At 70.1% G+C, this 57,671-nt stretch carries 49 protein-coding genes and 2 pseudogenes (1 of these 51 running past the window's edge); 32 read left to right on the forward strand and 19 right to left on the reverse strand.

Annotated features, from left to right (window positions below; translation table 11 throughout):
• The coding region (locus ACFWPA_RS01640) for an NAD-dependent epimerase/dehydratase family protein (RefSeq protein WP_378569538.1) at window positions 1–495 on the reverse strand (495 nt) is incomplete at its 3' end.
• A 44-nt stretch (window positions 496–539) separates the two neighbouring features.
• Here ACFWPA_RS01640 and ACFWPA_RS01645 point away from each other — a divergent pair.
• Entirely contained in the window at window positions 540–1,181 is a 642-nt protein-coding gene (locus tag ACFWPA_RS01645) for a ScbR family autoregulator-binding transcription factor (RefSeq protein ID WP_378569540.1), read from the forward strand.
• On the opposite strand, the gene ACFWPA_RS01650 is transcribed toward ACFWPA_RS01645, so the two are convergent.
• Window positions 1,151–1,483, reverse strand: coding sequence for an AfsA-related hotdog domain-containing protein (locus ACFWPA_RS01650; protein WP_378569619.1), 333 nt, complete (start codon window positions 1,481–1,483; stop codon window positions 1,151–1,153). The genes ACFWPA_RS01645 and ACFWPA_RS01650 overlap by 31 nt on opposite strands.
• Window positions 1,484–1,714: 231 nt before the next feature.
• A pseudogene (locus ACFWPA_RS01655) lies at window positions 1,715–2,094 on the reverse strand (AfsA-related hotdog domain-containing protein); the annotation flags it as partial.
• Between the two features lie 583 nt (window positions 2,095–2,677).
• On the opposite strand from ACFWPA_RS01655, the gene ACFWPA_RS01660 reads away from it, so the two are divergent.
• The 3 genes from ACFWPA_RS01660 to ACFWPA_RS01670 all read left to right on the forward strand — a co-directional run bounded on the left by ACFWPA_RS01660 (window position 2,678) and on the right by ACFWPA_RS01670 (window position 6,431).
• Window positions 2,678–3,112 carry a hypothetical protein gene (locus ACFWPA_RS01660; protein WP_378508655.1) on the forward strand — a complete coding sequence of 145 codons (435 nt, stop codon included), beginning with the start codon at window positions 2,678–2,680 and terminating at the stop codon, window positions 3,110–3,112.
• Between the two features lie 707 nt (window positions 3,113–3,819).
• Window positions 3,820–5,283, forward strand: coding sequence for an aldehyde dehydrogenase family protein (locus tag ACFWPA_RS01665; protein WP_378569542.1), 1,464 nt, complete (start codon window positions 3,820–3,822; stop codon window positions 5,281–5,283).
• Between the two features lie 29 nt (window positions 5,284–5,312).
• Entirely contained in the window at window positions 5,313–6,431 is a 1,119-nt protein-coding gene (locus tag ACFWPA_RS01670; RefSeq protein WP_378569543.1) for an NDMA-dependent alcohol dehydrogenase, read from the forward strand.
• A gap of 80 nt (window positions 6,432–6,511) precedes the next feature.
• Here the strand turns inward: ACFWPA_RS01670 and ACFWPA_RS01675 are convergent, their stop codons facing one another.
• Window positions 6,512–7,369: a LysR family transcriptional regulator gene (locus ACFWPA_RS01675; protein WP_378569544.1), complete on the reverse strand. Its 858-nt coding sequence runs from the start codon at window positions 7,367–7,369 to the stop codon at window positions 6,512–6,514.
• A gap of 84 nt (window positions 7,370–7,453) precedes the next feature.
• Here ACFWPA_RS01675 and ACFWPA_RS01680 point away from each other — a divergent pair, with 84 nt between their 5' ends.
• A complete protein-coding gene (locus ACFWPA_RS01680) occupies window positions 7,454–8,434 on the forward strand; it encodes a bile acid:sodium symporter family protein (protein ID WP_378508725.1) in 981 nt (326 codons plus the stop codon).
• Window positions 8,435–8,520: 86 nt separating this feature from the next.
• Here the strand turns inward: ACFWPA_RS01680 and ACFWPA_RS01685 are convergent, their stop codons facing one another.
• The 3 genes from ACFWPA_RS01685 to ACFWPA_RS01695 all read right to left on the reverse strand — a co-directional run bounded on the left by ACFWPA_RS01685 (window position 8,521) and on the right by ACFWPA_RS01695 (window position 10,724).
• On the reverse strand, window positions 8,521–9,312 hold the full coding sequence (locus ACFWPA_RS01685; RefSeq protein WP_378569545.1) for a sigma factor: 792 nt from the start codon (window positions 9,310–9,312) through the stop codon (window positions 8,521–8,523).
• Between the two features lie 64 nt (window positions 9,313–9,376).
• Window positions 9,377–9,982 (reverse strand): YqgE/AlgH family protein, encoded by a 606-nt coding sequence (locus tag ACFWPA_RS01690; RefSeq protein ID WP_378508660.1) that lies wholly within the window; start codon window positions 9,980–9,982, stop codon window positions 9,377–9,379.
• Between the two features lie 7 nt (window positions 9,983–9,989).
• Window positions 9,990–10,724, reverse strand: a complete 735-nt coding sequence (locus ACFWPA_RS01695; protein ID WP_378569546.1) for a TetR/AcrR family transcriptional regulator — start codon at window positions 10,722–10,724, stop codon at window positions 9,990–9,992.
• Between the two features lie 138 nt (window positions 10,725–10,862).
• Here ACFWPA_RS01695 and ACFWPA_RS01700 point away from each other — a divergent pair, with 138 nt between their 5' ends.
• Both ACFWPA_RS01700 and ACFWPA_RS01705 read left to right on the forward strand, forming a co-directional pair.
• Window positions 10,863–11,831, forward strand: coding sequence for an NAD-dependent epimerase/dehydratase family protein (locus ACFWPA_RS01700; protein WP_378569547.1), 969 nt, complete (start codon window positions 10,863–10,865; stop codon window positions 11,829–11,831).
• Window positions 11,818–13,122 carry a hypothetical protein gene (locus tag ACFWPA_RS01705; RefSeq protein ID WP_378569548.1) on the forward strand — a complete coding sequence of 435 codons (1,305 nt, stop codon included), beginning with the start codon at window positions 11,818–11,820 and terminating at the stop codon, window positions 13,120–13,122. The genes ACFWPA_RS01700 and ACFWPA_RS01705 overlap by 14 nt, the downstream gene beginning before the upstream one ends.
• Before the next feature lie 13 nt (window positions 13,123–13,135).
• Here the strand turns inward: ACFWPA_RS01705 and ACFWPA_RS01710 are convergent, their stop codons facing one another.
• The gene (locus tag ACFWPA_RS01710) at window positions 13,136–13,642 is read right to left on the reverse strand and encodes a hypothetical protein (RefSeq protein WP_378508664.1); all 507 of its coding nucleotides are present in this window, start codon (window positions 13,640–13,642) and stop codon (window positions 13,136–13,138) included.
• A gap of 140 nt (window positions 13,643–13,782) precedes the next feature.
• On the opposite strand from ACFWPA_RS01710, the gene ACFWPA_RS01715 reads away from it, so the two are divergent.
• On the forward strand, window positions 13,783–15,309 hold the full coding sequence (locus ACFWPA_RS01715; RefSeq protein WP_378569549.1) for a DUF4185 domain-containing protein: 1,527 nt from the start codon (window positions 13,783–13,785) through the stop codon (window positions 15,307–15,309).
• Window positions 15,310–15,397: 88 nt separating this feature from the next.
• Here ACFWPA_RS01715 and ACFWPA_RS01720 read toward each other — a convergent pair whose 3' ends face one another.
• A complete protein-coding gene (locus ACFWPA_RS01720; protein WP_378569550.1) occupies window positions 15,398–16,843 on the reverse strand; it encodes a CCA tRNA nucleotidyltransferase in 1,446 nt (481 codons plus the stop codon).
• 126 nt (window positions 16,844–16,969) lie between these two features.
• On the opposite strand from ACFWPA_RS01720, the gene ACFWPA_RS01725 reads away from it, so the two are divergent.
• From ACFWPA_RS01725 to ACFWPA_RS01745, 5 genes are all read left to right on the forward strand, one after another.
• Entirely contained in the window at window positions 16,970–17,548 is a 579-nt protein-coding gene (locus ACFWPA_RS01725) for an NUDIX hydrolase (RefSeq protein WP_378508667.1), read from the forward strand.
• Complete coding sequence (locus tag ACFWPA_RS01730) at window positions 17,545–19,902, forward strand: glycoprotein (RefSeq protein ID WP_378569551.1); 2,358 nt, start codon at window positions 17,545–17,547, stop codon at window positions 19,900–19,902. Before ACFWPA_RS01725 ends, ACFWPA_RS01730 begins: the two co-directional genes overlap by 4 nt.
• The gene (gene murJ / locus ACFWPA_RS01735; protein ID WP_378569552.1) at window positions 19,899–24,101 is read left to right on the forward strand and encodes a murein biosynthesis integral membrane protein MurJ; all 4,203 of its coding nucleotides are present in this window, start codon (window positions 19,899–19,901) and stop codon (window positions 24,099–24,101) included. Before ACFWPA_RS01730 ends, murJ begins: the two co-directional genes overlap by 4 nt.
• Window positions 24,102–24,155: 54 nt before the next feature.
• Window positions 24,156–24,752 carry an RNA polymerase sigma factor SigM gene (gene sigM, locus ACFWPA_RS01740; RefSeq protein ID WP_378508670.1) on the forward strand — a complete coding sequence of 199 codons (597 nt, stop codon included), beginning with the start codon at window positions 24,156–24,158 and terminating at the stop codon, window positions 24,750–24,752.
• 71 nt (window positions 24,753–24,823) lie between these two features.
• On the forward strand, window positions 24,824–25,552 hold the full coding sequence (locus ACFWPA_RS01745) for a hypothetical protein (RefSeq protein ID WP_378569553.1): 729 nt from the start codon (window positions 24,824–24,826) through the stop codon (window positions 25,550–25,552).
• Between the two features lie 15 nt (window positions 25,553–25,567).
• On the opposite strand, the pseudogene ACFWPA_RS01750 reads toward ACFWPA_RS01745, so the two are convergent.
• A pseudogene (locus ACFWPA_RS01750) lies at window positions 25,568–26,131 on the reverse strand (helix-turn-helix domain-containing protein); the annotation flags it as partial.
• A 219-nt stretch (window positions 26,132–26,350) separates the two neighbouring features.
• On the opposite strand from ACFWPA_RS01750, the gene ACFWPA_RS01755 reads away from it, so the two are divergent.
• The 4 genes from ACFWPA_RS01755 (at window position 26,351) to ACFWPA_RS01770 (ending at window position 29,652) form a co-directional block, all read left to right on the forward strand.
• On the forward strand, window positions 26,351–26,962 hold the full coding sequence (locus ACFWPA_RS01755; RefSeq protein WP_378569554.1) for a TetR/AcrR family transcriptional regulator: 612 nt from the start codon (window positions 26,351–26,353) through the stop codon (window positions 26,960–26,962).
• A gap of 43 nt (window positions 26,963–27,005) precedes the next feature.
• Entirely contained in the window at window positions 27,006–27,995 is a 990-nt protein-coding gene (gene trxB / locus ACFWPA_RS01760; protein ID WP_378508673.1) for a thioredoxin-disulfide reductase, read from the forward strand.
• 37 nt (window positions 27,996–28,032) lie between these two features.
• Entirely contained in the window at window positions 28,033–28,356 is a 324-nt protein-coding gene (trxA, locus tag ACFWPA_RS01765; RefSeq protein ID WP_378508674.1) for a thioredoxin, read from the forward strand.
• A 96-nt stretch (window positions 28,357–28,452) separates the two neighbouring features.
• Window positions 28,453–29,652, forward strand: a complete 1,200-nt coding sequence (locus ACFWPA_RS01770) for an N-acetylmuramoyl-L-alanine amidase (protein WP_378508675.1) — start codon at window positions 28,453–28,455, stop codon at window positions 29,650–29,652.
• 42 nt (window positions 29,653–29,694) lie between these two features.
• On the opposite strand, the gene ACFWPA_RS01775 is transcribed toward ACFWPA_RS01770, so the two are convergent.
• The 9 genes from ACFWPA_RS01775 to rpmH all read right to left on the reverse strand — a co-directional run bounded on the left by ACFWPA_RS01775 (window position 29,695) and on the right by rpmH (window position 39,357).
• Window positions 29,695–30,369: a GNAT family N-acetyltransferase gene (locus tag ACFWPA_RS01775; protein WP_378508676.1), complete on the reverse strand. Its 675-nt coding sequence runs from the start codon at window positions 30,367–30,369 to the stop codon at window positions 29,695–29,697.
• 225 nt (window positions 30,370–30,594) lie between these two features.
• A complete protein-coding gene (locus tag ACFWPA_RS01780) occupies window positions 30,595–31,707 on the reverse strand; it encodes a ParB/RepB/Spo0J family partition protein (protein ID WP_378569555.1) in 1,113 nt (370 codons plus the stop codon).
• Window positions 31,707–32,711: a ParA family protein gene (locus ACFWPA_RS01785; RefSeq protein WP_378569556.1), complete on the reverse strand. Its 1,005-nt coding sequence runs from the start codon at window positions 32,709–32,711 to the stop codon at window positions 31,707–31,709. The genes ACFWPA_RS01780 and ACFWPA_RS01785 overlap by 1 nt, the downstream gene beginning before the upstream one ends.
• Before the next feature lie 53 nt (window positions 32,712–32,764).
• Window positions 32,765–33,436: a 16S rRNA (guanine(527)-N(7))-methyltransferase RsmG gene (rsmG, locus tag ACFWPA_RS01790; protein WP_378569557.1), complete on the reverse strand. Its 672-nt coding sequence runs from the start codon at window positions 33,434–33,436 to the stop codon at window positions 32,765–32,767.
• Window positions 33,437–36,785: 3,349 nt separating this feature from the next.
• Window positions 36,786–37,337: a protein jag gene (locus tag ACFWPA_RS01795; RefSeq protein WP_378508680.1), complete on the reverse strand. Its 552-nt coding sequence runs from the start codon at window positions 37,335–37,337 to the stop codon at window positions 36,786–36,788.
• A 57-nt stretch (window positions 37,338–37,394) separates the two neighbouring features.
• A complete protein-coding gene (gene yidC, locus ACFWPA_RS01800; protein WP_378508681.1) occupies window positions 37,395–38,453 on the reverse strand; it encodes a membrane protein insertase YidC in 1,059 nt (352 codons plus the stop codon).
• Window positions 38,454–38,457: 4 nt separating this feature from the next.
• Complete coding sequence (gene yidD / locus ACFWPA_RS01805; RefSeq protein ID WP_378508682.1) at window positions 38,458–38,820, reverse strand: membrane protein insertion efficiency factor YidD; 363 nt, start codon at window positions 38,818–38,820, stop codon at window positions 38,458–38,460.
• Window positions 38,821–38,826: 6 nt separating this feature from the next.
• A complete protein-coding gene (gene rnpA / locus ACFWPA_RS01810) occupies window positions 38,827–39,189 on the reverse strand; it encodes a ribonuclease P protein component (protein ID WP_378508683.1) in 363 nt (120 codons plus the stop codon).
• 24 nt (window positions 39,190–39,213) lie between these two features.
• On the reverse strand, window positions 39,214–39,357 hold the full coding sequence (gene rpmH, locus ACFWPA_RS01815) for a 50S ribosomal protein L34 (RefSeq protein WP_137876442.1): 144 nt from the start codon (window positions 39,355–39,357) through the stop codon (window positions 39,214–39,216).
• A 545-nt stretch (window positions 39,358–39,902) separates the two neighbouring features.
• Between rpmH and dnaA the strand changes: the two genes are divergently transcribed.
• The 15 genes from dnaA to gyrA form a co-directional block, all read left to right on the forward strand.
• A complete protein-coding gene (gene dnaA / locus ACFWPA_RS01820) occupies window positions 39,903–41,495 on the forward strand; it encodes a chromosomal replication initiator protein DnaA (protein ID WP_378508684.1) in 1,593 nt (530 codons plus the stop codon).
• A 489-nt stretch (window positions 41,496–41,984) separates the two neighbouring features.
• The gene (gene dnaN / locus ACFWPA_RS01825) at window positions 41,985–43,169 is read left to right on the forward strand and encodes a DNA polymerase III subunit beta (protein WP_378508685.1); all 1,185 of its coding nucleotides are present in this window, start codon (window positions 41,985–41,987) and stop codon (window positions 43,167–43,169) included.
• Window positions 43,169–44,122, forward strand: a complete 954-nt coding sequence (gene gnd, locus ACFWPA_RS01830) for a phosphogluconate dehydrogenase (NAD(+)-dependent, decarboxylating) (protein WP_378508726.1) — start codon at window positions 43,169–43,171, stop codon at window positions 44,120–44,122. The genes dnaN and gnd overlap by 1 nt, the downstream gene beginning before the upstream one ends.
• 1 nt (window position 44,123) lies before the next feature.
• Complete coding sequence (gene recF / locus ACFWPA_RS01835; RefSeq protein WP_378508686.1) at window positions 44,124–45,314, forward strand: DNA replication/repair protein RecF; 1,191 nt, start codon at window positions 44,124–44,126, stop codon at window positions 45,312–45,314.
• 191 nt (window positions 45,315–45,505) lie between these two features.
• Window positions 45,506–46,066, forward strand: coding sequence for a DUF721 family protein (locus ACFWPA_RS01840; RefSeq protein WP_378508687.1), 561 nt, complete (start codon window positions 45,506–45,508; stop codon window positions 46,064–46,066).
• A gap of 107 nt (window positions 46,067–46,173) precedes the next feature.
• Window positions 46,174–47,076, forward strand: coding sequence for a metal-dependent hydrolase (locus ACFWPA_RS01845; RefSeq protein ID WP_378508688.1), 903 nt, complete (start codon window positions 46,174–46,176; stop codon window positions 47,074–47,076).
• Between the two features lie 20 nt (window positions 47,077–47,096).
• Window positions 47,097–48,194, forward strand: a complete 1,098-nt coding sequence (locus ACFWPA_RS01850) for a PDR/VanB family oxidoreductase (RefSeq protein WP_378569558.1) — start codon at window positions 47,097–47,099, stop codon at window positions 48,192–48,194.
• Window positions 48,195–48,212: 18 nt separating this feature from the next.
• Entirely contained in the window at window positions 48,213–49,160 is a 948-nt protein-coding gene (locus ACFWPA_RS01855; RefSeq protein WP_378569559.1) for an alpha/beta fold hydrolase, read from the forward strand.
• 210 nt (window positions 49,161–49,370) lie between these two features.
• Window positions 49,371–51,410 (forward strand): DNA topoisomerase (ATP-hydrolyzing) subunit B, encoded by a 2,040-nt coding sequence (gene gyrB, locus ACFWPA_RS01860; RefSeq protein ID WP_378508691.1) that lies wholly within the window; start codon window positions 49,371–49,373, stop codon window positions 51,408–51,410.
• Window positions 51,411–51,742: 332 nt separating this feature from the next.
• A complete protein-coding gene (locus ACFWPA_RS01865; protein ID WP_378569560.1) occupies window positions 51,743–54,463 on the forward strand; it encodes an ATP-binding protein in 2,721 nt (906 codons plus the stop codon).
• Window positions 54,460–54,873 (forward strand): roadblock/LC7 domain-containing protein, encoded by a 414-nt coding sequence (locus ACFWPA_RS01870; RefSeq protein WP_378508693.1) that lies wholly within the window; start codon window positions 54,460–54,462, stop codon window positions 54,871–54,873. Before ACFWPA_RS01865 ends, ACFWPA_RS01870 begins: the two co-directional genes overlap by 4 nt.
• Before the next feature lie 13 nt (window positions 54,874–54,886).
• Window positions 54,887–55,264, forward strand: coding sequence for a DUF742 domain-containing protein (locus tag ACFWPA_RS01875; RefSeq protein ID WP_378569561.1), 378 nt, complete (start codon window positions 54,887–54,889; stop codon window positions 55,262–55,264).
• The gene (locus ACFWPA_RS01880) at window positions 55,245–55,835 is read left to right on the forward strand and encodes an ATP/GTP-binding protein (RefSeq protein ID WP_378508695.1); all 591 of its coding nucleotides are present in this window, start codon (window positions 55,245–55,247) and stop codon (window positions 55,833–55,835) included. Before ACFWPA_RS01875 ends, ACFWPA_RS01880 begins: the two co-directional genes overlap by 20 nt.
• Before the next feature lie 39 nt (window positions 55,836–55,874).
• Window positions 55,875–56,690, forward strand: a complete 816-nt coding sequence (locus ACFWPA_RS01885) for a hypothetical protein (protein ID WP_378569562.1) — start codon at window positions 55,875–55,877, stop codon at window positions 56,688–56,690.
• Between the two features lie 206 nt (window positions 56,691–56,896).
• Window positions 56,897–57,671: the start of a DNA gyrase subunit A gene (gene gyrA / locus ACFWPA_RS01890; protein WP_378508697.1), read on the forward strand. It continues 1,739 nt past the right edge of the window; only the first 775 of its 2,514 coding nucleotides appear in the window; it begins with the start codon at window positions 56,897–56,899; the stop codon falls past the right edge of the window.

Consider the following 57,671-nt stretch of genomic DNA (forward strand, 5'->3'; position numbering starts at 1 on the left):
ACCCGCGCCGCCGCGGCCCGCAGCGCGGGCGAGACGGTCCGCGGCGGCGCGGGTGGCGCTGAGGGCCGTCACCGGGTTCGGCTCCCGATCCTCCTCGGCGATGCCGCGGAACGGTCCGGGGCCGTAGACGCCGACGGTGCTGACGGTGACGATGCGGGTGATGCCGAGGGTGTCGGCGGCGGCGAGGACGTTCGCCGTTCCGGTGAGGTTGACGGCGCGGCAGCGTCGTTCGTCGGGGCCGGTGTAGCTGACGGCGTGCACGACCGCGTCAGCGCCACGCAGCGCCGCGAGCAGCGCCTCCCGGTCGGGGACGTCGGACCGGACATACCTGGCATCCGGTTCGGGTGCCGGGGGCGCGGTTCGGGTGATCGCGACTGGCCGGTGCCCCGATGCCAGGAGAGCCCGTAGAGTGGCGGCACCGATGAAGCCGGACGCCCCCACCACCGCGACGCGTCGAGCACCGTCACCGTGACCGGAGGCGCCGGGCGTCGTCACCGTGGACGTCCGGTCCGCAGTCGAACCGAGAGAGGGTTGTCGTAGTGGTCAGGCAGGAACGGGCAGTGGTCACCAGGCAGCAGATCCTGATGGCGGCCGCCGAACGGTTCGACGAGGCGGGATACGAGCGGGCCAGCCTGTCGGAGATCGTCGACCAGTCCGGAGTGACCAAGGGCGCGTTGTACTTCCACTTCAAGTCGAAGGACGATCTCGCGACGGTGGTGATCGAGGAGCAGCACGCGATCTCGATGCGGGCGGTCGCGGCGATCCTGGAATCGGATGCGCCTGCGTTGGAGCAGGTGGTGATGTTCTCGCACGAGATGGCGCGGGAGATCGTGGAGGATCCGATCGTGCGGGCCGGGATCCGGCTCACGTTGGAGGCGAGCGCGGAGGTGGGGCCGCCGCAGCCGTATCTGGACTGGATCGAGGCGTGCGAGCGCACGTTCCGGAAGGCGATCGAGGAAGGCGACGTCCTCGACACCGTCGACCCGGCCGAGCTGGCCCGGTACTTCGTCGGCGCGTTCACCGGCGTGCAGCTGGTGGCGAACGTGCTCACTCAGCGTTCCGATCTGGCGGAGCGGCTGGACCAGATGTTCGGCTTCCTGCTGCCGTCGATCGTGCCGCCGCGGCGTCGCCACAAGATCGACCGGTTCCGTCATGCGCGGTGGGCTTCCGCCACGGCGTGACGGCAGGCGGCGGCGCGGAGCGGTTCGAGCCGCACCGTGCCGCGGGCCTTGGTGACTCCCCACTGGGCGAAGTCGACGGTGACGGCGTCCTCTCCTCCCACGGCCGGAGTAGCGGTGACGGTAGTGGGCTCGTCGAGCTCCACGAACTGCTGGAACTCGAGGTCGATCGATTCGACGTCCGCGCAGGGGGTTCCGAGCACTAGCCGGGCGCTCTGACGCGCAGCTTCGAGGAGGACCGCGCCCGGCACGTGATCGGAGGGGTGGTCGAACAGCACGGGGTGGGTGAGGTCGGTGCGGAGCATCCATCGATCGGAACCGGATGGATGTGCACTGAGGGCAACGGCTGCGTGATCCGCTACGCCGACTCTGCTGGGTGAAACGGGTGGCGGCAGCGGTACCTGACCGACGACCGGGTCGCGGTCGCCGCGCCAGCGGGCGCGCCGGTATTGGTCGGTAGTGAGAATATTCGCCGCGGTGACGCCGCTACCGACGACCCGTCCGTCGAGTTGGAAGTCCACGTTGACAGTTAACGCCGTCGGGTGACGGCGATTGCGGGATTGCACGGTCACCCGGGAACTGAGAATGACTTCGGCGGCTTGACGGCCGATCAGCAGTCGATCGAGGTTCACATCGACGTGCATCCTCTGCACCGTGAACTTCCGGTCGAGCGGCACCGCGAAATGCCGGTGCGCAACATAGATGGCGCACTGTCGGAGGTCTCCGCCAGGAGCATGGTGTCGTACCGACCTACACAGCTGTGGTAGAACGCATGCTGCCGTGGCCACTGCGCACCAACGTCGAACCTTTCGCTCGTGCCAGATGGCGCACTGTCCGTGAGGTACACCTCGGAAACCGCCTGACGGTGCACGAGCTGCCTCGACACTGTCCGGTCAAAATTCAACGGCTGCAACATCTCACGAAGAATGGGGCGCGCGGATCCGATTCGTGCACTTTTGTGCAACGCGGGAACTTGCCGACACGGTCACGGGCACCAGCCACGGCGCCCCAAGTTCTGACAGAGGGCAGGTCAGGACCCGGCTGGACACGACTCTCACGCAACTACGAATCCACAGTGTCCAGCACTAGCCGATCACCTGGACATCCGCTCACATACCGGTCCCCCGGTTATTTTCCCGTTTCGCACACACGCGACCGCACGATGAGTACTCTGCCCAGTCAGATCGATTGAAGATCGACCACATACCTGAGTGTGACCAGTAACAACTCAGAACGTCGAGGAGCGCCGTGGACAACCAACCTTCGCGAAGGAGACCTGGCGCGGGGTATCGGATGTCTGCGTTCCCTACGGGATCCGTCATCCCGTCAACGAGCTGCCGATAGGGGAACAGCCGTTTTCCTGCGGAGTATCAAACCAGCAATGGTGGGCGTGCAAACCGAGGCAATCCTCAAGCCGCACAACAAGTACTACCGAATCGCAAGTCGAACGGAAGGTTTGACATGGGTACCAGGAAGTCTCTATTTCGACCCTCGCCGCAATGATCGGCGCCACGGCATTGCTTGGCGCCGGAGTTGCGCATGCCGTCGTCGCAGAACCCAGCGCCGGTGCACACCAGCTGTGCGGCACTGTCTACAGTGGTGCACCACTCGCAGACAACCATCCCTCACCGGACAGCGGAGTCCCGGACAACGCTGTCCCCGCCGAGGGAGTCCAGGTCGTGGGAACGCTTGTGCCGTCCACAGGTACGCCGACCACCTTCCCTGCAGTTGCGACCAACAGCAGCGGCCAGTACTGCCTTCAAGGTAACGCAGGCCTCGTTGCCACCATTCTCGGCGGCGGGCACGTTACCCTGACCACAGCTGGCGTAACGCCGATCGCCGTTTCGCATCCGACGGGCATCTACCAAGCCGACTTCCAGAATCATCAGGTCGGCCTGACAGGTGCGACGGGATTCAACATCGTTGTTCCGTAACACCTTCAAGGTGTGGTGGTACCCAGGCGACATGCCTGGGTACCACCACCAACCACCTGCGACGGGTGGGAGTCAGACGCCAGTCCGCACAGTAAGGAGTCCTGATGCTGGCCGAGTTTCTTCGAGCCCTCAACGCTCTGGTCACCGGCATCACCCCCGGCCTATCCGGGTCCGCCGATGGTCTGAACACCATGTCCTCTACCTACTCGAGTGAGGAGTAGCGAAATGGGATCCGCAGCGGAATCAACTTCCTCTTTGGGAGAAACGCTCGAGCAGATGCTGCCCATGCTGTTCTACGGCATCATCGTCGCGCCGATCGAACTTTCGACCGGCATTAAGGTCTAGGAAGGAGCTGTCATGCAGGCATTTTCCGCCGACTTGGTAAGTCTGGTCTGGCAGAGCTGGATCCCGATGGCCGGTCCGGTCACCGAGTTCTTTGTCGCTCTGTCCTAACCCTTCGAAAGGAAACAACATGTGGGGAGACTTCTGGGGTGGGATGGTAAGTCACATCTCCTCCCTGTTCACCATCACGCTCTTCGGCTTGGATTCCGCATCCGCTGAGGGTGCAGGTTGGTCGAGCGCAGAATCTGCGAGCGGCTAGCACGCAGCGTTCGCAAAGCAACGGTCCGGGGTCTGTGTCGGTTCATCTCGACACAGACCCCGGCGTTGGGCGTAGGGGCGAATCCCAGTCACCGGGAACCACACTGATGCGAGGTGACCCACGTCATAACGTCCGAGCGGTGGATATGAACATCGCAGCGCACGAACAGATCTCAGCGATCCTCGACCGGCAGCGGCGGGCCCGCCTCGCTGCCGGAGCACCCGACGCCGACGAGCGTCGTGCCCGCATCCAGCAGGTGATCGACCTGCTCGTCGACCGCGCCGACGACATCGCCAAGGCCCTGGACGCCGACTTCGGCGGACGCCCCGAGGGCTACTCCCTGATGAACGACGTGGTCGGCTCGATCACCGCGCTCAAGTACTCCCGCGACAATCTCGGCGACTGGATGACCCCCGACGAGCGTCCCGTGTTCGCACCCTACGACCAGCTCGGCGCGACCGCCGAGGTGATCCACCAGCCGAAGGGCTCCGTCGGCATCATCGGCACCTGGAACGCCCCCGTCTACACGCTGATGAGCCCGCTGGCCGGGGTGCTCGCCGCCGGCAACCGGGCGGTGCTCAAGCCGTCCGAGCTGGTGCCGCGCACCGCCGAGGTGCTCGCCGACGCGGTCTCCGCCGCGTTCGACCCCGAGGTCCTCGCGATCGTCACCGGCGGACCCGACGTCGCGGACGCCCTGACCTCGCTGCCATTCGACCACCTCGTCTTCACCGGCAGCAGCGCGGTCGGCAAACTCGTGATGGCCAACGCCGCAACGAATCTGATGCCCGTCACCCTCGAACTCGGCGGCAAGTCCCCGACCATCATCGGTGCCGGCGCCGACCTCGCCGACGCCGCGCACCGCATCGCCGTCGGCAAGGCCACCAACGGCGGCCAGATCTGCGTCAGCCCGGACACCGTGTACGTGCCCGGTGCGCGGCTCGACGACTTCGTCGAGGCCCTGCGCGGCGCCTACACCGCGCTGCTGCCGACGATCGACGGCAACGCCGACGCGGTCGCGATCGTCAGTGACCGGCACGCCGCCCGGGTCGACGGATACGTCACCGACGCCGCCGACCGCGGTGCCCGCATCGAGTCGGCGCCGGATGTGCCGCTGCCCGCCACCGGCCGCCGACGCCCGCTGCGGATGGTGATCGAGCCGCCCGTCGACGCCGTGATCCGACAGGAGGAGATCTTCGGCCCCGCGCTGGTGCTGCTCGGCTACGACGACATCGACGAGGTGATCGACGCGATCAATGCGGGACCGAACCCGTTGGCGCTGTATTACTTCGGCACCGACACCGCCGAGCAGGCCGCCGTCGTGGACCGCACGCTGTCCGGCGGCGTCACGGTGGGCGACGTGATGATGCACCCGGGCCTGCAGGACGCCCCGTTCGGCGGCGTCGGCGCGTCCGGCATGGGGCACTACAACGGCCGCGAGGGCTTCCTCGAGTTCAGCCACGCACGCGCCGTCTACCGGTCCGCCGGCCCGGACCTGCGCGGCGAGTGGGGGATGCTGCCGCCGTACACCGAGCAGTTCCGCGCCATGATGGCCGCCCAGGTCACCCGATAACCCATCGATTCCGTTGTGAAGGAGTGCATGTGAAGACTCGCGGTGCCATCATCCGCAGCGCCCCCGGCCGCTACGAGGTCGTCGAGATGGATCTCGACGCGCCCCGGCGCGGCGAGATCACCGTCAAGATGGTCGCCTCGGGCCTGTGCCATTCCGACGACCACGTCGCCCAGGGCGACCACGCCGTCGGCGTCTACCCGATCTGCGGCGGCCACGAGGGCGCGGGCGTCGTCGTCGAGGTGGGCCCCGAGACCACCGGGTTCGCCGAGGGCGACCACGTCCTGTTCTCGTTCGTCTCCGGATGCGGACGCTGCCGCTGGTGCGCGAAGGGGATGCAGAACCTGTGCGACCGGGGCGCGGCCATCATGACCGGTAGCCGGCCCGACGACCCGACCAGCTACCGGCTCAGCCTCGACGGCGCCCCCGTCGCCCAGACGTGCGGGCTGTCCACGTTCAGCGAATACACCACCGTCAGCACCGATTCCGCGGTCAAGGTGCACGACAAGAGCCTGCCGCTGGAGACGCTGTGCCTCCTCGGCTGCGGCGTCGGCACCGGGTGGGGCGCCGCGGTGAACTCCGCGCAGGTGTACCCCGGCCAGACCGTCATCGTGATGGGTGTCGGCGGCATCGGCATCAACGCCGTCCAGGGCGCCGCGCACGCCGGTGCCGCGCACATCCTGGCCGTCGACCCGGTCGCGTTCAAGCGGGACAGCGCACTGAAATTCGGTGCCACCCAGGCGTTCTCGACGATGGAGGAGGCCACCGACGTCGCCCGCTCGCTGACCAACGGCCAGGGCGCGGACGCGGCCATCGTCACCGTCGGCATCACCACCGGCGAGCACATCGCGCAGGCGTTCTCCGCCATCCGCAAGGCCGGCGTCTGCGTCGTCACCGGCCTCGGCAAGATGACCGACGTCGGCATCCCCATCAGCCCGATGGAGCTGACGCTGTACCAGAAGCGGCTGCAGGGCTCGCTGTTCGGCGCCTCCGCCCCGTCCGCCGACATCCCGTGGCTGATCGACCTGTACACCGCTGGCAAGCTCGAACTCGACGGCCTCGTCACCAGCACCTACACCCTCGACGAGGTGGCGCAGGGATTCGACGACATGCACGCGGGCCGCAACCTGCGCGGCGTCATCCGGTTCTGACCCCTTCCGCGAGTTCCCTAATGTCACATTCGGTATCGCCAAGTGAGCCGATGTGACATTAGGGAACCCCCCGGCAGGGGTCAGGTGCGGCGCAGGCGGCGCTCGTTGGCGACGATGAGCGCCGTCAGCGCCGCCTCCGGGCCGGAGGCGGGGCGGGGGCGGCGCATCAGCACGAAGTCGGCGTCGCCCGGATCGGGCAGCGCCGACGCGGGCAGCGGCACCAGGCCGTCCGGCAGCACGGACTCCGCGTGCACGATGTACCCGAGCCCGGCGAGGACGGCAGCCCGCAACCCGAGCAGGCTGTCCGTCACACACGTCGTCCGCCACACCCGCCCGGCGCGTTCGAGGGTCTCCATCGCCGCGCGGCGAGTGATGGACGGCGGGGGATAGGTCACCAGCGGCACCGGTCCGGACTCCTCGACCGGGTCGCCGGCGGGAGATCCCGCCCACACCAGCCGGTCCCGCCACACCAGCTCGCCGTGCCGCTCACCGGGTCGGCGCATCCCGAACGCCAGATCCAACTCACCGGCCGCGACCCGCGCACCCAGGGTCTCGCTGAGCCCGACCGTCAGCTCCAGGTCGATCCGCGGGTGGCTGCGGCGGAACTCCAGCAGCACCTCCGGCAGCTGCGCGGCGACCAGGTCATCGGACGCGCCGAACCGCAGCACCCCGGACATCTCCGACTCCGCGAAGTACGCCTCCGCCTGCTGCGATGCGTCCAGGATGGTGCGCGCGAAGCCGAGCATGGCGGCGCCGTCGGCGGTCAGTTCCAGGTTGCGGGTGTCCCGGCGCAGCAGTTCCCGGCCGACGGACCTCTCCAGCCGCGCCACGTGACCGCTGACCGTCGACTGGCTCAGCCCGAGGACGGCCGCCGCGGCGGTGAAGCCGCCCTCGCGGTCGACGGCGACGAACGAACGCAGCAGCACCGGATCGAGCATCCCCGATATCTATCACGTTTCGCGATGCCAGTAATCACTCTGATCGACTTCTCCGATAGCGGACTGTCGAACTACCGTGGTCGGGTGAAGTTTCTGAGCAGGTTCTACATCGACGGGTTCATCCTGTCGATCATCGCGGTGGCGATCGTCGCCAGCATCTTCCCGGCGTCCGGCACCGGCGCCACCGTCCTGGACTGGGCAACGAAGATCGCGATCGCGTTCCTGTTCCTGCTCTACGGCGCCCGGCTGCACCCCCGCGAGGCCCTCGACGGCCTCAAGCACTGGCGGCTGCACTCGGTGGTGTTCGCGTCGACCTTCGTGCTGTTCCCGCTGATCGGCCTGGCCCTGCGGATCCTGGTGCCGACCGTGCTCACCGACGAGCTGTACACCGGGATCCTGTACCTGTGCCTGGTGCCGTCGACGGTGCAGTCGTCGATCGCGTTCACCTCGATCGCCCGCGGCAACGTCGCCGGCGCGATCGTCAGCGCGTCCGCGTCCAACCTGCTTGGCGTGTTTCTCACCCCGCTGCTGGTGATCCTGCTGATGAACACCACCGGCGAGGCACACGTGGACGCGTCGTCGATCGTCGACATCGTGGTGCAGTTGCTGATCCCGTTCATCGTCGGGCAGCTGATCCGGCCGTGGGTCACCGGGTTCCTCAAGAAGTACGCCGAGCCGACCAAGCTCGTCGACCGCGGCTCGATCCTGCTCGTCGTCTACGCCGCGTTCAGCGCGGGCATGGTCGAGCACGCCTGGGACGGGCTCACCGCCTGGAACATCGTCGCGCTGGTCGCGGTGTGCTGCCTGATCCTGGCGATCGTGATGACCGCGACCGCCTACGCGGGCCGGGCACTCGGCTTCTCGCTGCCGGACCGGATCGTCATCGTGTTCTGCGGGTCGAAGAAGTCGCTCGCCACCGGGCTGCCGATGGCGGCGGTGCTGTTCGCCGGGCAGCCGATCGGGCTGATCGTGTTGCCGCTGATGATCTTCCACCAGATCCAACTGATCGTCTGCGCGGCGCTCGCGCAGCGGTACGCGAGGCGCACCGACCCCGTCACCGCCTGACCCCTGCCGAGGGTTCCGTCGTGTCACATCGGGCGTCGCCAGGTGAGCGGATGTGACCTTCGGGAACCACGGGCGGAGGGCGGCGGTCAGAAGGTGCTCGTCAGCAGCACCCGGTCCGCCGGGACCGCCCGGATGTCGACGCGGGTGATCCACAGCATCGGCAGCTCGGTGGACGTGGACGGTGTCACCGTCTCACCGGCCACCGCCGTCCAGGTGGCGAGGGTGGTGCGGGCACCGGTGTGATCGGTGAGGACCATCTCGTACCCGGACGGGTCGGTGCCGAAACCGCCGCCGGGCGGGGCCGGGTAGCGCACCACCGCGTCGATTCGCGAACCCCAATCCTGTTGGATCACCGACACATCGGCCGACACCGGGGACGCGGCCACCGGCTGCATCGGCTGACCGGTCACCGGCGCGGACGGACCCTGCGGCATGGTCGGTGACGGTCCGGTCGGTTCGGGCTTCGGCAGCAGTGCGACCACCGCAACCACTGCGGTGGCGACCGCGACCACCCCGACCGCCGTCGCTGCCGTGCGGATCCGATGCGGCGGCGGGCCCACCCGGCCGAGCAGGGTCGGCAGCAGGTCCGGTGGAGGGTCCCCGACGGCGTCCGCCCGGAGCGGCACCTCCGCGGCAGGCTCACCGCGCTCCGTATCCGGGACCTGCGCGACGCGGCGGGCGACGGCAAACAGCCACTCCCGGACGAACTGCGGATCCCGGCCCGCGACCACGGGACTACGCGCCGCCCGCAGCAACGCCTCCCCGGTGACCTCCTCCGCCCGCACCCGGTCGCCGGTCAGCCGCATCGCGTACCCCCACAGCGGCGCCGCGTGGTCCCCGTACAGGGCCCCCACCCGTTCCGCGTCGTCCTGCGGCATTCGACTCCTCCCCACCCGTCCACGGTATCGGGGTGGGCGGTGTTCGGCAGGACCTCCGTGTCACCTAATTGCGGTCGATCTCGATCGGATGAGTGGCGAGCAGCGACACCGGCAACGGTTGCCGGCGCAGCACCTGTGCCCACAGGTCGACGCGCGGCGGGCCGATCACATCGGACGGCAGCGCCGAGACCACCATCCAGTCGTCGCGTTGCAGTTCCCCGTCGAGCTGACCCATCGTCCAGCCGGCATAGCCCGCGAACACCCGTACCCCCTCGATGTGCGGTCCCACCTGGTCCGGGTCGCTATCGAGGTCGACCATCACGACCCGGCCGTGAACGCGGCGCAGGCCGGGGACGCCGTCGATGTTCACCCCGGTCCGCAGGGTCGCCAGGCACAGCGCGGAGTCGAGTTTGACCGGACCCCCGACGTGCAATGCCTTCGGCCGGGCACACAGTTGGGCCCACTGCGGCAGCACCGTGTGCACCGCGGCGTCGCTGGGCCGGTTGAGGACGACACCGAGGCTGCCCGCGTCGTTGTGCTCGATCATGTAGACGACCGTGCGCCGGAAGGTGGGTTCGGTGAGTGCGGTGGCGGACACCAGCAGACTTCCCGGTCGGACCACGGGTTCCGTCGGGGCCGTGCGGTCGTCGGGGTCGTCAGCGGGTTCCACCGGACAATCATTGCACCGCGGTGGCCGACTCGGGCCCCACGCGCGGGCGCTCCAGCCCGACGGTCTCGGCCAGCACGTCCAGGTGGTGGTCGAACAGCGCCTGGGGGTCGGTGAACGTGTCCGCGCCGTACTGGCCGAACACCTCGAAACCCACCGTCCCGAACAGCGATGCCCACATCAGCACCCCCCGCAGCAGCGCCTCGTCGGGCAGGTCGCCGGACACCTGCGCGCGGATCCGCGCGGCGTCCTCGTGCAGATGTCGCCCCGGCGCCGGGTCGGGGATCTCTCGCAGCAGTCCCCGGCGGTGCGCGTCGTCGACGATCCGGACCAGGGCGACCGCGACGCGGATGCCCGGCCCGGTGGTCCGTTCCGCGGGCGCGCGGTAGCCGGGGACCGGCGTCCCGTACAGCAGGGCATAGCTCGCCGGTTCCCGCAGCGCCCAGTCCCGGACCGCGTGACCCAGCGCCCGCCACCGGGCCGCCGGGTCGCCGTGGTCCACGCCGCCGACCGCGGCGTCGACGGCGTCCCCGAGCTCGGTGTAGCACTCGACGACCAGCAGTGTCAGCAACTCGTCCCGACTCGCCACGTACCGGTAGACCGCGGACGACACGACGCCGAGATCGCGGGCGACGGCCCGCAGCGACAGGGCCGCCGCGCCGTCGCGGGCGAGGTGCTGACGTCCGATGCGGGTGATGTCGGCGAGGGTCCGTTCGCGGGCACGCTGGCGCGGGGTTGCGGTCACCTCCCCAGCCTCACCCCCGCCGCGAGCACTGTCAACTTTAGAGAGCGGTGCTCTTGACTCGATCCGCGGTGTCGGTGCATGCTGAAAACGAGAGCGGTGCTCTCGCACCGTGAAGTCGCAGCTCGGAGGAGAACTGACATGTCGACACTGCACGTGGTGACCGGCGCCGGACCGGTCGGCTGGACCGTCGCGACCCGACTCGCGGACCGCGGCGACCGGGTCCGGCTGCTGACCCGCTCCGGATCCGGACCCGACCATCCCGCAATCGAGCGCCGCCGCGTCGACGTCGCACGGCCCGGCGCCATCGACGACGCCCTCACCGGCGCGGCATCGGTGTTCCACGCCGCGCACGGCTCCGCCTACGCCGCCGACGCCTGGCGACGCGAACTGCCCGCCACCGAGGCAGCGGTCCTCGCTGCCGCGGGCCGCGCGGGCGCGGTCGTGGTGTTCCCGGAGAGCCTCTATTCGTATGGTCCGGTCGACGGGCCGATCACCGAGGACACCCCGCGAACCGCGACCACCGGCAAGCTCGGGATCCGTGCCGACCTACTCCGGGCCCGCCAGCGGTCTGCGACCCCGACCGTCAGCGTCGCCGCGTCCGACTTCTTCGGGCCGCGGGTCCGCACCGCGCACGGCGGCGAGCGCGTCGTTGCACCCCTGCTCGCGGGAAGGCGGGTGCGGGTGATGGGCGCGTTGGACGTGCCGCACGCGTTCACCTACGTCCCCGATCTCGCCGCCGCGATGATCGCTGCCGCCGACGACCCGGCGCTGTGGAACAGCGTGCTGCACGCGCCCACCGGGCCCGCGGTGACGCAACGGCAGCTGGTGCAGGCCCTCGCGGACGCCGCCGGGATCGCGAACCCGCGGATCGGGGTGCTTCCCGGCTGGGCGCTGCGGGGCCTCGGCCGGGTGCACCCACCGACCAGGGAGCTCGCGGAGATGCTGTACCAGTTCGAACGTCCGTTCCTGCTGGACTCGCGGCGCAGCGAACGCCTTCTCGCCCTGACCCCGACGCCGCTGCCGCAGGCCGCGGCCGCGACGATCGCCTGGTGGCGGGACCGGGCCGCGGCACCCGCCGCGGTAGGGTCCGGCGGTGGGCCTCACTGACGACCCGGACGACGCCGGTCGCCCGCACCGGCGACTGCGGGCAACGATCCGCGCCACCCCCGACCTCGGTCGCCTGGTCACGGTCCGCTTCGCCAGCCAGTTCGGGGACGGCATGTTCCAGGCCGCCCTCGGCGGGGCGATCCTGTTCAACCCGGAACGGCACACCGATCCCCTCGCCATCGCCGCCGGGTTCGCGGTCCTGCTGCTGCCGTACTCCGTGATCGGCCCGTTCGCCGGGGCGCTCCTCGACCGCTGGGATCGGCGGGCGGTGCTGCAGTGGGCAAATCTGCTGCGCGGCAGCCTCATTCTCGCCGCGGCGCTGTGCCTGCTGTCCGGTGCGCCGAACGCCCCGGTGCTGCTGCTCGCCCTCGCCGCCGTCGGCGTTAGCCGGTTCGTCCTGGCCGGGGTGTCCGCGTCCCTGCCGCACGTGGTGCGCGAATCCTGGCTGGTATCCACCAATTCGGTGCTCGCCACCGTCGGTTCCGGGGTGTCCGCGGCGGGCGCGGGCACCGCCGTCGCCGTGATCGGCGTGCTCGGCACCGGTGACCGCGGCTCCGGCATCGCCGTCGCCGTCGCCGCCCTCGCCTCCGCCGTCGGCGCAGCAGCCGCGGCCGGATTCGCACCGCACCGGCTCGGTCCCGGAGCCGATGCCGCCGGGACAGTGCCGGGCACCGCCGCGGTCCGCGCGGTCGCGGCGGGCCTGCGGGTCGGCGCGACCGCGGTGTGGCGGGCCCCCGGCGTCACCACCGCCATGATCGGAATCGGCGCGCACCGCATCGTGTTCGGTATCGACACGCTGATCATGGTGCTGGTGCTGCGAGCCCCGGACACCGAGGCCGCACTGCCCGCCGGGCTCGCTGGCTTCGGGGTGGCGGTCGGGGCAACGGCTGGCGGGATGCTGCTCGCCGCGGTCGCGACGCCGCTGCTGATCCCGTGGATCGGCCGCACCCGCACCGTGGTCCTCGGCCTGTCGACGGCGCTCGTCGTGCAGGCGACGCTCATCGCGACCCTGACCCAGGGGTCCCTGCTGGTCGGCGCGTTCCTGCTCGGGCTCGCCGGGCAGACGGTCAAGCTGACCGGTGACGCGGCGATGCAGATCGACATCGACGACACCCGCCGCGGCCAGGTGTTCGCGCTGCAGGACACCGTCTTCAACGTCGCGTTCCTCGCCGCGCTCGCCGCCGCCGCGACCGTCGTCGCCCCCGACGGACGCACCCCGGCGCTCGCGGTTGCCGGTGCCGGGGTGTACGCGCTCGGCCTCGCCGCGGTGGCCCTCAACGCCCGCCGCTGACGGGCGCCCCAGCTCACCCGGCGGAGTCGGTCGGCGGCGTGTCGAGGCGCCCGTCGCCGTCGGTGTCCGCCAGCACCAGATCCAGCACTCCGTCGCCGTCGGTGTCGATGTGCAGCTCCGTGCTCCGCCCCCACGTCATCAGCATCGCGTCGACCCGGCCGTCACCGTCGGTGTCGATCCCGGTGTCGGTCCCGCCGTCGTCCGGTGCTGCGCCCGCCGCCGCGGGGGTCCGCGCCGCGGGAGCGGGGAGGTCCGGTGACCCGGTTTCCGACGCCCACGTCCCCGCCCCACCCGGGTCGGTGAAGTACCGCGCCGTCTCCGTTCCGACATCGAGGACGGAGAACTCGGCCACGCCGTCCCCGTCGCGGTCCCACAGCGCGTCGTCACGCCACCCGTCACCGTCGAAATCGAGTGCGACGGCGTCGAGTCCGCCCGGTGGGCCGAGGTCGAGGTCCGCCGGCGACACCCACGCGTGCGGGTCGCCGACCCCGGTCCCGAACACGTACTCCACCAACTCCATGTCGATATCGACGCGCGGCGGACGGGTCCGGTTCCGTCGCGCGGCCGTCCACCAAACGGTCGCCGAACCGAGAGATGGGCACCGACCGCTGTTAGATTCGATCCACGTTCGTCACGCCACCGGATCGAGAAGGGGGCACGATGTATCGACGCATCGGCGCACCGCTGTTGGTGCTCACGCTCGCCGCGACAAGCCCGCTGTTGTCCACGCCTGCCGCCGTCGCGGGACCGAATGCCCCGACGAATGCCTGCGGCGAAACGGGTTTCGACCCGTCCGCGTCGGCGGGGGGAGGCCCGGCCCCGGTGGGCAACATCGACATCCGGTACCCGTGGCCGCAGCTCGTGCCGGTACCGCTGCCGGATCCGCCGCAGGACCAGACGCGGGTCCCGCAGGCACCGCTGCCCGCCGACCCCTGCGCCGACCCGTGCCCGGACCTCACCGACACCGCACCCGACGAGCTGGCACCCGAGTCCGACGGGTCGTCGTTCGGGTCGGAGGGGTCATCCGGGTCGTCGTTCGGGTCGACCCCCGGATCGTCCGGATCGTCGGTACCGCGGTTCTCGATCCGCCCCGACCCGGAGCCCATTCCGATCCCGATTCCCGGTCCGGCACAACCGCTTCCACCCGCTCCCGATCCGCAGTCGCCGCCGGTTGAACCGGCACCGGTGGCACCGGCTCCCGCCGCAGCGACCGTCGACTTCACCTCCCTGGTCGCGCAGCTGACCGGGCCCGGCTCGATCAACCGCACCGACAAGCGGTGGCAGGTGAACGGCACCGATCTCGGCATCATGTGGGAATCCAAGCCGGGGGAGGTGGCGATCGCATTCGGAGACACCTTCGGTAAGGACTGGGCGCCGCCCGGCGCGAACGGCACCGACTGGCGCTCGAATGTGGTGGGGCACAGCACCGATCGGAACCTTGCCGACGGGCTAACGATCGACTCAATGGTGCAGGACAGCCGCTGTCATGCCGCCGAGGTGCTCGGCAGCAGGAAGATCAAGAATTGGGAGACCACCACGATCCCCACCTCCGGTTTCGCGTTGGGGGATCGGCAGTACATGAGCTACATGTCGGTGCGACGGTGGAGCGTGGTTCCCGGGATGTGGTACACGAACTACGGCGGCATCGCCTACTCGGACGACGACGGCCAGACCTGGTCCAAGGACCCGCACGCCAGGTGGGAAAACATCTTCGGCCTCAACAATTTCCAGGTCGCGAGCATGGTCCCGGCCGGTGAGCACGTCTACCTATTCGGCACCCCGAACGGGCGGATGGGCACGGTCGCCGTCGCGCGCGTCCCGAAGGCCCAGGTGCTCAACAAGACCGCGTACCAGTACTGGGTGGACGGGCAGTGGACGCCGGTCGGGGAGGCGTGGCCGACGCCAATCCTGCACGACACCGCGGCCGAGCTGTCGGTGCGGTACGACGAGACCCGCGGCCTGTGGCAGATGAGCTACCTCGACACCCTCGCCGAGGCGATCGTGCTACGCCAGGCGTCCAGCCCGCAGGGCAGCTGGACCGAGGGCGTCCCCGTCGTCCGGTCCGCCGACTATCCGGCCCTCTACGGCGGGTTTATCCACCCGTGGTCCACCGAACACGACCTGTACTTCACGATGTCCGAGTGGGACAGCTACAACGTCTACCTCATGCGCGCGACACTGAAATAGTGGAACTGTGCGTGATTTTCACCCCTACTGGGGTAAAAGTCACGCACGGGCGCGAAGCGCAGCGGAGCCGCCTCTCTGCACGGGCGCGTCAGCGCATACTCCACCACTTCAGCAGCTCGGCCTCGGCGTCCTCGCGGGACAGGGGGCCGCGGTCCAGGCGCAACTCCTTGAGGAACGTCCACGCCTCGCCGACCTCGCGACCCGGCTTCAGGCCGAGCAGGGTCATGATCGCGTTGCCGTCGAGGTCGGGGCGCACCCGCGCCAGGTCCTCCTGCTCGGCGAGCCGGGCGATCCGGCCCTCGAGGTCGTCGTAGTTGGCGCGCAGCCGCGCGGCCCGCCGCTTGTTGCGGGTGGTGCAGTCGGCGCGGACCAGCTTGTTCAGCTGCGGCAGCAGGTCGCCGGCGTCGGTGACGTAGCGGCGGACCGCCGAGTCGGTCCACTGACCGTCCCCGTAGCCGTGGAACCGCAGGTGCAGGAACACCAGCCGGGACACGTCCTCGATCATCTGCTTGGAATACTTCAGCGCCCGCATCCGCTTGCGGACCATCTTCGCGCCGACCACCTCGTGGTGGTGGAAGCTGACGCCGCCGCCCGCCTCGTTGCGCTTGGTGTCCGGCTTGCCGATGTCGTGCAGGATCGCCGCCCAGCGCAGCACCAGGTCCGGGTCGCCGTCCTCGAGGTCGATCGCCTGCTGCAGCACGGTCAGCGAATGCTGGTAGACGTCCTTGTGCTGGTGGTGCTCGTCGATCTCCAGGGTCAGTGCCGGGATCTCCGGCAACACCCGCGCCGCGAGCCCGGTCGTGCACATCACCTCGATGCCGTCGCCCGGATACTCGCCGAGGATCAGCTTGTCGAGTTCGGCGCGGACCCGCTCGGCGGTGATCCGGTCGATCTGCCCGGCCATCGCCACGATCGCGTCGTGCACCCGGGGGGCGAGGGTGAATCCGAGCTGGGAGACGAACCGGGCGGCCCGCAGCATCCGCAGCGGGTCGTCGTTGAACGAGACCTCCGGCGCCGCGGGGGTGTCCAGCAGGCCGGCGAGCAGCGCGTCCATCCCGTGCAGCGGGTCGACGAACTCCTGCTCGCCGTCGGCGCCGATCCGCACGGCCATCGCGTTGACGGTGAAGTCGCGGCGCACCAGGTCCTCCCCGAGGCTGGTGCCGTACACCACCTCGGGGTTCCGGGTGACGCCGTCGTAGGCGTCGGTGCGGTAGGTGGTGATCTCGATCTGCTGGTCGCCCTTGGCCGCGCTGACCGTCCCGAACGCGATGCCGGTGTCCCACTGGTTGTCGGCCCAGCCCTTGAGCAGGGCCTGCACCTGCTCGGGGCGGGCGTCGGTGGTGAAGTCGAGATCGGTGCCGAGCCTGCCGAGGACCGCGTCCCGCACGCTGCCGCCGACCAGGTACAGCTCGTGCCCGGCGGCGGCGAACCGGGCGCCGAGGGGGGTGAGCACGTCCGAGAGGCCGCGCAGGGTCACGGTCGCGGAGGCGAGCAGGCGTGCGCGTCGGTCGGCGTCGGGAGTCGGGGAAACCACGACTGTGCAGCTTACCGACCCGCGGCGCCGCCTTCGGAGCCCGCCGACCGTGGACGGCGAATGCCGCCGCCGCCCGCGCGGTGTGGGATTCGGGACCACTGTCGGGTGACAACTAGTATCGATTGGGTGTCTCCAGCCGAACGCGCGAACCGCAGCCGCCGCAACCCGCGGCGTCGCGGTGGGCACGGCGACCGCACCAACGCGCGGATGCGGACGGTGCGGGAGACCTCCGCAGGTGGGCTCGTCGTCGACGGCCTCGATGGTCCCCGTGAGCTGCAGTGCGCGGCGCTGATCGGTCGCACCGACCGCCGCGGCCGGCTGCTGTGGTCGCTGCCGAAGGGGCACATCGAGGCGGGGGAGACGGCGGAGCAGACCGCGATCCGGGAGGTGGCGGAGGAGACCGGCATCCGCGGCAGCGTCCTCGCATCGCTCGGCAGCATCGACTACTGGTTCGTCACCGAGGGCAGGCGTGTCCACAAGACCGTGCACCACTACCTGCTGCGGTTCCAGGGCGGGGAACTGTCCGACGAGGACGTCGAGGTGACCGAGGTGGCGTGGGTGCCGTTGACGGAGCTCGGCTCGCGGCTCGCGTACGCCGACGAGCGTCGTCTCGCGGAGGTCGCGGGCGAACTGATCGACCGGATGACCTCCGGGCAGGACATCCGGCGGACCCCCGACGGTGACAGGACCCGAGAGAACGGATGAGGACGGCTCTACGACGGCTTGCCGCGACCACCCTGACAGCACTGGCTCTCGCCGCCCCGCTCGGGCACCCCGCCCTCGCGGGCGCGGCCCCGGCCGGCACCGCAGCGGACCACACTCAACGCGCCGACCAGTCGCAGCAGTTCGTGTCGCTGTCGGTCGACTCCGTCACCCCGGGCACGGTGACCACGTCCAGCGTGCCGACCGTGACGGTGACCGGCACCATCAGGAACGTCGGCGACCGCGCCGTCTCCGATCTTCAGATGCGGCTGCAACGCGGCCCGATGGTGGCGACGCCCACCGCCCTGCGCACGGTGCTCACCGCGGGACAGGACGACTTCGACACCGTCGGGCCGTTCACCCGGATCCGGGACCGGCTCGACGTCGGGCAGTCCGCCGGTTTCACCGTCGCGCTGCCGCTGCGGTCCACCGAGTCAGCATCGCTGAACATCGACGAACCCGGCGTGTATCCGCTGCTGGTGAACGTCAACGGCACCCCCGAGTACGGCGGCACCGCCCGCCTCGACGACGCCCGCTTCCTGCTGCCGGTCCTCGGGGTGCCGCGCGACCCGACGGTGTCCGACTCGGACGCGGGGCCGGTGCCGCCGTCGACGTCGGACCCGGTCGCGGTGACGTTGATGTGGCCGCTCGCGGACCGACCCCGGCTGGCGGCCGGGATCACCGGGTCCGCGGACGAGAAGCCGCGACTGGTGGACGACGAATTGGCCGCGTCGCTGGCCCAGGGCGGCAGGCTCGAGCAGCTCGTCGCGGCCGCCGACTTCGCGACCGGCGACGACCTGGACCGGGATCAGCGGCTGCGGCAGAGCATGTGCCTGGCGGTCGACCCGGATCTGCTGGTCACGGTCGACGCGATGTCCCGCGGCTATCTCGTCGTCGACGATCCGGCGGACCCGACCGGCCCGGCCCGCGAGGGCACCGGGCAGGCCGCGGCGACCGAATGGCTGGGCACGCTCCGGCAGTTGGCGTCCCGGATGTGCGTGACCGCGCTGCCGTACGCGCAGACCGACCTGACCGCGCTGCACCGGGTCGGCGATGCGACGCTCACCGCGCGCGCACTCTCCCGGCCTGCCGACCTCGTCGACGGCCTCCTCGGGGTGACCTCCGTCCGCGGCCTGACCTGGCCGGACTCCGGCGTCCTCGACCCGGCGGCCGCGGCGGAACTGTCCGGCCTCGGGCCGACGGCGCTGCTCGCGGCGAACACCGTCCCGGATGCGACCGGGCAACCCAAGGTGCCCCTCGACGGCGGCAACAACGGCGACCCGCTGTACGCGGCGCTGTTCGACGTGTCCGCCGCGACCGCCCTCGCCGCGGTCGGTGCGACCCCGCAGACCCCGACGTTCACCCCCGACGCCGCACGCTACGACCTGACCGAGGATTCCCGCACCGCCCGCCTGCAGGACGCCATCGGCGCGATGACCTGGGAGGCGCTCACCGCGCGGAGCACCGGCGCCCGGATGGCCGACGCGGCACCGCGATCGCTGCTGCTGGTGCCGCCGCAGCAGTGGACACCCGACGGCGACGAGGCCCGCGCGGTGCTGTCCGTCACGTCGACGATGCTGCGGTCCGGGTTGGCGGTGCCCCGTTCGGTGCCGGAGATCCTCGACCATCCCGCGTCGCCGCCGCCGCTGCGCCTGACCTACCCGGACCAGGCGGTCAAGGATGGGGCGCCCGCCACGGTCGCCGACGCCGCGGCGGCGTCCGCGCCCGAGATCGACGCGCTGACCGAGACGCTGGTCTATGACCCGCAGTCGACGTTGACCCCGGACGGGTTCACCGGACCGCTCGAGGCGGACCTGCTGCGGGCGATGAGCACCTCGGGTCGCCGCGACAGCGACCGGAGCATCGCGACGGCGACCGCGGAGCAACGCGTCGCGCAGGTGCGGTCGGCCCTGGACCGGGTGTACGGATCGGTGACGGTGCTGGCGCCGGGCGGCGCGTACACCCTCGCGTCGGAGCAGAGTCCGCTGCTGTTCGTCGCCCGCAACGACCTGCCGGTGGGAATCACCGTCCGGCTGCGGCTGTCGGCCCCGGACGGCATGACGATCACCGATATCGGCGATCAGCAGCTGCCCGCGCGCGGCAGCCGCGCCCTGCAGGTTCCGGCGCAGGTGACCGAGACCGGCAAGATGGTGGTCGACGTCGCGCTGACCACCGTGACCGGACGCGAGCTCGGCGAGCCGACGTCGGTGTCGGTCCGGTCGAACTCGTACGGCAAGTTGTTGGCGATCATCACCGGCTGCGCGGGCGCACTACTGTTGTTGCTTGCCGGACGGCGGCTCTGGCACCGATTCCGGGGTCAGCCGGACCCGGCGGACGAAGGGTACGAGGGGCCATGACGGGTAGCACGCGACGACCACCGGGCGGCGGCCCGGAGCAGGCGCGGCAACCGGCCGATCCCGGACGCGACCAGCATCCCCACCCGGCGCGGCCCGCCCGCGAGGCAGGTCCGTCCGGGGTCGCCCCGTGGGAGCGGCACCCGGCCGGCCCGCCGCCGGATCCGCGGCGCCAACCACCCACCGGGCCCGTGCCGCGGCCCCACCCGCCGCAGCAGGCCCGGCCGTATCCGCCCCGGCCCCAGCAGCCCAACCAGCCCCACCAGCCGCGGCCGTATCCGCCGCAGCCGTATCCCCAGCAGCCGCCTCCGCAGCAGGCCCCCCCGCAGCGGCCCGCGCCGCCCGCCAGCGCTGGCGTCCCGCAGCCGACGCGGGCGGAGCCGCGGCGGGTCGAGCCCGCGCCGCCGGTCGCTGCGCCCGCCGCACCCCGCCCGGCCGGTGCGGTCGCGACCGCGCCCCAACCGATCGCGGACCCCGACGCCCCGGACGACCAGGACGGGCCCGACAATTCGAACTCCGGGCTGATCGCGTCGACCGGGTCCATCGCGATCGCGACGCTCGTCAGCCGGATCACCGGCTTCCTCAAGCAGGTGCTGCTGCTCACCACCCTCGGCGCCGCCGCGGCCAGCTCGTTCACGGTCGCGTTCACAATGCCGAACATGATCTCCGAGCTGGTGCTCGGCGCGGTGCTGACCGCGATCGTGGTGCCGGTGCTGGTGCGGGCGGAGAAGGAGGACGACGACCACGGCGCGGCGTTCGTCCGCAGGCTGTTCACGCTGTCCGTCGCGACGCTCGGCACGGTGACCGTCGCCGCGGTGCTCGCGGCGCCGCTGCTAACCCGGCTGTTCCTGCCCGAGCACGGCAAGGTCGACGAGCAGCTCGCCACCCATTTCGCGTACCTGCTGCTCCCGGCGATCCTGTTCTACGGCCTGTCCGCGCTGCTCACCGCGATCCTCAACACCAGGCAGGTGTTCAAGCCGGGTGCCTGGGCTCCGGTGCTGAACAACGTGACCGTGCTGGTCGTCCTCGCGGTGTACTGGCTGCTGCCCGGCGGCGACGAGGTGACCACCGTCCGGCTCCTGGTCCTCGGTCTCGGCTTCACCCTCGGCGTCGTGGTGCAGGTGCTGACGCTGCTGCCCGCGATTCGCAGGCAGGGCATCAGCCTGCGCCCCCTCTGGGGGATCGACAACCGGCTGAAGATGTTCGCCGGCATGGGCGTTGCGATCGTGCTGTACGTGCTGATCAGCCAGATCGGCCTGATGATCGGCACCCGGGTCGCCGCCGACGTCGACGCCGCAGGCCCGGTCATCTACCAGCAGGCGTGGATCCTGCTGCAGCTGCCGTACGGCATCCTCGGCGTCACCGTGCTCACCGCGATCATGCCGCGGCTGAGTCGCAACGCTGCCGACGAGGACATCCCCGCCGTCGTCGACGACCTGTCGGTGGCGACCCGGCTGACGATGGTGGCGCTGGTCCCGATGGTCGCCTTCCTGACCTTCGCGGGCCCACAGGTGGGCCACGCGCTGTTCGGCTACGGCAACTTCGGCGCCGACGACGCCGAACGCCTCGGCCACGCCGTCAGCTGGTCGGCGTTCACCCTGATCCCGTACGCGCTGGTGCTGATCCATCTGCGGGTGTTCTACGCCCGCGAGCAGGCCTGGACCCCGACCTGGATCATCCTGGGTATCACCGGGGTGAAGGTCGTGCTGTCCCTGCTCGCGCCCAGCATCGCGACCGACGACCAGCAGGTCGTCAGCCTGCTCGGCGTCGCGAACGGGCTCGGGTTCACCGCGGGCGCGGTGATCGGCGCCGTCCTGCTGCGCCGCAGCCTCGGGTCGCTGCGGATGGCGAACGTCGGCAAGACCGTGGTGCTGGTGGTCGTCGCCTCGCTGGCGGGCGGGATCGCGATGCTCGCCGCCGAGGAGGTCCTCGGCCTCGACCGACTCGGGGACCGGTTCGGCGGGCCCGGCGCGTTCGTCCAGGTCGGGGCCTGCGCGATCCTGATGCTCGGGGTCACGTTCACGCTGCTGCGGTTCGCTGGCGTCCCCGAGGTCGTCGCGGGGACGGTCGCGGTGACCCGGCTGGTGAACCGGGTCCTCCGTCGGGGCTCGGGCCAGGCGGACACCGAGCCGCCCGCGCAGCAGACCACCCCCTCCGCGGCGCCGCGGAGGGCGACCCTGGACTCGGTGTCGATCTACGAGGCCGACACCGAACTGCTCCCCGTGATCGGGCGTCCTCTGGTAGAACGCGGCGGCGGCACACAACTCCCGTACCCTGGTGCCCGACGTACCGGGGCGCCGACCACGGGTGATTCCGACGAGCTGCACGAAGGAGCGAGGGTGAGCGACGAAAGTGTTGCCGGCGGCCAGTCCGGCAGTTCCACGGTGGAGGCGTCCACGCCGACACCTCGCGCATCCGACTCGGAGTCCAGCCGTCCCGCCGACAGCACCCGCCCGGACCCGCAGCCTGCGGCCGAGGCACCGAAGCGCCCGGCGGACAAGCGCACCGCCGACGGCCGGATCGTCCGCCCCGAACGGGACCTCACGGTCGACACCGGCGTCATCCCGATCGGGTCGCCGCAGCTGCCCCCGATCCGGATCGGTGACGGCACCGGGGCGCCCCGCCGCCGGGCCCCCCGCGGCCCGCAGCTGATCGCCGGTGCATCGGTCGCCGGCGGCCGATACCGCCTGCTCGCCCCGCACGGCGGCGCCCGCGGCCTGAAGTTCTGGCAGGCGCACGACACCAAGCTCGACCGTGAGGTCGCGTTGACCTTCGTTGACGCGGAGCAGCGCGCCTCCGCGGACCTGTCCGACACCGAGGGCCCGCAGGCCGTGCTCTCCCGCACCCTGCGCCTGGGCCGGATCAACTCGCCCGGCCTGGCCCGGGTCCTCGACGTGGTCCGCGGCAGCTCCGGCGGCATCGTCGTCGCCGAATGGACCCCGGGCCGGTCGCTGCGCGAGATGGCCGACACGACGCCGTCCCCGATCGGCGCCGCCCGCGCCATTCGGGCGCTGGCCGCCGCGGCCGAGGCCGCGCACCGCGGCGGGGGCGCGCTGTCCATCGACCACCCGGACCGGGTGCGGATCTCGGTCGACGGGAACGCGGTCCTCGCCTTCCCCGCAACCCTCTCCGACGCGGACGCCCCGTCCGACGTGCGCGGGCTCGGCGCCATGCTGTACGCGCTGATCACGGCGCGCTGGCCGCTCGGCGAGCCGGCCCCGGCCCCCGAGTCGGGCACCCCGCCCGCCGCGCCCGACGCGCGGCCCGCCAACACCGTCGGTGGCATGAAGCTCGCCGATCGGGGCGGTGACGGGCAGCCGGTGGAGCCGCGCGCGGTGCGGTCGGAGGTGCCGTTCGAGATTTCCGCGGTCGCGGTGCGCGCGATGGAGACCGACGGCGGCATCCGCACCGCCGCGACCGTCCAGCACGTGCTGGACCAGGCGTCCGTGGTCGATCAGCAGACCGACATGATGCCCGCGCTGCGGCTCGGGCAGCGCCCAGCGGGGACGAGCGGGCACGCGCTGTCCGAGGAGGAGACCGCCGAGGTCGCGAAGGCGCGCGGCAACCGGATGATGATCGCGCTGTCCACCCTCGGTGTGCTCACCGTGATCGTGGTGGCGCTCGCCGTCTGGTGGCTGACGAACCTGTTGGCAGGCGGCAGCTCCGACGAGCCGCTCACCGAGCAGAACATCGGTCTCACCACGGGTGCGGAGGCGCCAGCGACGGAGGCACCCGCCGTGCCCGCGCCTGCTCCGGCGGCACCGCTGCCGGTGGTCCCGGCGGGCGCGACGGTGTTCTCCCCACAGGGGTCGGCCGACAATCCGACGTCGGCGGGACTGGCGGTGGACGGCGACCTGGCGACCGAGTGGACCACCGACGCGTACTTCGACCAGTTCCCCAGCTTCAAGAACGGGGTCGGTCTGCTCGTCGCGCTCGACGAGCCGTCCCGGCTGAACGAGGTCACGATCACGTCGCCGAGCGTCGGGACCCAGGTCGAGATCCGGACCGCGCCCAGCGATCGGCCGACGCTCGACCAGACCCAGGTGGTCGGGCGGGGGACGCTCACCAGCGGGGTGACGACCATTCCGGTGACGATGGACGGCAGCACCGGCCGGGTGCTGGTGTGGATCACCAAGCTCGGCACGGACGGTGGGAAGAACCAGAGCGCGATCGCGGAGATCGGACTCAGCTCCACTCGTTAGACACTTCGCCCGCAAAGGGGTGACTGGAGACCTCCTGGTCGGTTAACATCGCGCGTGCGAATCAACAGGGGGATCGCCGCGGCGGGCATGTCCGATGCCCAGCTGCTGGCGGCGCACGCGGCTGGGGAGCCGCGTGCATTTGCTGAGTTATTGAGTAGACACCAGGACCACTTGTGGCAGACGGCACGCCGGACCAGCTACAGCATCCAGGACGCCGAGGACGCGTTGCAGGAGGCGCTGCTGTCGGCGCACCGGACGGCCGCGACGTTCCGTGAGGATGCCGCCGTCCGCAGCTGGCTACACAAGATCGTGGTCAACGCCTGCCTCGACCGGATCCGGCGCAATCGGGCCCGCCCGACGGTGCCGCTGACCGAGGGAGACGGGTCCGAACCCGCGGAACCCCGCGACCCGATGGCGGACCGGGAGACGACGCTGACGATCGGGGAGGCCCTCGATACCCTCCCGCCCGAGCAGCGCGCCGCTGTCGTCGCCGTCGACCTCGAGGGCTACTCGGTCGCGGACGCCGCCGCGCTGCTCGGGGTGCCGGAGGGCACCGTGAAGAGCAGGTGCTCGCGGGCACGGAACAAACTGGCGCAACAGTTGAAATACATTCGGCCGGAGCGGAACCAAATCGGCTCGCCCGGAGTCTAATCCAGTGACGCGCGGTGCGAACCTGCGCCGCCGCTGGGATCCGCAGTTCACGATCGCAAGAAGGAGGTGTCATGGTCGCCGAGGGTGAGGACGCGCGTCGCCCCCCGCTCACTCCCGAACAGCTCGCCGATCTGCACGGTGACGTGCTATCCGACGACGAGGCGGACCGGATCCGGACCGCCGCAATGAACGACCCCGACGCCATCGCCACCCTCGCCGCACTGGACCGCGTCCGGACCGAACTCGGCGCGCTGCGGACGGATCCGGCGCCGGCGCCGCCCGCGCCACCCGAGGTGATCGACCGCCTGCACGCCGCGCTCGGGCTCACCGCCACCGACGAAGACCGGTCGCCGATCCCTGCGGTGTCCTCCCGACGACGCGATCCCGTCCGGATCGCGGCCGCCGCTGCCGCCGCCCTCGTGGTGTTCGCGCTCGGCGCGATCGGCATCACGCGCCTCGGCGACGACGGGCCGTCCTCCGCACCCGAGGAGACGGTGCTCGCCGACCCGGCGGCCATCCAGCTCGGCGACGAACTGCGGCCCGACGCCGCGCTCGCCGTCCTCGGTCGGACCGAGAACGGCAGCCTGACCGACCCGATCCGCAGATCGGATTGCCTGCGGGCCAACGGAATTGACCCGGCGACCCCGCTACTCGGGTCGGGTCCGGTCCGGCTGCGTGGCGCCGCCGGTGTACTCCTCCTCGTCGCCGGACCCCGCCCCCCGCAGATCACCGCCCTCGTCGTCGGGTCCGGTTGCAGCGCATCCAATCCCGAGACCCTGGCCCGAACCGACATCGGTTGACCGACACCGGGGAGCGTCGGCGCCTGCACCGGGCAGCAGGATCGACAGGATCGCGCCGCGCACGCCCTCGGTGTCCTCGCTCGGCGCGATCAGCGACAGGAACATCGCCGCGCCTGCGCCGAGCGCGATGAGGGCGCGCGCGGTGTCCGGGTCGGTTCCGGCGCCGGGAGTGGGTCCGGGGAGCAGCGCGGTCGCCGGGCCAGCGAAGTTGCGCCACAGCGCGGCGCGCAGGTCGTCGTGGTCGCGGAGGGTGGCCAGCAGTCCGGGCACCGCGGCCCGCACCTCCGGCCGCCGGAACAGTTCGGAGCTGCCGGTGACCACCCAGCGGATCCAGCCCTCCCGGTCGGCGCCGTCGAAGGGCGTCAGGTCCGGGGTCACGCCGAGCACCGCGTCGAGCACCAACTGGGCCTTCGAGTCCCAGCGGCGGGCGATCGCGGCACGGCTCACGCCGGCGCGAACCGCGATGGCACGGACACTGAGGCCGTCGAAACCCAACTCCAGCAACAGCTCTCGCGTCGCTGTGAGCACCTGTGTGTCAATGCGGGGGTCACGGGGTCGGCCCGAAGCGGTGGCATTCATTGCCCGTCATTGTCGACTACCGGGGCCGGTCCGACCACCGGACACGACCCGCCGCGGCGTGCCGGGTCACCCGTCCCTGCCTCGACATCGGGCGCCGGCCATCGGTGCCGGGGCACCCGACTACGATGTCCTCGACCACTGCGGCCCGGTCACGACGCGAATCGGGGGCGCACCACCACCGTCCGGACGACCCGGACCGGCCCACCGGGAGGGACGGCGTTGCCGCGTATCACTGCACCGACCGTCGCCGAGCACCGGGCCGCCCAGCAGCGGGCCCTTCTCGACGCCGCTCGCGAGGTGCTCGCCGAAGGCACCCCGGAGATCCCCGGGTTCGCGGACGTCGCCGCCCGCGCCGGACTGGCCCGATCGAGCATGTACCAGTACTTCAAGTCCCGCCAGCACCTCCTCGACGCGCTGATCGAGGATTCCTTTCCGCGCTGGTCCACCCGAGTCGAACGGGAGATGGCGGCGGCCGGGTCGGCGGACCGGCGGGTGCTCGCGTACGTCCGGGTCAACCTCGACCTGGTCGCCGAGGGGGAGCATGCGATCGCCTCCGCGATCTCGTCGATCGCCCCGAGCGAGAAGGTCGGCGCGGCCGGGGCGGAGATGCACGCCCGCCTTGCCGCGCCGTTGGTGACCGCGCTGGCCGAGCTTGGAGTCCCCGATGCGGCCGAGACCGCGGACCTGGTGAACGCGATCGTGCACGCCGCGACCCGCCAGATCGAGGCGGGCAGCGACGCCACCGGCGTGCAGTCGCGGGCCGCCGCCCTCGTCGAGCCCTATGTGGCGTTCATCGCCGGACGGGCCGTACCGGGGAACATCACCCCATAATCTGGTGTTGAGCCAGACGACGTCCACTACCTGGAAGGCCCGCATGACTACCCCGACCTCGGTTCGTGACCTGATCATCGTCGGTTCCGGACCCGCCGGATACACCGCAGCCGTCTACGCCTCCCGCGCCGAACTCCAGCCGCTGCTGTTCGAGGGCACCCAGTTCGGCGGCGCCCTGATGACCACCACCGAGGTGGAGAACTTCCCCGGGTTCCGGGAGGGCATCATGGGCCCCGACCTGATGGACGAGATGCGTGAGCAGGCGAAGCGGTTCGGCGCCGACATCCGCACCGAGGACGTCGAGGAGCTCGACGTGACCGGTCCGGTGAAGAAGGTCGTCGCGAACGGCGAGACCTACTACGCGCACGCGGTGGTGCTCGCGATGGGCGCGGCCGCCCGCTACCTCGGCATTCCCGGCGAGGAGACGCTGCTGGGCCGCGGCGTGTCGGCCTGCGCCACCTGCGACGGCTTCTTCTTCAAGGACCAGGACATCGCGGTGATCGGCGGTGGCGACTCCGCGATGGAGGAGGCCACCTTCCTGACCCGGTTCGCCCGTTCGGTCACCCTGGTGCACCGCCGCGAGGAGTTCCGCGCGTCCCGGATCATGCTCGAGCGCGCGAAGGCCAACGAGAAGATCCGGATCGTCACGAACGCCGAGCCGGTCGAGGTGCTCGGCGAGAGCAGTGTCACCGGTCTGGTGCTCCGCGACACCGTCACCGGTGAGCAGTCGACGCTGCCGGTGACCGGCATGTTCGTCGCGATCGGTCACGATCCGCGCAGCGAACTCGTCGCGGGTCAGGTCGACATCGACGACGAGGGGTACGTGCGGGTGCAGTCCCCGACCACGCACACCGCGGTGGAGGGCGTGTTCGCCGCCGGTGACCTCGTCGACCACACCTACCGGCAGGCGATCACCGCGGCGGGCACCGGCGCCTCCGCCGCGATCGATGCCGAGCGGTGGCTCGCCGAACGCGGCGACATCACCGGCAACACCGTCGACGCGGCCGGTCGCCCCGTCGCCGTCGACGCCTGACCTGGCCACACCACCCACCCGTCCCCGAGGAGACACCATGGCGAACACCATCACCATCACCGACGACTCGTTCCAGCAGGACGTGCTCGACTCCGAGAAGCCCGTTCTGGTCGACTTCTGGGCGACCTGGTGCGGACCGTGCAAGATGGTCGCACCCGTGCTCGAGGAGATCGCCGGGGAACACGCCGAGAAGCTGACCGTCGCGAAGCTCGACATCGACGCCAACCCGTCGGCGGCGCGGGACTTCCAGGTCATGTCGATTCCGACGATGATCCTGTTCCAGGGCGGCAAGCCGGTGAAGCAAATTGTCGGCGCGAAGGGCAAGGCTGCACTGCTCAAGGACCTTTCCGACGTACTGTAGCGATCGCAACAGCCCCCGGGATTCCCGATATCCCGGGGGCTTCTGCGAGAATCACCCACTGGGTATTGCCGTCAGGACGAGGAAGGGTTCCCACGTATGCATCGACTCCGTCACGGCGATCACGGTCCCGCCGTTGCCGAGATTCGAGGCACCCTGTCCGCCCTCGGATATCTCCGCGGCGGCGTGTCGCTGACCTCCCGTGAGCCGGTGAACGGCTCGCAGTGGGTGGCCCCCGACGCCGTGTTCGACCATCACCTCGATAGCGCGGTACGCGCGTTCCAGCAGCAGCGCGGCCTGCTCGTCGACGGCGTCGTCGGCACCGCGACGTACCGGGCGCTGCGGGAGGCCTCGTACCGGCTCGGCGCGCGCACCCTCGCGTACCAGCTGTCCGCGCCGCAGTACGGCGACGACGTCGCCGCGCTGCAGACCCGGCTGCAGGACCTCGGTTTCTACTCCAGCCGGGTGGACGGCTACTTCGGCCCGAAGACGCACGAGGGGTTGTCCTCGTTCCAGCGGGAGATCGGCATCGCGTCCGACGGCATCTGCGGACCGCAGACGCTGCGCTCGCTCGATCTGCTCGGCACCCGGGTCACCGGGGGTTCGCCGCACGCGATCACCGAGGAGGAGTCGGTCCGACGGTCCGGACCGCAGCTGAGCGGCAAGCGGATCGTGATCGACCCCGATCTCGGCGGCGCAACGACCGGCATGGTGCTGGCGACGCCGAACGGCCCGATCACCGAGGCCGAGATCCTGTGGGACGTTGCGAGCCGGCTCGAGGGGCGGATGGCCGCCACCGGCATGGAGACGTTCCTGTCGCACCCGGCGAGCAGCAACCCGTCGACCGCGGAGCGCGCGGCAACCTCCAACTCGTTCGACGCGGACCTGATGATCTCGCTGCGCTGTGCGAGCAGCCCGAGCCGCAACGCGAACGGGGTCGCCAGCTTCCACTTCGGCAACTCACACGGCGCCACTTCCCGGATCGGGCAGGTCCTCGCCAACTTCATTCAGCGTGAAATCGTTGCGCGCGCACCACTTCAGGATTGCCGATCGCACGGTCGATCCTGGGACCTGTTGCGCCTCACCACGATGCCGACCGTTCAGATCGACATCGGTTATCTCACAAACGATTCCGACGTCAAAACCTTGATCAATCCGCGGAATCGCGACATCATCGCCGAGGCCATCCTGATCGCGGTCAAGCGCCTGTACCTGCTGGGTCAGGACGATCAGCCGACCGGCACCTACACCTTCAAGGAACTGCTCGCCGAGGAGCTCGCGAAGGCCGAACGGGCCTGACGGTCCGGTTCCGTTGCCCGGCGAGCGGGGCGGCGGTGCGGGTCAGACGCCGATGGTGGACCGCGCGCCGCTGTCGGCGGTGGTCACCGCTGCGGACATCAGCAGCCGTTCCAGGGCGGACTCGACGTCGGCCTTCCAGCCGTGATCGCGGTCCAGTTCGAGACGCATCCGCGGGTAGCGGTGGTGCGCCGCGACCACCTCGAAGCCCATGTCGGCGAGGAACCCGGCGTCGATCATGCACTCGGTCGGCCCGCACTGGTGAGTGCTGCCCGGCGTCCGGTCGTCGTCGGGTCCACGGACGATGCCAAACGCCTCCAGCGCACGCACGCCGCGCCGCACCAGATCGCTCACGACGGCCTGAATCAGGCTCGGCCCCACCCCGTCCAGCTCGGCGGCCGGTTCGAGCCGCATCGTGGTCAGCAGGACCGCGTCCGGGCTCACCGGGGAGGTGGGGAACAGGGTGGATCGGGGCACGTTGCCCGGCGGCGAGTAGAGCGCACACCCCGCGGGCCGCCCCTCGAGGGTCGCGACCTGCCCGCAGGAGCCCCACTCGAGCATGACCATCGACAGCCAGGCTTCCTTCTCGAACTCGGGGTCCGCGTACACGCGGGAGTTGCGCAGCGCGTCCGGGTCCATCTCCCAGAAGATGCAGCGGCGGGAGTGCCGGGGAAGCCGATCGAAGCCGTCGAGGGTGAGCGGACTGATGCGCATCGACACCCTGTCTCTCGCCTCCACGACGTCACGTCTCGGACCCGGGGTCGGCGACCGCGGGTCATCACCACATCCAGGATAGGCGATCCCGATCGTCCTGGCCGTTCCCGACCGGAGGCGCATCGGATGACGTTGGGGGGCACTGCATTTCAGTGCGTCCGGCGGGACAGGTAGAGGAAACCCCGGCGTGAAACGTCACGGTGACGTTTCACGCCGGGGTCCCTGACGGCACTATTCCGCGCCGGAGGTCTCCATCATCTCCACGATCCGCTGCAGATCGTCCACCGAGCCGAACTCGACGACGATCTTGCCCTTCCGCTTCCCGAGACTGACGGTGACGCGGGTGTCGAAGGCGCCGGACAGCCGGTCCGCGACGTCCTGCAGACCCGGCATCTGGATCGGCTTGCGCTTGACCGGGGGAGTGGGCAATTCCCCACCGTCCCGGTTCGCGAGCGTCACCGCCTCCTCGGTGGCGCGGACGGACAGGCCCTCCGCCACGATCCGGGCGGCGAGCAGGTCCTGCGCCTCGGCGCCCGCCTCCAGCGACAGCAGCGCCCTGGCGTGCCCCGCGGACAGCACCCCCGCGGCGACCCGGCGCTGCACCGGAATCGGCAGCTTGAGCAGCCGGATCATGTTGGTCACCACGGGGCGAGAGCGCCCGATACGGGCAGCCAGCTCCTCGTGGGTGACCTCGAACTCCTCGAGCAACTGCTGGTACGCCGCCGCCTCCTCGAGCGGATTCAGCTGCACCCGGTGAATGTTCTCGAGCAGGGCGTCCCGCAGCATGTCGCCGTCGCCCGTCTCGCGCACGATGGCGGGGATCGACTCGAGCCCGGCGGCCTGACTGGCCCGCCACCGCCGTTCACCCATCACCAGCTGATAGGTGTCCGGCCCGGTCGCCCGCACGACGATCGGCTGCATCAGACCGAACTCGCGGATGGAATGCACCAGCTCGGCGAGCGCCTCCTCGTCGAACACCGACCGCGGCTGCTTCGGGTTGGGCTGGATCTGTGCCGCCGGGATCTCCCGATAGACGGCGCCGTCCACCGGGGCCAGCTCCGGGGTCTTGGCCGTCGCAGCGGCCTTGCCGGTGGTCTTCGCCTGCGTCTTGGACGCCTTGGCCTGCGGCCGACCCGATCTGGTGGCCTTCCCTGCGCCGTCGGCGGGTGCCGCCTCGGTGGGGGAGGGGAGGGGGCCGCCGTCCGTGGTCGTCGCCGCCGGGGCGGTTCCGTTGCCGATGATGATGTCGGCTGCGGCGTTGCCGAGACGCGGACCCGCGTCGGGGCCGGGCGGGATGAGCGACGCGAGCCCGCGGCCGAGACCGCCCTTGCTTCTCTGTGCCACTAGTTCTCCTGCGATGTGATCGATGCGGTACGGGCGGCGAGTTCACGTCCGGCGTCGAGATAGCTCATGGCGCCGCGTGATCCGGGATCGTAGTCGAGAACGGTCATCCCGTAGCCGGGAGCCTCGGAGACCTTCACGCTGCGGGGGATCACCGACCGCAGCACCGCCTCCCCGAAGTGGTTCCGCACCTCCTCGGCGACCTGGTCGGCCAGCTTGGTCCGGCCGTCGTACATGGTCAGCAGCACCGTCGACACGTGCAGGTCGGGGTTGAGATGCGACTTGACCATCTCGATGTTGCGGAGCAGCTGGCCAACCCCCTCGAGCGCGTAGTACTCGCACTGGATCGGGATGAGGACCTCGTTGACCGCGACGAGGGCGTTGACGGTGAGCAGCCCGAGCGACGGCGGGCAGTCGATCAGCACGAAGTCGACGTCCAGGTCGGATAGGAACGCATCGGACAGGGCGCTCTTGAGTCGGTTCTCGCGGGCGACCATCGAGACCAGCTCAATCTCGGCGCCGGCGAGGTCGATCGTCGCGGGAATGCAGTACAGCCGCTCGCTGTGCGGGCTCTGCTGGACCGCTTCCTTCGCGCTGACCTCGCCGATGAGCAGCTCGTAGCTGGACGGCACCCCGGAGTGGTGCGGGATGCCGAGCGCGGTGCTGGCATTGCCCTGCGGGTCGAGGTCAACGACGAGGACGGTGAGCCCCTGAACGGAGAGCGCGGACGCCAGGTTGACCGCCGTGGTGGTCTTCCCGACGCCACCCTTCTGGTTCGCGACGGTGAGCATGCGTCGCCGGCTCGGTTTCGGCAGGGTCACACTCCCCGGATGCAGGACCTGGCTGGCGCGCTGCGCGGCGGCCCCGATCGGGGTCTCCTCGAGGGAGATGCCGTCGTATGGGCCGGGGGCGTGGGCACTCGGGTCGGTCGAGCGTGCGGTGTCGGTGGAACGCGAGGGATTGGGGTCCGTTTCATGTGAAACAGTTGCTTCGGGTCCACCCGACATGTATTGCTCCTCACTCGAAGTCACTCGACCGCCGGTCCCACCGATCCTCGACGTCATCGGCGATGCGATCGCTTTGGAATCCGTTCCGCCCGAACCACGGTCGTCGGTGTCGGGAGGGCGTCGGCGCCGCATTCGACGATCTCCAGCTTGCCAGCCCCCAGGCGGGTGAGGGAAGCGCGATCGCGCTCGATCTCCTCGGCCGCACTGGACCCCTTCATCGCCAGCATCCGGCCGTGCTCGTGGATCAACGGCAGCGACCACCGCGCCAGCTTCTCCAACGGGGCGACGGCGCGGGAGGTGACCACATCGGCGCCGCCCGCCTCCTGTACCACCCCGGCCTGCTCCGCCCGACCCCGAACCACCCGCACATCCAGGCCGACCGATTCGATGAACTCGGCGAGGTAGACCGAACGCCGCAGCAGCGGCTCGACCAGGGTGATCCGCAGGTCGGGTCGGGCGATTGCGAGCGGGATGCCGGGCAGACCCGCACCGCTTCCGACGTCGACGACCGACTCGCCCTCGCCGATCAGTTCACCGAGCACGGCGCAGTTGAGCAGGTGCCGTTCCCACAGCCGCGGGACCTCCCGTGGCCCGATCAGACCACGTTCGACGCCATCCGTCGCGAGGGAATCGTGATACTTCTGGGCCAGCGCGAAACGGTCCCCGAACACACGGTGTGCGGCGTCGGTGAGGTCGATGGGGTCGGTGGGTTCCACGTGAAACATCTTCCCGTGTGCACTCGGGATTCCACAAACCAACAGGCCGTGTCTCGCCGACGGACATCAGATGCTCCCGGGTCGCCGACGGAAGGCGTGCTCGGTTCGCGCGTCACAGTGACAGCGTGGACCCCGTGCTTGCAATGCACCCCGGCCGATGGGACGCGACAACGTCCGGTCGATCCGGCGGCGGGGGAGGGGAGGGGCGCCGCCCCGGAACACGCGGCGTCGGCAACCCACCGCCATCGGGGGGGACGAGCGCCCCGGGACGCCGGACCGCGGGCGGCTGAGCGGATCCGGGATGGCGCCCGGCGGACCGAGGGGGCGCGCCCGCCGACTACGTCGCACGGTGACGGACCGACACGGTGTCGGCGGTGCGCCACCAGGCCTCGCGACGCGGCCATGTTTCACGTGAAGCACGGACCGATCCGCCGGTGAGGAGGAATCGGCGGGCCCGGTGCATTCGCGGGGATCCTCATGTCGGCGCCCGCGCATCCAATTTCCGCCCGGGGGCGTTGTCGTCGCCGCCAGCACCGCTGCCGTATCGGCTTCCCCCGCGCAGGTGCGGAGCCGGCGGGAGCGACATTCTCCGGACGGCGATGGTCCGGCCCGGCGCACCCGTGCGGGACGGGGACCCATGCCCGTGCGCCGGACACCGTCGCGGAGGAACAGGCATGACGGCGTCGCGGTCGGCGCCAGCGGGACGCGGGACGTCGAGACGGCAGCCGGGGTGGGAGCCGGGGCACCCGCCCGCCCACGCACCCGGCCCGGCCCGGCCCGGACAATCGGATCGGGATGCCGACCGCCGGTCGCGCACCACCCGAACAGGGTGGGCTCGACCGCAGCGAACCGGTTGGGCGGGACACCCGACCGTCTTCGCAGTCGGCACCAGCGGGACGCGGGACGTCGAGACGGCCGTCGAGTGGGAGCCGGGGCACCCTCCTGCTCGCGCGGCCGGGCCCGGCCGATCAATGAAACAGCGTGGGCTCGACCGCAGCGAACCGGTTGGACCGGCGGGGTGTGGACGTCGCGCCCCGGCGGCCCGGGCGCGACGTCCACGCTGCCGGTTGATCCCACGAGCCTGACGGCGGGATACCGTCCGGCCAGCGCGCTGCCGGTAGACCTGGTCCCGGTCGACGCCGTCGACCACGGGCGCACACTCGGCCACCCGGACATCGGTACCCGCGGACAGCGCGTCCCGGCGTCCGCCGCGCCTGCGTATCCGCAGCGAACTCCGCGGGAACACCTCCGGTCCGATAGCCGGAGCGGCCCACCACCAGCCGGTCCCGCGCAGATCCGGAGTTCGGCCCGGGAATCTGATGCTGTCGCGGGTGGGTCGGACGCGGAATGTCGTCGAGCTGGCAGCGGCGCGTTCCGCCCCGACGGCCCCCGGCGGGCCGGGTCACCGCACCCAAGGTCGGGCGCAGGCCCGCCACACCACAGGCGCCAGCCCGGCGATCGATGACGCCGCGGGCGGCCAAGGATCATCGATGATCGTCCCCTCGAGCCAGCGCGACCTGGTCACCCTCGACAAACGCGGTGAAACGGACGACCCGCCACGCGGCGACCGGACCGGACGAATCGGGACACGGGTCGACGACGTGAGGTGCGGGCCACCCGGATGCGCGGTGGCGCCCGGACGCGCTGGCGCGGTCGGCCTGCGGTACCGCTGCACCGCGGACACCCAGCTGACGCAGCACGGTCGACCACGCAGCCAGCGTGGAAGCTGCCGACCGCGACGTGCCGGTCGGGCTGACCGCCGGACTGGCGCCGTTCCCAGCCGACGAGGGGTCGCCGGTCAGGCGTACCCGGCTCCCGCTCGACACGCGCAGGGCCCTCGATTCACGTGAAACATGGCGACCGGCCACCGGAGTGGGGGAGGGGAGGGCCAAGGGAGGGGAGGGGCCGACCGCGACCCTGGCCGAGCACGGACCCTTAGCCAAGGGCCGGGCGACCCCTCGAATGTTTCACGTGAATCGGCGGCGCCCGGCGCGAGCCCGTCCATCCCGTCGCGGTGCGGTACGCAAACCCGCAGGGTCATCCTTCGCAACGCCCGAGGACGCAATCCCGGGAGAGTCGCGGCCCCCACCTGGAAGCATTCGGCCGGTCGTGTACGAGCACCGCCCGCGACGCCGCTCGGAGCGCGTGCGACGACATGCATTCGCACTCCCATCCACCGACCCGAACGGCGGCAGGCGAGCCCATCCGGGTCGCGCAATTCAGCACGGCCGACGGTGCCGCCTCAGCCACGTGGTCGTGCGCGGGATCCGTTCCGGCGTGCCACCGGCCGACGCAGGGATGCGCCTCGCCTCCCTCGGTGCCGTACCTGGCGCACCGATCGTCATCGGATGCGCGACGGGAGCCCCTCCACGGACCCCGCTCCGGCGCGGACCGCATCTGCCGCAGCGGCGGCGACGTCAGGAGGCGGGGCTGAACGCCGGTGTGGCTGGTGCCCAGTCGGCCGCGCCCGCACCCGACACGGCCGGGTTCCCCGGGGGCACCTGATCCGACGGGACGTCCGCCCCGGCCGGTCCTGCCGGGGACCACCCCCGATGTTTCACGTGAATCACGCCCGCAGCGGACGCGACCCGCATGGGCGCGGGTCGCGCAGATGCCTGGGGAGCCAATCCGCGGGCACGACCCGTGCACGGGCTGGGCCGGCCCACCGTCGCGTCGGCGCCGGCGACGACACCGCCGGCGAAGATCGAGCACCGGGGCCGCTCACCGCGGAGGGCGCCGGCGCGCATCACCCCGCACCCACCGCGCGGGTGATGCCCGGTGGACATCGGCCGGGCGAGGGACGAGCACACACCGCAGTGTTCCGCCTCCCGCGGCAGCGCACTACCGTCACAGTGACGGAATGTGCCCATGTCGAGATAACCGGCCGGACACCGAAGGACACGAATCACCTCCCATCGGGCGACCCGTCCGCGCCGGTCACCGAAGCGCACCCGAATTGCCCTGTACTGCAGCACCATTCGACGTTCGGTCCGCGAAGCGGCGCGGGGAGTGGGGAGGCGCCACATCCGGGCGGACCCGACCGCGGCGTCGACGCCCGAAATCGAGGTTATCCACAGGCGATCACCACCCCGGCGTCACGGAAACACGCCCGATCATGGGGATCCCCGAGACCATCCGAGAATTCCACAGGCCTCGCCCCACCCTGTGGATGAATTCTCGGTCCAGGCCGTCCCGGTGCGCTCGGACCGACCACCGGACTCCGCGCGCCGGACGCGGGCCCGCGGGTGTGAGGCAAGGGTTGGAACGCCAGCGCGCCGTGCACTGATTCACGTGAAACACCGCACAACGACGAGGGGCTCCCGACCATCCGGTCGGGAGCCCCTCGTGAGGTGAAGCGTCAGCCCTTGATGACGACCACGCGACGGGACGGCTCGGCGCCCTCGCTCTCGCTGGAGACGCCCTCGACCGACGCGACCGCGTCGTGCACGATCTTGCGCTCGAACGGTGTCATGGGGGAGAGGGACTCGGATTCGCCGGAGTCGAGAACCCGCTTGGCGGCGGCAAGTCCGATCTCCGTGAGCTCCGCGCGCCTGCCCGCGCGCCAGCCGGCGATGTCGAGCATCAGACGGCTGCGGTCACCCGTGGCCTGCTGCACGGCGAGCCGGGTGAGCTCCTGCAGGGCGTCGAGAACCTCGCCCTTGCGCCCGACCAGCTTCGCCAGGTCCTCGCCGCCGTCGATGCTCACGACCGCACGATCGCCCTCGACGTCGAGGTCGATGTCGCCGTCGAAGTCCAGGACGTCCAGCAGCTGCTCGAGGTAGTCGCCCGCGATCTCGCCCTCCTCGACGAGCGCGTCCTCCTCGTCGATCTCGTCCACGGGCGCTTCCACTGTCACGTCCGCCACGACCTCGTCATCTCCGTCCCGTCCGGTAGCCGGATCGTTCGCCATCGTCGTTCTCTTCTCTGTGAAGGGGAGCGCTGCCGCGCTCAGAAGTCGGGTGCCGCCTCAGCGTTTGCGCTTGTTCTTGCCGCGGTTTCCGGTCGGTTTCGCACCGGGCTTGGGCTTCGAGTCGGACGCGGTCGGGGCGGGAGAGTCCGGACCGTCCGACGGCTCCGCCGCATCCGTTCCGGCGTCAACGGCCTGCGCGGCCGCCGCACCCTTGCGCTTGACCGGCTTCGCACCCGGCTTCGGCGCGTTCTCGGCACGCCGCTCGAGCGCCTTGGCCTTCTTTTCTTCCTCTTCCGCATCGATGCGCCGGAACACCAGGTGCTGCTGAGCGTAGGTCCAGATGTTGTTCGACACCCAGTACAGCAGGATCGCGATCATCAGGAACGGGCCGCCGACGAGCACGCCGAGCGGGAAGACCCACAGGGACAGCTTGTTCATGATCGCGGCCTGCGGGTTCGCCGCCGCCGCCTCGCTCTGGCGGGCCACCGACGCACGGGAGTTGAAGTGGGTTGCCACCGACGCGATGATCATCAGCGGAATCGCGACGGCCGCGATGGTCCACACCGTCGGGATCGGCACACCGTAGGCCTCGAGCTGCGCCTTCGGGGTGGTCATCGCGGCGGCGATCGGGGCACCAAACAGGCGTGCATCGAGGAACGACTGGACGTCCGCCGCCGAGAACGCGTAGTTCGCGGTGTTGGCGTTCTCCTCCACCGTCATCCCGAGCTGGCCGAACCCGGTGCCGGTGCGGTTGAAGGATCGCAGGACGTGGAACAGGCCGATGAACACCGGCGCCTGCAGCAGCACCGGCAGGCAACCCATCAGCGGATTGAACCCGTGCTCCTTCTGGAGCTTCTGCATCTCCAGCGCCATCCGCTGGCGATCATTGGAGTACTTCTTCTGCAGCGCCTTGATCTGCGGCTGCAACTCCTGCATCTGCCGGGTGGTGCGGACCTGCTTGACGAAGGGCACGTACAGGATCGCGCGCAGGGTGAACACCAGGAACATCACCGACAGCGCCCACGCGAAGCCGTTGTCTGCCCCGAGGAAGGAGCCGAACACCTTGTGCCAGACCCACAGGATCCAGGACACCGGGTAATAGATGAAGTCGAGCACGGCTCTAGGTACTCCTCTGTTCGCCCACGTTCAGCAGATCGTGGGGTTGCTTACCAGTGTCCAGGTCCGCGGCACCGCGCTCGCGGTGACGACCGGATCCGCGCGGTGGCACCGGATCCCAGCCGCCAGGATGCCAGGGCCCGCACTTGAGCAGGCGCACCACGGTCAGGATCATTCCCACCGCGGCGCCACGCTCACGCAGCGCGTCGACCGCGTACTCGCTGCAGGTCGGGGCAAACCGGCAGGTCGGCATCCGGGTCGGCGAGACATAGCTGCGGTACAGCTCGATGCAGAAGATCAGGCCCCGCGCGGGGGCGCGCCGGATCATGCCGAACGGCCCCGTCCCTGTCGAGAGGTTGCGAGTCATTGGGGCCTACCCACCGATGAGGTTCAGCTTGCGCAGCCCGGATCGGAGTTGCCGATCCAGGTCGGCGGACGAGGCGGTTGCCGCCCCGGGAAGTGCCCGGATCACCACGAACGTCCCCTCGGACACATCGTCGACCAGGCTCGCGCAGATATGACGAAGCCGGCGCGCGACTCGATGTCGAATCACCGCCGGCCCGACAGCCTTGCTCACAACCAAACCGAAACGCGGACCCGGATCCCCGACGAGCGACTCGTGCGTGGCCTCGGTCAGGGCGTGGACGACCACATCCCGACGGGCCGCGCGGCGTCCACGGCGAACCGTGGACGCGAAGTCCGCACGACGACGTAACCGGTGCGGCTCAGGAAGCACCCCGAGCTCCCGCGCTCTACGCGGTCAGGCGGAGAGGGTAGCGCGGCCCTTTTGGCGACGCGCAGAGATGATGGAGCGGCCCGCACGGGTCCGCATCCGGAGACGGAAGCCGTGAACACGCGCGCGGCGGCGATTGTTCGGCTGGAACGTCCGCTTGCCCTTGGCCACGGTCGACACTCCTTGTAAATCGTCGGCGCCGGGAGACGCCATCTGTAGCTGAGATTCGGGTGTTCCCCGATCGGCGACGGCACGCGGAGGCACGCGCGTTCTCGTGAACAACACGTGGCCAGCATGAGACCGCCACCTCGAACTCGGGTGACTGTACGAGAGTACGCAGCGCCGCCGGTCAGGTCAAACCGCGACGGGTCCCGACACGCCACGTGACCCGAGATGCTTGCCCGGTCTTGACATCTGTGCACAGGTCCGGCCCCGAGGTGTGGCACGCGGCACCATCGGCGAGCGGACCGGATCAGCAGAGGACCGCATCATCGCAGGTGGGAGGCGCATTGAGCTGGGGTTTCCCGGCCCAGTCCGGACCCGACCCGATACCGGAAAACGTTATCCACACTTGTGGATAATTGTGTGGAAACACTGTTCAGGTGGCATATTCGTAGCCTTGTGCGGGGAAGTTATCCCCAGGGGTGAACAGCCCGCGATCGTCGACGCAACCGAGCGGCGGCGACTCCCCACGCACCGATCCGGGAGGGCCGACGTTGAACGAGGAAGCGAACACCCTGGCACGGGTGTGGGTGGACGTCCTCGACGAGTTGACCGCGGACGCTGCAGGCCACCCGCTCACCAAGGCGCAGAAGGCGATGCTGGCGCTCGTCCGGCCGCTGACGCTTGCCCAGGGATTCGCGCTGCTGTCGGTGCCCTCGTCGTTCGTCCAGGAGGCGATCGAACGCGATCTGCGCGAACCGATCCTGCAGACCCTCAACCGGCACATCGACGAGGGGGTCGCGGGACTCGGTGTCCGCGTCGCCCCGCCCACCGATGCCCAGCCCGCTCCGGCCCCGCCCGCCCCGGCCCCGGAGCCCGCGCCCGCGCCGCCGCCCTCGGTCCGGCAGGCCGAAGCCGAGTCCGCGAACGCGGGAGCGGTGAGCGTGGAGGCCTTCCGTCGACGCAGGCCCGGCATCGGTGACGCCGACCTCTTCGAACCCGACCCGGGCGAACACGACGAGGTGGACGAGGACGGCGAGGCCATCGCCAGCGTCAACGAGTCGTGGCCCGCGTACTTCACCAAGCCGCCCGCCCCGGCCCCCGCCGGCTCCGACGGCAACAGCCTCAACGCCAAGTACACGTTCGACACCTTCGTGATCGGTGCGTCCAACCGGTTCGCGCACGCCGCGGCGGTCGCCTGCGCGGAGGCACCTGCCCGCGCATACAACCCCCTGTTCGTGTGGGGTTCGTCGGGCCTCGGCAAGACGCACCTGCTGCACGCCGCCGGCCACTACTCCCAGCGACTGTTCCCCGGCATCCGGGTCCGGTACGTCTCCACCGAGGAGTTCACGAACGACTTCATCAACAGCCTGCGCGACGACCGCAAGGTCGCGTTCAAGCGCCGCTACCGGGAGACCGACGTCCTGCTCGTCGACGACATCCAGTTCATCGAGGGCAAGGAGGGCATCCAGGAGGAGTTCTTCTACACCTTCGAGGCGCTCCACAACGCCAACAAGCAGATCGTCATCACCTCCGACCGGCCGCCCAAGCAACTGGCGACGCTCGAGGAGCGGCTCCGCACCCGGTTCGAGTGGGGCCTGATCACCGACGTGCAGCCGCCCGAACTTGAGACCCGCATCGCGATCCTCAGCAAGAAGGCGCGGATGGACCGGCTCGACGTTCCGCACGACGTCCTCGAGTTGATCGCGAGCAGGCTCGACCGCAACATCCGCGAACTCGAGGGCGCGCTGATCCGCGTCACGGCGTTCGCGTCCCTCAACCGCCAGCCCCTCGACCTCGCCCTCGCCGAGGTGGTCTTGCGGGACCTGCTGCCGGACTCGACCCCCCTCGAGATCGACGCGCCGACCATCATCGCGGCCACCTCCGAGTACTTCGGGATGGCGATCGAGGATCTGTGCGGCCCCGGCAAGACCCGGCCGCTGTCCCAGGCCAGGCAGATCGCCATGTACCTCTGCCGGGAGCTGACCGACCTATCGTTGCCGAAGATCGGCAACGCGTTCGGACGCGACCACACCACGGTCATGTATGCCGACAAGAAGATCCGCAAGGAGATGACCGAACGGCGCAAGGTCTACGACCAGGTGCAGGAACTCACCGCCAGGATCAAGCAGCGCGCCAAGCGCTGACCGCACCCCGCTCGCCCCTCGGCGGTTCGTCCACCCGGACGGACCGCCGATTTCGTGTGCCGTGCACAACTCCGCACAAACACCGTCCGACTGTGGACAACCCGGTGTACAACTAGGGAATCGCTGTGGACAGTGTGGGAACAACGATGAACAACTCAGCGGTTCTCCACAACCGTCCCCAATTCGTCCCCCGTCGATCCACACGGGCTCCCCAGGCCGACACGGTCAGCGACCAGCGAGGAAGGGGACTTCTGCACAGTTTTCACAGGACCTACTACTACTGCTTGTATTTCTCTCCAGTTCTCCCTTTGAAAACAGGTTCTGTGGAGTCCGTTCGTACACAGCCGCTCCGCGCCGCCCGGACGGGCGAGGTGACGCGCCGGTTTCGGCTTTAAACTTCGACCGGAAGGGCCTACGGTGGGCTTCTGCCCCGTCGTGTGAGACGGACGGTGGCACGGTGATGCATCTACGGAGAGGATCAGCCCAGCGATGGAGCTCGGGAGCATGAAATTTCGGGTCGCCCGGGAAGACTTTGCAGAGTCCGTCGCATGGGTGGCCCGCAGTCTCCCGTCACGGCCTCCGGTCCCGGTTCTCGGTGGTGTGCTGATCTCCGCGGACGAGCAGGGCCTGACGATCTCCGGATTCGACTACGAGGTCTCTGCACAGGTTCGGATCTCGGCAGAGGTGTCCGATCCCGGTCAGGCCCTGGTGTCCGGCAAGCTGCTCGCCGACATCACCCGGTCCCTGCCGCTGAAGCCGGTCGACCTGGTCGTTGACGGTGCTCGAGTGCTCATCACCTGCGGCAGCGCCAAGTTCTCCCTCCCGACGATGCCGGTCGAGGACTATCCACAGCTTCCCGAACTGCCGCAGCAGACCGGTTCGTTGCCCGTCGACGTGTTCTCCGAGGCAATCGGTCAGGTCGCGATCGCAGCGGGCAAGGACGACACCCTGCCGATGCTCACCGGCATCCGGGTCGAGATCGAGGGCAGCAACGTGGTCCTCGCCGCCACCGACCGGTTCCGGCTCGCGGTCCGTCAGATCGAATGGACCCCGACCAACCCCGACACCAGCGCCGCGGTGCTGATCCCCGCGAAGACCCTGTCGGAGGCAGCGAAAACTCTTGGGGGAAGCTCCAATTCGCCGGTTGAGTTGGCCTTCGGTGCGGGATCGTCGGTTGGGTCGGAAGGCCTGCTCGGCATCGTCGGTGAGGGCCGACGCACCACCACCCGCCTGCTGGATGCGGAGTTCCCGAAGTTCCGGCAGCTGCTGCCGCCCGAGCACACCGCCATCGCCACCGTCGAGGTCGCCCCGCTCGTCGACGCGATCAAGCGCGTCGCACTCGTCGCCGAACGCGGCGCCCAGGTCCGCCTGCAGTTCTCCGAGGATGGGCTGCTGCTCGCCGCAGGCGGGGAGGACGCCGGACGCGCCGAGGAGGCCCTTGAGGCCCGGTTCCAGGGCGAGTCGCTCACCATCGCGTTCAACCCGACGTACCTGACCGAGGGGCTGACCTCGCTGCACAGCGACCGGGTCACCTTCGGCTTCACCACGCCGAGCCGCCCCGCCGTGCTCCGGCCTGCCGAGGACGAGGAACCCCAGCCCGGCGACGGCGGCACCTTCGCAGCCCCGGACAGCGCCTATACCTACCTGCTGATGCCGGTCCGGCTTCCCGGCTGATTCCCGCGGCCCGAGACCGTCACCGCACGTCCACCACCGAAGGGAGCCACCCGATGCAGCTGGGATTGGTCGGCCTCGGAAAAATGGGCTTCAACATGCGGGAGCGGTTGCGGGCGGCCGGCCACCAGGTGGTGGGGTACGACCCGCGACCCGAGGTCACGGACGTGGCCTCGCTCGCGGACCTGGCGGCCGCGCTCGATACACCCCGGGTGGTGTGGGTGATGGTCCCGTCCGGGCAGATCACCCGGGATACCATCGCCGCTCTGACCGACGTGCTGACGAGCGGCGACCTGGTGATCGACGGCGGGAACTCGCGGTTCACCGAGGACCGGCCACACGCAGAACTGCTGGCGCAGAAGGAGATCGGCTACGTCGATTGCGGTGTCTCCGGTGGCGTGTGGGGCCTGGAAAACGGGTACGGCCTGATGGTCGGTGGCGCGGACGACGACGTCGCACGAGCCATGCCGATCTTCGATGCCCTTCGTCCGGACGGGGAACGCGCCGACGGCTTCGTGCACGCGGGGCCGGTTGGCGCGGGCCACTACGCGAAGATGATCCACAACGGCATCGAGTACGGGCTGATGCACGCCTACGCCGAGGGCTACGAACTGCTCGAGGCAGAAGACCTGATCACCGATGTGCACGGCGTGCTACGGGCCTGGACCACGGGCACCGTGGTGCGGTCGTGGCTGCTGGACCTGCTCGTCAAGGCGCTTGCGGAGGACCCCGACCTGGCGGCGATCTCCGGGTATACCCAGGACTCCGGTGAGGGTCGGTGGACCGTCGAGGAGGCGATCAACCACGCCGTCCCGGCTCCGGTTATTTCGGCGGCACTGTTCGCGCGGTTTGCGTCAAGGCAGGCCGACTCGCCCGCGATGAAGGCAGTGTCGGCACTCCGCAACCAGTTCGGTGGTCATGCGGTGCAACGCGTTTCGGAATCCGGGCAGCCATAGGGTGTTCGTCCGCAAGTTCTCGCTCCGCAACTTCCGATCGTGGGACGCCGTCACCCTCGAACCCGGACCGGGCATCACCCTGTTCCTCGGTCCGAACGGGCACGGCAAGACCAACCTGCTCGAGTCGCTCGGCTACCTCGCGACCCTGTCGTCGCATCGGGTGTCGACGGATGCCCCGCTGATCCGGGCCGGGGCGACGGCGGCCCAGATCGGCGCCGTGGTGGTCAACGACGGCCGCGAACTCTCGATCGATGTGGAGATCAACGACGGCAGGGCCAACCGGGCCCGGATGAACACCTCACCGCTGCGCAGGCCCCGAGAGATCCTCGGGGTGCTGCGCGGGGTGTTGTTCGCGCCCGAGGACCTGTCCCTGGTCCGCGGCGACCCGGGTGACCGTCGCCGGTTCGTCGACGAGTTGCTCAGCAGCCGGATTCCGCGGATGGCGGCGGTCCGTTCGGACTACGACAAGGTGCTGCGGCAGCGGTCCGCGCTACTCAAGACCGCCAGCGGCGCGCTGCGTCGCGGGAATAGGTCGACCGACGGCACGAGTGCCCTTGCCACACTTGATGTTTGGGACGGCCATCTGGCCGCGCACGGCGCCGAGCTGCTGGCCGGGCGGATGCGGCTGATCGCCGAGTTGGGGCCGCACGTCGCGGAGTCGTACGCGCGGATCGCACCCGAGTCCCGCCCGGCCTCGATCGGGTACCGGTCGAGTCTCGGTGCGTCGCTGCCGCCGGAACTCGCCGATCCACAGCATCGGTGGACCCGCGACGACGTCGAATTGGTGGAGGCGTGCTTCCTCAACGAACTCGCCCAGGCCAGGCAGCGGGAGATTGAGCGCGGCGTCTGCCTTGTCGGACCGCATCGCGACGACCTGGAACTCCGGCTCGGGGACCAGCCAGCGAAGGGGTTTGCCAGTCATGGCGAGTCGTGGTCGTTCGCGCTGTCGCTGCGCCTTGCCGCGTTCGCGCTGCTCCGCTCCGACGGCACCGACCCGGTGCTGATGCTCGACGACGTGTTCGCCGAACTGGACCGCAAGCGTCGGCGGGCGCTCGCCGAGGTGGCGGCCGACGCCGAGCAGGTGCTGATCACCGCCGCCGTCGCCGAGGACGTTCCCGAGGAGCTGCACGCGACCAGGTTCGCGGTCGAGGCCGTCGACCGCCCCGACGGCCGCACCTCCACCGTCCGCTGACCCCACCCCACCAGCACCCCACCCCTCTACTTCCCTGACCGAATGTGGGATTCGGTCACTTAGACCGACCGAATCCCACATTCGGTCAGGGGGCGGGGTGGTCAGTGAGGTGGGTGGTCAGGGGGCGGGGTGGTGCGGCGGGACGCGGGCGGGGCGGAGTGCTGGGATGATCGACGGAGAAGGGAGTCGCGATGAGTGAGCAGGCGGATGCTCCGGGTGCACGACCCGGAAGCGGGGAGCCCGAACTGCGCGGCATCGACCTGGCCCGCCGGGCGCTTGAGGAGGCGCGGGCCGCGGCGAAGGCCAGCGGCAAGTCGGTCGGCCAGGGCCGGTCGTCGCCGAAGCCCAGGACGCGCGGCACGGGCCGACGGGGCTGGTCCGGCGCCCGACCCGATGCCAGGGATCCGCAACCGTTTGGGGCGTTGGCCAGTACGGTCGCGAAGAGTCGCGGCTGGTCGCCGCGGGTGTCGGAGGGGACCGTATTCGGCAGGTGGCAGCAGGTGGTCGGGGTGGACATCTCCGCGCACGCCGAGCCGGTGGCGTTGAAGGACGGGGTGCTCAGCGTTTCCGCCGAATCCACCGCGTGGGCGACGCAGCTGCGGCTGATGCAGGCCCAGATCCTCGCGAAGATTGCGGCCGCGGTCGGGGACGGGGTGGTCACCAGCCTGCGGATCGCCGGGCCGACCGCGCCGAGCTGGCGCAAGGGGGAACGGCACGTGCGCGGACGCGGCCCGCGCGACACCTACGGGTAACCGGAGGCTCCACAGGCCAGGGATTGCCTATTACGCAGTGTTACAGTTACCTTCTTCTGGAGTGAACTGTGTCACCGCGATGCAGTCGCGTCGCCGAAGGGAGCCCGATGGCCGTCGACACCACCGCGTCCGCGCTCGAACCCGACAACATCCTGCTGCAGGCGCGCAACGTCCGCTTCGACTGGTCGGACCTGCCGATGCACTGGGTCGAGGGTGACCCCTTCACGACGCACGTGTTCAACGTGATGCACATCCTGCTGCCCGCGGGCGAGGACTGGTTCGTGGAGACCTTCAAGGAGGCACTCCCGCTGATCGAGGACGAGAAGCTGCGCGGCGACGTCGCCGGGTTCATCGGACAGGAGGCGATGCACTCAAACGCGCACTCCGGCGTCCTCGACCATCTGAAGGCCAAGGGTCTCGACACCACGCCGTACACCGATCAGATGCACTGGGTCTTCACCCACCTGCTCGGTCCGCGCCCGCTCACCTCGGGCCGGAAGGAAAACTACCTCGTCGAGCGGCTCGCGCTGATCGCGGCGATCGAGCACGTCACCGCCTTCCTCGGCGACTGGGTGCTGAACGCCCGGGCGCTCGACGGTGCGGGCGTGCACCCGACGATGCTGGACCTGCTGCGCTGGCACGGGTCCGAGGAGGTCGAGCACCGCTCGGTCGCCTATGACGTCATGCGCTACTTCGACAAGCGTGAAAGCCGAAGGCTGCGAACGCAATTGATCGCAACTCCGGCACTGGTGTACCTCTGGATCCGGGGCACCCGGTTCCTGATGGCCAACGATCCCGAGCTCGCGAACTGGTCACATCACCGCCGCCGCCCGCACTGGTCGGACTTCCGGGCGGCGGGCAGGCGGGGCGTGCTCCCGACAACGACCGATCTGGTCAGCCGGATGAGCCGCTACTTCCGTCGCGACTACCACCCGTCCAGCGAGGGATCCACCGCACAGGCCGTCGCCTACCTGGCCTCCTCTCCTGCGGCGCAGGCCGCGGTCCGCTGATTCGTCGAACGCGAGAAGTCATGCCGTCCATCATTAATCGCCGCACACCCGGGCCGGTGCCCGCAGACCTGCGCGGGCGGGGCCGCCCGGATCGGATGATGGCCGCCCTCGGGGTGGTCGCCGAGCGCTACGTCGGGGTCCTCGCCGGCCACGACTACAACCGTGACCATGCCGGGCACAACCCGGATTCCGCCATGACCCTCGAGGTCGTCGACCGCCGGATCGTCGCGCGGGATGAGCAGGTTGTTGCACTGGCGTTCGGCACGATCGACGGCGGCGACCTGCCCGCCTGGCAGCCGGGGTGTCACCTCGACTTCCACCTGCCGTCGGGCAGGAGAAGGCAGTACTCACTGTGCGGGGACCCGGCGGACCGGTCCCGGTACACGGTTGCCGTGCGGGCGATCCCGGACGGCGGGGGTGGGTCGCTCGAGATGCACGCGCTCCAGCCGGGGGCGAGGGTGACGGTGCGTGGTCCGCGCAACGGGTTCCCGTTCGTCGGCGGCGGCAGCGCGCTGTTCGTGGCAGGTGGGATCGGGATCACCCCGATCCTCTCGATGGTGCGGGCCGCGCGGGCAGCCGGCATGGACTGGCAGTTCGTCTACTCCGGCCGCTCCCGGGACACGATGCCGTTCCTCGATGAGATCGAATCATGGGAACAGGACCGGGTTTTCGTGCGAACCGACGACGAGCACGGCGTGCCGGCCGCGGCCGACCTGCTGGGACGGGCCGCGCCGGGGGGTGCGGTGTACTGCTGTGGCCCGGCGCCGATGCTCGACCTGGTCCGCGCGAGCTTCCCGCACACCCCGGCCACCGCCCTGCACATCGAAAGATTCGGCGCCCCAGATGTTCTCGACGGAACACCGTTCGACGTCGAGCTCGCCCGCACCGGTGAGGTGTTGACCGTCCCCGCGGATCGCACCGCACTGCAGGTGGTCCGGGAGCGACTGCCGGGGATCGGCTACTCGTGCCAGCAGGGCTTCTGCGGCACCTGCCGCGTCCGGGTTCTCGAGGGTGTCCCCGACCATCGGGAAGCCCGGCTCACGCCGGACGAGCAGCGGACCGACATGCTGCTCTGCGTGTCCCGGGCTGCGGGCGAGCGTCTCGTGCTCGATCTCTGACCCGTCGAAGGAGTATCAATGACCCACCCCGCCAACGGTTTCCTCGCTCCCGCCGTTGCCACCACGGTGCGCAACGGCGACATCGAGCTCGCGGTATTCGAGCAGGGGAACCCGGACGGCCCGACGATCGTGCTGGTGCACGGCTGGCCGGACACCCACCTGCTCTGGGACCACGTGGTTGCCGAACTCGGCAGCGACTTTCGGGTCGTCACCTACGACACTCGGGGAGCGGGCCGGTCGACCTCGCCGACCCGGGTCGCGGACTACGACCTGGAGTTGCTTGCGGCCGACCTGTTCGCGGTCGTCGATGCCGTCGGCCGCGGTGAACCCGTGCACGTGCTCGCGCACGACTGGGGGTCGCTGGAGTCGTGGGAGGCGGTGTGCGCGCCGGGCGCGGGGGATCGGATCGCCTCGTTCACGTCCACCTCGGGGTGGTGCTTCGATCACCTCGGCCACTGGATGTGGCGAAACCTGCGGAACCCGACACCCAGGGGGCTGGCCCGGGTCGCGGCGCAGTGGGCGGCCTCCTTCTACGCCCTGCTTTTCCACATCCCGGTCGTGCCGGAGCTGGTCACCGGACGCCTGCTTGCTCCGCGCTGGCCGCTGTTTTTGTCGCTGTTCGACCGGATGGAACCGACCCTGGCCCGGCCGGCGGTCACGATCGGCCGGGATGCCGCGAATGGACTCAAGCGGTACCGCGCGAACACCAGGCAGCGGATCCTGCGTCCGCGGGACCGGCGGACCGACATCCCGGTCCAGCTGATCGTCAACACCAGGGACAAGGCGGTGCTGCCCTTCGCGTTCGAGGACACCGACCGCTGGGTCACCGACCTGCGGCGCAGCGAGACCACTGCCGGGCACTGGGCACCGCTCTCGCATGCGCCCGAGATCGCCCGGCTGACGGCGAACTTCGTGCGCGACGTGATCGGCCGCACGTCGCCCGGCGACACCGCGATCCGCGCCTGACGGTATCCGCGGTGTGGCGCGGCCGCCGAAACTGCGTCTACGGGCAGCTCAGGGGTGTCGCAGATGCCCTGCTGTCCGGCTCTACCAGTAGGATGGTGCGGTAACTCGCGGCCACGTCGTCGGCCGCGATCGCCATGCCGGCGAAACCGTTCGCGCGATGGACGTCGTGCGGGGGACCGTCGTGTGAACGAGAAGGAGAGCACACCTCCCGTGGCTGCCCAGAAGTCAGACAAGAGCACTGGAAACAAGGAGTACGGCGCCTCTTCGATCACCGTCCTCGAGGGACTCGAGGCGGTCCGGAAGCGTCCCGGCATGTACATCGGCTCCACCGGTGAGCGCGGCCTGCACCACCTCATCTGGGAGGTCGTCGACAACTCGGTCGACGAGGCGATGGCCGGACACGCGTCCAAGGTCGAGGTGACAATGCTCGCCGACGGCGGCATCGAGGTCGTCGACGACGGCCGCGGCATCCCGGTGGGAATGCACGCCTCCGGCGCGCCGACCGTCGAGGTCGTGCTCACCCAGCTGCACGCGGGCGGCAAGTTCGACTCCGACGCGTACGCGGTCTCCGGCGGCCTGCACGGCGTCGGCATCTCCGTGGTGAACGCCCTGTCGACGAAGCTCGAGGTTGAGATCGACACCGACGGGCACCACTGGTTCCAGACCTACACGAATGCGGTTCCGGGGGAGCTGATCCAGGGCGAGCCGACGAAGCGGACCGGCACCACCGTCCGGTTCTGGGCGGATCCGGAGGTCTTCGAGACCACGAACTACAACTTCGAGACCGTCGCGCGCCGGCTGCAGGAGATGGCCTTCCTGAACAAGGGCCTGACCATCACCCTCACCGACGAGCGGGTCGCGGACGAGGAGATCACCGACGAGGTCGTCAGCACGACGGCCGATGCGCCCAAGACCGCCACCGAGACCGAGGCCGAGGCCAGCGCGCCGGTGCACAAGGTCAAGTCGCGCGTCTACCACTACCCGGGTGGCCTCGAGGACTACGTGCGGTTCATCAACCGCACGAAGCAGCCGATCCACAACTCGGTCGTCGGTTTCACCGCGAAGGGCACCGGCCACGAGCTCGAGATCGCGATGCAGTGGAACTCCGGGTACTCGGAGTCGGTGCACACCTTCGCGAACACCATCAACACCCACGAGGGCGGTACCCACGAGGAGGGCTTCCGCGCTGCGCTGACCGCGACGGTGAAGAAGTACGCCAAGGAAAAGAAGCTGGTCAAGGACAAGGACCCGGAGCTGTCCGGAGACGACATCCGCGAGGGTCTGGCCGCGATCATTTCGGTGAAGGTCGGCGAGCCGCAGTTCGAGGGCCAGACCAAGACCAAGCTCGGCAACACCGAGGTCAAGTCGTTCGTGCAGAAGGCGTGCAACGAGCATCTCGCGCACTGGTTCGAGTCGAACCCGGCCGACGCGAAGACGATCGTGAGCAAGGCGGTGTCGTCCGCGCAGGCCCGCACCGCCGCCCGCAAGGCGCGTGAGCTGGTCCGACGCAAGAGCGCCACCGACATCGGCGGCCTGCCCGGCAAGCTGGCGGACTGCCGGTCCAACGATCCGAGCAAGTGCGAGATCTACATCGTCGAGGGCGACTCCGCCGGTGGCTCGGCGAAGTCCGGCCGCGACTCGATGTACCAGGCGATCCTCCCGCTGCGCGGCAAGATCATCAACGTCGAGAAGGCCCGCATCGACCGGGTCCTCAAGAACGCCGAGGTCCAGTCGATCATCACCGCGTTCGGCACCGGCATCCACGACGAGTTCGACATCGCCAAGCTGCGGTACCACAAGATCGTGCTGATGGCCGACGCCGACGTCGACGGCCAGCACATCTCGACGCTGCTGATGACGCTGCTCTTCCGGTTCATGCGCCCGCTGATCGAGCACGGTCACGTCTATCTCGCGATGCCGCCGCTGTACAAGCTCAAGTGGCAGCGCTCCGAGCCGGAGTTCGCCTACTCGGATCGCGAGCGGGATGGCCTGCTTGAGGCCGGGTTGGGCGCGGGCAAGAAGATCAACAAGGACGACGGCATTCAGCGCTACAAGGGCCTCGGCGAGATGAACGCCAAGGAACTGTGGGAGACCACGATGGACCCGTCGGTCCGGATCCTGCGCCAGGTCACCCTGGACGATGCTGCGGCGGCCGACGAGCTGTTCAGCGTCCTGATGGGTGAGGACGTGGAGGCTCGACGCAGCTTCATCACCCGAAACGCGAAGGATGTCCGTTTCCTCGACGTGTAGCGGTACCGCCGCAGGCCGGGCGCCCGTGTGATCTCACTCACGCTGGCGCCCGGCCTGTGGCGTATCGATCGGTCACGCAAGCCCGCGTCCTCTGTGACCGGTGTGACGGGTGATGTCCTGGTGTCCAGTTCTGGCGTCGTGACCGACGAATTTGGTCACGACGACATAACCGAATGGGTACATTCGCACTTCTGGCCCGGGGGCGCAGCCTCTACACTCCGGTATCGCCCAGCAAACAGCTTTCGGCGCCCGTGCGAACACTCGGGGGTGGGGGAGGACGGTGCAGGTCGGCAACCCGCATCGGACCTGGGTGGAAAGTGAGCGTTGGAGAGATGAACGAACAAGCACCGCCTGCGAGCAGGCTCTGGAACCTCGAGGGCTGGGGTCTGCGGTGGAAGGTCACCGCAGTGCTCGCGATCCCGGTCACCGTCGCGATGGTGCTCGGTGGGCTGCGCGTGCAGGAGGAGCTGAGCCGAGCGGTCCGGTACAGCACCGCGGCCGACCAGGTCTCCAGCATCCCGGACATCGTCAAGCTCGGTACCGACTTCGGCCTCGCCTCCGCGGGCTTCAGCGTCGGCGCGCTCATGCCGGAGGATCTCGTCGGCCTGGAGGGGTCGATCGAGCAGGTCCGCACCGCGGCCGAGAACCCCGAACTGCCCGAGGACCTGACCGACCGGTTGCGTGCGTCGCTCGGCGCCATCGAGGGAATCCAGACCGAGATGGAGGCCAAGGCTCCCGTCCGGCCCGACCTGCCCGAGCAGACCTCCGCGATCCGCGCCGACCTGACCAGGATCGTCGACGACATCGTCTCGCCGATCGACGACACCGGTGTGATGACCGCGCATCGTCAGCTGGTCGACGCGTGGTCGGCGCAGCGCCGGATGGCCGACCAGGTCACGGGCGCGCTCGAGATGATGACGAACCCCAACGCGTCGTCCACCGACTTCATCACTGCGTCCGGTGCCGAGATCGCGATGATCGACTCCCTGGCCCGCTCGTTCCCCGCGGCGGCGCCGCGGCTCGACGCGCTGACCGAGGCGGTGCACACCCGACTGGCCACCGTCGACGCGGCGCAGGGAGGCGCCTGGCCGCTGCTTGAACTGCGCCAGTCCATGGTGGAGAGCGTCGGAACCTACAGCGACCTCGTCGCCGAGTCCGCCGAGGCCATCACCTCCACCGTCGCCGCCCGCGCCGACGAGACCCGATCGTCGGCCCTGCGCGACGCCGCCCTCGTCCTCGCGACGCTGCTCGCGGCGCTGGTCCTGGCGCTGCTCGTGTCCCGATCCCTGGTCGGGCCGATCCGCAGGCTCCGCTACGGCGCGCTGCGGGTCGCCCGTAAGGATCTGCCGGAGGCGATTGACCGGGTCAAGGCGGGTGACACCGACGCGGTCAAGCACTTCGAACCCGTGCCCGTGCACACCACGGAGGAGATCGGCCAGCTCGCCCGCGCGGTCGACGACATCCATGCGCAGGCGCTCAAGCTTGCCGGTGAGCAGGCCAGCCTGCGGCTGCAGATCGGCGACATGTTCGAGACCCTCGCGCGCCGGTCGAAGTCGCTCGTCGACCAGCAGCTCGGCCTGATCGAGGCCCTCGAGTTCGAGGAAAAGGACCCGAAGCGACTCGAAAGCCTGTTCCGGCTCGACCACCTCGCCGCGCGCATGCGCCGCAACGGCGACAACCTGCTGATCCTCTCCGGAACTCAGACGCGTCGCGGCCAGTCCGCGCCCGTTCAACTGGGCGACGTGGTTCGCGCGGCGATGTCCGAGGTTGAGGAGTACCAGCGGGTCCAGGTCGGATCCACCCCGAACGGCGCCCTCGGCGGCGGCGTCGCGACGGACATCATGCACGTGCTCGCGGAGCTGCTCGACAACGCGCTGCGCGCCTCCCCGCCGGACACGAAGGTGCGGATCGCCTTCGCCCGCGCGGTCGACGGCGGCGTCCTCCTCGAGGTCACCGACCAGGGCATCGGCATCCCGGCCGCCGACCTCGCGGTGATCAACGAGCGGCTCGCGTCCGGTGGTCAGGTCGGACCCGAAACCGCACGCCACATGGGCCTGTTCGTGGCCAGTCGGCTCTCGGAACGGCACGGCCTGACCGTCCGGCTGCGGCACGCCATGAGCGAGGGCCGGGAGCAGGGCATCACCGCGAGCGTGCACATTCCGGCGAGCCTGCTGATGTCACCGGTCGAGATGGAACTCACCGGGCCCCAAGCCAGGGTCGACACCGGCTCGATCCCCGAGGTGACCGTCGTCGAGTCCGGTCAGATGCCGCAGCTGGTGACGGGGTCGCACCCGGCGCTGTCGAGGCGCGCCCTGCCGACGCCGCTCACGCCGGACCCGTACGGCGAGGCCCCCGTGGCCCCGGCCGTCGTCACCCCGGAATCGCCAGCCCCGGAACCGGTCGCGGGGGAGCAGTCCGCACCTCCGACGGCCCTGACCGCGCAGAACGGCCTGCCGCAGCGTGTTCCCGGCTCGACTCCCGGTCTGCCGCAGCGCACCCCCGGGGCATCCGGGGCGCCGCGCCCGGCGTCCGCCGGCGCGGGGATTCCGCCCGCACCGGTTCCCGACCTGCCCCCGCCTGCCCCGGCCGCTCCGCTGGCGGCTCCGCCCGAGCCGGACCTGCCAAGCAGGCACCGCTATCGCAGCAACCCGGTCAAGACCGCGTCGTTCTTCCAGAACCGGCCCAATCCGGGTGCGACGCAGGACGTCACGAGCACGGGCACCCCGATCTTCTCCGGCATGGTGTCGGACTGGTTGACCGATCCCACCGAGCCGCACGGCATCGGACGGGACTGGACGTCGGCGGCGGACGAGGGGTGGCGGGCCGCGGACCGCGCCGCCGAGGCCCCGATCGACGGCAGGACCGAGTCCGGCCTGCCGCAGCGGACACCGGGGCGGCGGCTCGTGCCCGGCCACGCGGAGTCCGCGGCGGCGCGGAGTCGGTTGCGTGACCCTGAGGCGGTACGTGAGAACCTCAGCCGTCACCAAATGGGAATTCGCGCGGGTCGTGCCGCCGGCACGGCCGAACGCAACAGCAACGGAGGAGACAAATGAGCAGCGAACAGGTGTCCGAGGGCCATCCGCTGGACTGGCTCGTGTCGAACTTCGCCCGCGACGTGCCGGGGGTCTCGCATGCCGTCCTGGTCTCCGCGGACGGCCTGCTGATGGCCGGGAGTGCGCACCTGCCGACCGACCGCGCCGAGCAGCTCGCCGCGGTCACCTCCGGACTGGCCAGCCTGTCCGCGGGCGTGTCGAACCTGTTCGACGGCGGCGGCGTCCTGCAGTCGGTCGTCGAGATGCAGCAGGGATACCTGCTGCTGATGAGCGTCGGCGACGGATCGCATCTGGCCGCGCTGACCTCCACCAACTGCGACATCGGACAGGTCGGCTACGAGATGGCGCTCCTGGTCGACCGGGTCGGCGCCTCCGTCCAGGCGGTGCCGCGGTCGGCGATGGGCACCTGAGCCGAGGTTGGCCATGAACGAGCAGTACACCGACAGCCCCGGCGGAGGCGGGCCGAGCCTGGTCCGGCCCTACTCACTGACCTCGGGACGCACGAAACCCGCGGTGGAGTTGGCCATCGAGGCATTGATCCAGACGTTACCGGACCCCGAGAACCGGACTCTCGAACTCGGTGACGTCGACGCGGCGATCGTGGCATTGTGTGCCCAGTCGCCGTCCGTGGCCGAGATCGCCGCCCGCGTCGGCGTGCCGATCGGTGTCGCCCGGGTGCTGGTGGCCGACCTCGTCGAGGCTGGTCATGTCCGGATCCTGGCAACCCTTCAGGACGATTCGAGCGAGAGCGAACGTCGTGAACTCATCGAAAGGGTCCTCGGTGGACTTCGGAAGCTCTGAACCTCGGCCCGGTGGCCGGGTCACCTCGACCAAGATCGTCGTTGCCGGCGGCTTTGGTGTCGGCAAGACCACGCTCGTCGGCGCGGTGTCCGAGATCGTGCCGCTGCGGACCGAGGCGCTGGTCACCAACGCCTCGGACGGGGTCGACAACATCAGCGCAACGCCGAACAAGGCCACGACGACGGTCGCGATGGACTTCGGTCGGATCAGCCTCGCTCAGGACCTGGTGCTGTACCTGTTCGGCACCCCGGGGCAGAACCGCTTCTGGTTCATGTGGGACGACCTGATCCGCGGTGCGATCGGGGCGGTCGTGCTCATCGACACCCGACGCCTCGACGAATCGTTCGCGGCGGTGGACTTCTTCGAGGCCCGCAACCTGCCGTTCCTGGTGGCGATCAACGAGTTCGACGACTCGCCGCGCTACCCGCTGGAGGAGATCCGGCAGGCGCTCGCGGTCTCGCCGGACGTGCCGATCATGTCGATCGACGCCCGCAACCGGGAATCCGCGAAGGGCGCGCTGGTCGCCGTCACCGAATACGCATTGCGGCGCCTGGGACAGCCGGTCGCCTGAGCCAGGTCCACACCACCCCGAAGGACGGCGAGCTGCAACATGTCGGATCAAGTGCATCACCTGTCGATGGGAATCTGGGTCGTCCTCCTCGCCGTCGGGACCGCGGCGATCGGCACCTACGTCGGCGTCGCCTGCGCCCGACGGGCCGCGTTCGCGCCGAACCGCCGGGCGATGTGGACCGCGATCGCGGTGCTGGCGATCGGGGGCGTTGCGTTCTGGCTCGCGAACATCGTGGTGCTGGCCGGGTTTGAGGTCGACGACAGTGCGGTCCGGTACGAGTCGGTCCGGATCGTCGGATCGCTGATCCTGTGCCTGGCCGCCGCGTTCGCCGGATTGCTGATCAGTAGATCGCGCGGCGGCAACCGGCACGTGTCCACCGGGGACCGGCTGATCATCAAGGTGATGGCCGGTGCTGCGGCGATGGGTCTCGGCATGACCGCGGGCTTTTACCTCGTGATGACCTCCATCGAGGTGCAGGGGCGGACCTACATGGACGGGGCCCTGATCGCGGTCGCCGCCGTTGCCGCCGTCCTTGCCTCGATCGGCGTGCTGTGGATGGCGACCGCCGACGTCCCGCGGGTGGTGCTCGCCTGCGGATCGGGCGCGGTCGGGCTCGCACCGGTCGCGATGCACGCCGCAATGATGGCGGCACTGCGGGTCCGCCTCGACGGGGTGTCCACCACGCCGCCGGGTGTCGAGGTGTTCGCCATCCTGTTCCCCGCCTTCGTGATCGGCATGCTGATCCTCGCGGTGCCCACCGTCGCGCTGCTGCTCGCGCCGGATCGGCTCACCGCGGAACTCGAGGAACAGGCCCGGATGTGGGTGCGGCAGGAGGAGTCGCCTCGTCACGGCTGACCGTCGGGCGCGCCGCGGGGACGGTGTTCGGCGACAAGTCGCCACGGCTGCCGGTTCTGGCTGACCAGCACCTATAGACTTGTGTGGTTGTGCGACGCGGGACGAAGGGAGCATGGGCTTTCGATGTCGACCGTCGCCCCGGGTTCGCGGGTTCCGCCCGCGGCCGTCGCACCCGGCACCACAGAAGCTGAGAAGAAGAGGAGCCGATGACTGACACCACGTTGCCGCCGGACGAACCGGGGCACGATCGCGTCGAGCCGGTGGACATCCAGCAGGAGATGCAGTCCAGCTACATCGACTACGCGATGAGCGTGATCGTGGGCCGCGCCCTACCGGACGTGCGTGACGGTCTCAAGCCCGTGCATCGCCGCGTGCTGTACGCGATGTACGACAACGGCTATCGCCCGGACCGCGGATACGTGAAGTCCGCCCGACCGGTCGCCGACACGATGGGCAACTACCACCCGCACGGTGACACGTCGATCTACGACACCCTGGTCCGCATGGCGCAGCCGTGGTCGCTGCGCTACCCGCTCGTCGACGGCCAGGGCAACTTCGGTTCCCGCGGCAACGACGGCGCGGCCGCGATGCGCTACACCGAGTGCCGGATGACGCCGCTGGCGATGGAGATGCTCCGCGAGATCGACCACGAGACGGTCGACTTCGCGCCCAACTACGACGGCAAGACGCAGGAACCGACGGTCCTGCCGAGCCGCATCCCCAACCTGCTGGTCAACGGCTCCAACGGCATCGCCGTCGGCATGGCCACCAACATCCCGCCGCACAACCTGCGGGAGGTCGCGGACGCCGTGTACTGGGCGCTCGACAACCCGGAGGCCGACGAGGAGAGCACCCTCGAGGCCGTGATGGAACGGGTCAAGGGCCCGGACTTCCCGACCGCGGGCCTGATCGTCGGCGGCCAGGGCATCCAGGACGCCTACCGCACCGGCCGCGGCTCGGTCCGGATGCGCGGCGTGGTGG

This window comes from Rhodococcus sp. NPDC058505 (genome assembly GCF_042720095.1).
Lineage (GTDB): Bacteria > Actinomycetota > Actinomycetes > Mycobacteriales > Mycobacteriaceae > Rhodococcus_G.

Bases quoted from the DNA above. Each gene is read 5' to 3' on its own strand.
- ACFWPA_RS01770 (WP_378508675.1), top strand. From the start codon at position 28,453: ATGCATCGACTCCGTCACGGCGATCACGGTCCCGCCGTTGCCGAGATT.
- ACFWPA_RS01745 (WP_378569553.1), top strand. From the start codon at position 24,824: ATGGTCGCCGAGGGTGAGGACGCGCGTCGCCCCCCGCTCACTCCCGAA.
- trxA (WP_378508674.1), top strand. From the start codon at position 28,033: ATGGCGAACACCATCACCATCACCGACGACTCGTTCCAGCAGGACGTG.
- ACFWPA_RS01845 (WP_378508688.1), top strand. From the start codon at position 46,174: ATGGCCGTCGACACCACCGCGTCCGCGCTCGAACCCGACAACATCCTG.
- ACFWPA_RS01865 (WP_378569560.1), top strand. From the start codon at position 51,743: ATGAACGAACAAGCACCGCCTGCGAGCAGGCTCTGGAACCTCGAGGGC.
- ACFWPA_RS01885 (WP_378569562.1), top strand. From the start codon at position 55,875: ATGTCGGATCAAGTGCATCACCTGTCGATGGGAATCTGGGTCGTCCTC.
- ACFWPA_RS01650 (WP_378569619.1), bottom strand. From the start codon at position 1,483: ATGCTCCGCACCGACCTCACCCACCCCGTGCTGTTCGACCACCCCTCC.
- murJ (WP_378569552.1), top strand. From the start codon at position 19,899: ATGACGGGTAGCACGCGACGACCACCGGGCGGCGGCCCGGAGCAGGCG.
- ACFWPA_RS01700 (WP_378569547.1), top strand. From the start codon at position 10,863: ATGTCGACACTGCACGTGGTGACCGGCGCCGGACCGGTCGGCTGGACC.
- ACFWPA_RS01875 (WP_378569561.1), top strand. From the start codon at position 54,887: ATGAACGAGCAGTACACCGACAGCCCCGGCGGAGGCGGGCCGAGCCTG.
- ACFWPA_RS01850 (WP_378569558.1), top strand. From the start codon at position 47,097: ATGCCGTCCATCATTAATCGCCGCACACCCGGGCCGGTGCCCGCAGAC.
- yidD (WP_378508682.1), bottom strand. From the start codon at position 38,820: ATGACTCGCAACCTCTCGACAGGGACGGGGCCGTTCGGCATGATCCGG.
- ACFWPA_RS01795 (WP_378508680.1), bottom strand. From the start codon at position 37,337: ATGGCGAACGATCCGGCTACCGGACGGGACGGAGATGACGAGGTCGTG.
- rsmG (WP_378569557.1), bottom strand. From the start codon at position 33,436: ATGTTTCACGTGGAACCCACCGACCCCATCGACCTCACCGACGCCGCA.
- trxB (WP_378508673.1), top strand. From the start codon at position 27,006: ATGACTACCCCGACCTCGGTTCGTGACCTGATCATCGTCGGTTCCGGA.
- ACFWPA_RS01675 (WP_378569544.1), bottom strand. From the start codon at position 7,369: ATGCTCGATCCGGTGCTGCTGCGTTCGTTCGTCGCCGTCGACCGCGAG.
- dnaN (WP_378508685.1), top strand. From the start codon at position 41,985: ATGGAGCTCGGGAGCATGAAATTTCGGGTCGCCCGGGAAGACTTTGCA.
- ACFWPA_RS01840 (WP_378508687.1), top strand. From the start codon at position 45,506: ATGAGTGAGCAGGCGGATGCTCCGGGTGCACGACCCGGAAGCGGGGAG.
- ACFWPA_RS01785 (WP_378569556.1), bottom strand. From the start codon at position 32,711: ATGTCGGGTGGACCCGAAGCAACTGTTTCACATGAAACGGACCCCAAT.
- ACFWPA_RS01660 (WP_378508655.1), top strand. From the start codon at position 2,678: ATGATCGGCGCCACGGCATTGCTTGGCGCCGGAGTTGCGCATGCCGTC.
- ACFWPA_RS01715 (WP_378569549.1), top strand. From the start codon at position 13,783: ATGTATCGACGCATCGGCGCACCGCTGTTGGTGCTCACGCTCGCCGCG.
- ACFWPA_RS01665 (WP_378569542.1), top strand. From the start codon at position 3,820: ATGCGAGGTGACCCACGTCATAACGTCCGAGCGGTGGATATGAACATC.
- ACFWPA_RS01730 (WP_378569551.1), top strand. From the start codon at position 17,545: ATGAGGACGGCTCTACGACGGCTTGCCGCGACCACCCTGACAGCACTG.
- ACFWPA_RS01710 (WP_378508664.1), bottom strand. From the start codon at position 13,642: ATGGAGTTGGTGGAGTACGTGTTCGGGACCGGGGTCGGCGACCCGCAC.
- ACFWPA_RS01855 (WP_378569559.1), top strand. From the start codon at position 48,213: ATGACCCACCCCGCCAACGGTTTCCTCGCTCCCGCCGTTGCCACCACG.
- ACFWPA_RS01870 (WP_378508693.1), top strand. From the start codon at position 54,460: ATGAGCAGCGAACAGGTGTCCGAGGGCCATCCGCTGGACTGGCTCGTG.
- ACFWPA_RS01685 (WP_378569545.1), bottom strand. From the start codon at position 9,312: ATGCCGCAGGACGACGCGGAACGGGTGGGGGCCCTGTACGGGGACCAC.